Source organism: Streptomyces sp. NBC_00459, from assembly GCF_036013955.1.
GTDB lineage: Bacteria > Actinomycetota > Actinomycetes > Streptomycetales > Streptomycetaceae > Streptomyces.
The window spans coordinates 1,883,712-1,941,382 of sequence record NZ_CP107903.1; the positions used below are offsets into that span (position 1 = coordinate 1,883,712).

Here is a 57,671-nt window from a genome sequence, read left to right on the forward strand (position 1 = left end):
TCGTCGCGCAGAAGCCGGCCCTCGGCCGGGCCAGCGCCCTCCAGGCGACGACGTTCGGCTGTCTGGCCGGGGCCGTGACCTGTCTGCCGTTCGCCGGGCAACTGGTCGGTGACGTGGCCGACGCGCCGCTCTCCGCCACCCTCAACATGATCTACCTGGGCGTCTTCCCCACCGCGCTGGCCTTCACGACCTGGGCCTACGCGCTGGCCCGTACGACGGCCAGCCGCATGGGCGCGACCACGTACGCGGTCCCGGCCCTGGTCGTGCTGATGTCCTGGCTGGCGCTGGGCGAGGTGCCGGGGCTGCTCACGCTGGCGGGTGGCGGGCTGTGTCTCGCGGGGGTGGCGGTGTCGCGGTCCCGGGCGCGGGCGCGGGTGGCGGGGTCCGTGGCTGCGGAGAGGGTTTCGGAACCGCGGCCACGGACCGAGAAGGCCGATGAGCCGTCCTGAACGGGCCAGTCCTCGAACGACCGAAGGGATGGTTCATCGCGTCGCCGTCAGATGCGCGTACACGACGATGTTGCCCGTGTAGCCGGTCCGCCGGTCGTAGCCGCCGCCGCAGGTGATGAGGCGCAGCTCGGGGCGGGAACGGGCGCCGTACACCTCCCGGCTGGGGAAGTCGGCCTTGTCGTACGTCTTCACGACGTCGACGGTGTAGACGGCAGTACGGCCGTCCGCGCGCCGGAGTTCGACCCGCCGTCCGGGCGTGACTTCGTCGAGGCCGATGAACACGGCGGGCCCGGCGCGGGTGTCGCGGTGACCTACGACGATCACCGTGCCGTTCTCTCCGGGGGACGGTCCGTCCGCGTACCAGCCGACGAGGTTGGCGTTGTCGTCCGGGGGCGCGGTGAGCTGCCCGTGGCGGTCGAGGCGCAGATCCACGACCGGCGCCTCGACGTCGAGGTAGGGGAGGGTGAGCGCGGTGGGTCGGGAGCGCGGGAGGAGCGCCGGCGCCCGTGGCCCGGCCGGCACGCTCGGGCGAACGGCCGGTGGGGTCGGTCCGGCGGAACCTGGCCGTCCCTCAGCCGACCCGTCCGCCCGGGGTGGTGCGGCCGGGATTGCCGTCCTGGCGGACTCCGACCGTCCCGTCACGGGTCCGTCCGCCCTGGTCGGCCCGGTGGGTGGTGCTGCCCCGGCGGGCCCTGACCGTCCCTTCGCGCGCCCGGCCGCCGGTGGCGGCGCGGCCGGTGCCGGTCTCCGCTCCCTCGCCGCCCTCCCCGCGTCGGCTTTCCCGCCGCTCCCGGTGGACGGTGCGACCGGCGCGCCGTCGGTGGCGGTGACGGGTGCGGGGGCGGGCTCGTCGACCCGGGCCCACCAGACGCCGCCCACCGCCAGGGCGACGGTCAGGACGACCGTGCGGGTCAGGCGGTAGGCGCGCGTCCGACGCCAGGGCCTGGGCCGGCGGGCGTGGTCAGGCCGCGCCATCGGCACGTCGGCGCGTCCGGAGATAGACCACTCCCCCGACCACGATCAGGCCCACGGCCGCCGCACCGGCCACCGGCGAGAAGGCCTCCGCCCGGGCGACACCGCCGCCGCCCGCGGGAACCCCGCCGTGCGGGCCGCCCGGACCACCGCCGGGACCACCGGGGCCTCCGCCGGGGCCGCCCGGGCCGCCGGGCGGGGTCGGTGTGCCGGAGGGATCGACGATCGGGCAGTCGACCTGGAACACCTTGTGCTTGCCCGCGCCCTGGCCGCCGACGATGTTCCACGTCAGCTTGTACTGACCGTCCGGCAGCGCGAGGGGCATGGTGTGTCCGGTGCCGTCGGGCTCCAGGTCGAGGGTGTCGGAGAGGGTGGCGCCGTTCGCCTCCAGGGGCTGGGTCTCGATGGACCACTCGATGTCCTGGCCGTCGGGGAGGTCGTCGAAGTTGAACGCGGCGAGGTAGAAGTCGCAGACCTTCGGCTCGTTGCTCTGGTCGTCGAAGGGCGTGCCCACCTTGTGGATCTTGACGTCTCCGTTGTCGCCGGGGGCTGCGACGGCGGGGGCCCCGATGAGGGTGGTGCCCGCGAGGGTGAGGGCCGCGAGCGCGGCGGTACGGGCGCCGGTCCGGCGTGGGCGGAGTGAGGTGGGCATGTGCGATTCCTCCGAGTCGGATGATTTTCATACAAATCCCGCTTCATCTGACTCTCTTTCACATCAGCGCCCGCAACGGCGGAAGCCCCGCCCTACACCCCCTTGGACATCACCCTTCCGGCCCTCTCCTGCTGGTCCGGCGGCACCTGTGGGGCCGACGAGCGCACAGCTGTCCCCGCCGCCAGCAACAGCAGCGCGCCGAGCATCACGAACGGCGCCGCCGCGCCCGTGACCCCGGCGACCAGACCGGCCGTGGCGGGCGCGGCGACCTGGCCGAGCCGGTTGCCGGTCAGCCGCAGCGCGAGCGCGGTGGAGCGGGCGCCGGCCGGGGCGGCCTGGACGACCGTCGTCATCGACAGCGGCTGTCCGACGCCCAGACAGAAGCCCAGCACCGCGAGCATGAGGGCCAGCCCCCACACCGGCACCGGCACCGCGATCCCCGCGCACAGCACCGCCGCCAGCAGACAGGTCACGGTGAGCAGCAGGCGCCGGCCGAGCAGCCGCAGCAGGGGCGTCAGCACCAGGCGGCACGCGATGGTGGCCGCGGCGCGCAGTCCGAGCAGTACGCCGATCACCGCCGGCGCGATGCCCCGGTGCTCGCCGACCACCGGAAGGTAGGCGGTGAGGATGTCGGTCGCGGACAGCACGGCAAGGCTGACGAAGATGCCCGCCGGTACGCCCCGGGTACGCAGGATGCGGTGTACGGGGACGCGATCGCCCTGCTCCGTACGGGACTTGACGGCCGTACGGTCCTCGACGCGCCACAGTGAGGTGAACGACAACGCGGCGACCGCGCCCGCGACCAGCAGGGCGCGGGCACTGGTGGCCGCCATGTCGTGGCCGCCGATCAGCGCGCCCGCCGCGATCGGGCCGATGAACTGGCCGAGCGAGACGCCGATGGTGAAGTGGCCGAAGTTGCGGTCCTGTTCGTGCGGGGCGGACCGGCGGGCGACGATCGACTGGCCGCCGATGACGAAACAGAGGTGACCGAGGCCCATCACCCCGCTCCACGCGGCCATCGTGCCGAGGGAGTCGGCGGTCGCGCCGAGAGCGCAGCCGCCGGAGACCAGGAGGGCTCCGGCAGTCAGCAGGGGTGCGCAGCGGCCGTGGTCGGTGCGGCGGCCCAGCGGTACGGCGGCGAAGAGCGGGAGCAGGGCGTACGCGGCTGCGATGACGCCGATCGCCCGCTCGTCGGCGCCCAGCGCGAGGGCCCGGTAGGAGACGGCGGGCCGGGCCATCGACACCGCCCCCTGCGTGAAGCTGAAGGCGATGACTAGGCGGAGCAGCCAGCCGCGGTTCCCACCGGGCCTCATGGTCGTGTCCTCCATCGAGCGGTCGGACAGGATGCGCTGATCGAACGGACGGGCCGACCGGACGGTCAGATGATGCCGAACAGGATGCCCGCCCCGAGGATGGCCAGCGAGGTCAGCACGGCCCACTTGACCACGAACTTCGTGTGGTCGCCGAACTCGACCTTCGCCATGCCGACGAGGACGTACACGGCCGGGACGAGCGGGCTGGACATGTGCAGGGGCTGGGCGATGAGGGAGGCGCGGGCGATCTCCAGCGGGGAGACACCGTGGGCCGCTCCGGCCTCGGCGAGCACCGGCAGGACACCGAAGTAGAAGCCGTCGTTCGACATGAAGTAGGTGAGCGGGATGCTCAGCAGGCCGGTGACGAAGGCCATGTGCGGGCCCATGCCGTCCGGGATGTTGTCGACGAGCCAGCGGGCCATGTGGTCGACCATGCCGGTGCCGGTGAGGACGCCGGTGAAGACGGCGGCGGCGAAGACCATGCCGGAGACGTTGAGGACGTTCTCGGCGTGGGCGCCGAGGCGGGCCTTCTGGTCGGGCATGTGCGGGAAGTTGACCGTGAGGGCGAGCGCCGCGCCGAGCAGGAACAGCACCGGGATCGGCAGCCACTCCATGATCATGGCGGTGAGCAGGGTGACCGTGAGGAGCGCGTTGAACCAGTAGAGCTTGGGGCGCAGGGTGGTGCGGTTCGGGTCGAGGACCTTCAGCATCCGGTCGTCGTCATCTTCGGTGCCGGTGTCGGCGGTGTCCTCGGCACCCGAACCGCCGGTGAGCACGGCCGGGTTGCCCGCACCGGATCCCCCTGCCGACTTCGCGCCCGAACCGGCGCCGACGAGCACGGTCTCCGACTCCTGCTCCTGTTCCCGCTCCTCCACCAGGACCGCGTCCAGGGTGAGCACGCCGAGCCGCTTGCGCTCGCGGCGGCCGAGGACGTAGGAGAGGGCGATGACGAAGGCGAGGCCGACGGCGAGCGCCGGGATCATCGGGACGAAGATGTCGCTGGCGTCCAGCTTCAGGGCCGTCGCGGCACGGGCCGTCGGGCCGCCCCAGGGCAGGGTGTTCATCACACCGTTGGCCATCGCGGCGACACCGGTCATCACGACGAGGCTCATCTTGAGGCGCTTGTACAGGGGGTACATCGCCGAGACCGTGATCATGAAGGTGGTCGAGCCGTCGCCGTCGAGGGACACGATCGCCGCGAGGATCGCCGTACCGACGACTATGCGCAGCGGGTCCGCCTTGGCGAACTTCAGGATGCCTCGGACGATCGGGTCGAAGAGGCCGACGTCGATCATCACACCGAAGTAGACGATCGCGAACATGAGCATCGCCGCGGTGGGGGCGAGGCTGGTGACGCCGTCGATGACGTAGTCACCGAGCTTGGCGCCCTTCCCGACGAACACGCAGAAAAGTGCCGGGATCAGTACGAGCGCCGCGATCGGCGACATCTTCTTCATCATGATCAGGACCAGGAAGGTCGCGATCATCGTGAAGCCCAGGATGGTCAACATGAGTGGGTTACCTAACGTTCGCCCTTGAACTCCCACCGGAGTCGGCAGTGCGTTGACGTTAGGTCGGCCCCACAAGGCTTAACAAGATGTTGACGTGCGAGCAATAAGCGCAAAACTCCAGGTCACAGCGTTGTGCCTGCTGGGGCGAGTTCGATGGGTACACCATTTAGTACGGCGTTGCCCGACAGCGGGTCCAGCAGACTGCCGTCGAGGAGCTGGTTGACGTTGACACCGGGGTCGACGGCGGCGTGCGCGAGCCGGGTGCCCGGCCGGTCGTGCCCCCACCCGTGGGGCAGGCTCACGACCCCGCGCCGTACGACGTCGGTGATCTCGGCGGGAGCCACCACCTCTCCCCCGGCGCCCTTGATCCGTACGGCTGCTCCGTCGAGGACACCGAGGCGTTCGGCGTCCTCGGGGTGGATGTGGAGGGTGCAGCGGTTGGTGCCGCCGGTGAGCGCGGGCACGTTGTGCATCCAGCTGTTGTTGGAGCGAAGGTGCCGACGCCCGATGAGCACGAACCCGGCGGGGCGCTCCCGCATGGCCCGGCGCAGCCGAGGCAGGTCGTCGGCGATGGGCTGCGGCAGCAGCTCGATCTTCCCGCTGCGCGTCTTCAGGGGCTGCGGCAGGCGCGGCCGGAGCGGCCCGAGGTCGATGCCGTGCGGGTGCGCGAGCACCTTCGCCAGGCTCAGACCGTCCGGTCGTACGCCGAAGCCGTCGCCGTACGGGCCCAGGCGCAGCATCAGGTCGAGGCGCCGCTCGGGACCGGTGTCGCCGCCCAGCTCCTTGGCGAGCTGCTGCGGATCACGGCCGTGGACCGGGGAGTGGGGTTCCCTGACGGCCTTGCCGAGGGTCTGGTCGATGACCATGGCGTCCACGGCGGCGGGGTCGGCGCCGTGCATGCCGGTCGCGGCCAGGACGAGCCGCGCGAAGATCTCGGTCTCGGCCATCCTGCCGGGCTCCAGGGGGACGGCGGGGCGGTTGTAGCGGACCTGGTTGCGGACGGCGAGGGTGTTGAGGGCGAAGTCGTGGTGCGGGCTCTGCGAGGGCGGGGGCGGGGGCAGTACGACGTGCGCGTGGCGCGAGGTCTCGTTCAGATAGGGGTCGACGCTCACCATGAAGTCGAGCGAGTCCAGCGCCTTGTCGAGCCTGTTGCCGTCGGGCGCGGAGAGGACCGGGTTGGCGGCGACGGCGATGAGGGCCCGGATCGGCTCGCCCTCGGCCGTGGGGGTGTCGATCTCCTCGGCGAGCGCGGAGAGCGGCAACTCACCCTTGGCTTCCGGGTGTCGACCGACCCGCGAGTGCCAGCGACCGAGCGCGAACCCGTGACTGGGGCCGGCCGGCCGGGGTGTCCGGTCCGTGGCCGCCTGCGGGAAGAGGGCGCCGCCGGGCCGGTCCAGGTTGCCGGTGAGGATGTCGAGGACGTCGACCAGCCAGCTGGCGAGGGTGCCGTGCGGGACGGTGCAGCTGCCGATGCGGCCGTAGACGGCGGCGGTGGGCGCGGCGGCGAGTTCACGGGCGAGGGTACGGATGGTGCCGGCGTCCACGTCACAGGCCTCGGCGACGGCTTCGGGCGTGAAGTCCCGTACAGCCGCCTCCACTTCGGCGACTCCATGGACGTGCGGCGCCAACTCGCCCAGGTCGACGAGGTGTTCGTCGAAGAGGACGTTCGTCATCGCGGCGAGAAGCAACGCGTCCGTGCCGGGGCGGATCGCGATGTGCCGGTCGGCGAGCTTTGCGGTGCGGGTGCGGCGCGGGTCGATGACGGTGAGGGTGCCGCCGCGCGCCCTGAGGGCCTTGAGCTTGCCGGGGAAGTCGGGCGCCGTACACAGACTCCCGTTGGACTCAAGAGGGTTGGCCCCGATGAGCAGCAGGTGGTCGGTACGGTCGAGGTCGGGGACGGGGATCGCGTTGGCGTCGCCGTAGAGCAGCCCGCTGGAGACGTGCTTGGGCATCTGGTCGACCGTGGAGGCGCTGAAGACGCTGCGGGTGCCGAGGCCTGCGATCAGGACCGGCGGATAGAGAGCCCCGGCCACAGTGTGCACGTTCGGATTCCCGAAGACGGTTCCGACGGAGTTGGGCCCGTACCGCTCCACCACGCCCCGGATACCGGCGGCGACGGCGTCGAAGGCCTCCGCCCAACTGGCCTCGCGCAGCTCGCCGTCCCGTCGTACGAGGGGGGTACGGAGCCGGTCGGGGTCGCTGTCGAGCGCTCCGAAGGAGGCGCCCTTGGGGCAGATGAACCCCTGGCTGAACACGTCGTCGCGGTCACCGCGGGCCCGGGTGACCCGGCCGCTCTCGATGGTGAGCGTCAGTCCGCAGGTGGCCTCGCACAGGGGGCAGACACGCAGGGCTGTGCGGGACTCGGCTCGGGAGTCGGTGGGGCTGGACACGGGTCCTCCCGGAGGGTGGCGGCAACTGTGACGCGCGGATGGAGCCGAGCATACCGACCGGTACGGATGGAGGGGAGGGGTGGCGCGCACCCGCCTCGGCCCGGGCCGGGTGGCGGGCCGAAGCGGGAACCTCAGTCGAGCACTCGCGCCAGATACGCCCGCAGCAGCTCCCGCGCCTCCCCGATGATCGGCTCGTCCCCCTCCGGAGCGACCCGGAAGGCCAGGTGGACCAGGGTGTCGGCGGTCTCGACGGCGACCAGGAACGTGCGGCGCAGGTCGTCGTCCGGTTCGCGGCCGATGACGTCGGAGAGGAGAGCGGTGAGGGTGTCGGCGACGAGGTGGTTGGGCCCGGCGTCACGCTTGCCGACCGGGATCTGGTTGCCGAAGTCGACGAGCGAGAAGCCCGGCGCGGTGCGCTTCATGGCCAGGTACTCGTCGAGCACGGCGTCCATGGCCTCACGCCAGCCGCCCCCGCTCTCCTGCCCCAGGCGCTCGGTGACGCGCGCGATGTAGCGCTCCAGGTTCCGCTGGGCCAGCGCGTCGGCCATGGCGCGCTTGTTGCCGAAGAAGCGGTACACGGAGCCTATGGGGACGCCGGCGCGTATCGCCACCGCCCGGGTGCTCAGGGCGTCGTAGCCGACCTCGTCGAGGAGGTCGGCGCAGGCGTCGAGGATTCTGGTCAGCCGTTCGGCACTGCGCCGCTGTACGGGCGCACGACGTAGCGAGGTCGCTGGGGGCACGGGATTCATCATGCCGTTCCGCGACGATCCGGTGAACCTCACCCCTGACTTTCCCCCTCTTGCGTCAGCGAACGCCGAATCCTACGGTGAAGCATAGGAATGAGGATCAGGGAGCGAGGGAGCACAGATGAGCGGGGACGCGCGGAAGGCGGCCGAGGGACTGTCGCATCTCACCGGTTTCGGCAATGAGCACAGCTCGGAGGCCGTCCCCGGCGCCCTGCCCGAGGGCCGCAACTCGCCGCAACGCGCCCCCCTCGGCCTCTACGCCGAGCAGCTCAGCGGTACGGCGTTCACCGAGCCCCGCGCCCACAACCGCCGTTCCTGGCTGTACCGCATCCGTCCCTCGGCCGCGCATCCCCCGTTCACGCCCGCCGGCAACGGCTCGATCCGTACGGCTCCCTTCACGGAGTCCGTGCCCGATCCGAACCGCCTGCGCTGGAACCCGCTGCCCGGCCCCCCGGCCGGCACGGACTTCCTGGCGGGCCTATGGACCCTCGGCGGCAACGGTGACGCCGCCCAGCGCAGCGGCATGGCCGTGCACCTCTACCACGCCGACTCCTCGATGGAGCGGGTGTTCAGCGACGCCGACGGGGAGCTGCTGATCGTCCCGGAGACCGGCGCGCTGCTGCTGCGCACCGAGTTCGGGCTGCTGTTCGTCGAGCCCGGCCATGTCGCACTCGTCCCTCGCGGGGTGCGCTTCCGGGTGGAGCTGATCGACGCCACGGCCCGCGGTTATGTGTGCGAGAACTACGGCAGCCCCTTCCGGCTCCCCGACCTCGGCCCGATCGGCGCCAACGGGCTGGCCAACGCACGGGACTTCCGGGCGCCGGTCGCCGCGTACGAGGATGTCGAGGGTCCGGTGGAGGTGGTCAACAAGTTCTGCGGCAACCTCTGGACGGCCGAGTACGACCACTCCCCCCTCGACGTCGTCGCCTGGCACGGCAACCATGTCCCGTACGCCTACGATCTGCGCCGCTTCAACGTCCTCGGCACGCTCTCGTACGACCACCCGGACCCGTCGATCTTCACGGTGCTGACGTCGCCGTCGGACACTCCCGGCCTCGCGGGCATCGACTTCGTGGTGTTCGCGCCGCGCTGGCTGGTGGGCGAGGACACCTTCCGGCCGCCGTACTTCCACCGGAACGTGATGAGCGAGTACATGGGGCTGATCGAGGGCGCGTACGACGCCAAGGCGGAAGGTTTTCTGCCCGGGGGCGGCTCGCTGCACAACATGATGTCCGCGCACGGGCCCGACCGGGAGACCTTCGACCGGGCCGGTGCCGCCGAGCTGCGGCCGCAGAAGGTCGACGACGGGCTGGCGTTCATGTTCGAGACACGGTGGCCGGTGACCCTGACGGCACAGGCCGCGCGGGCGGAGCATCTGCAAGCCGGGTACGACGACGTGTGGGCGGGCCTCCAGCGGCACTTCCGCCCGTTGCACTGATCGTTGTCGACCGGTACGGATACCTCCGTGACCTCCTTCGCGCCGGACTCGATAGTCCTGAACCGCAAACTGCCGCTCTGGTACCAGGTTTCGCAATCACTGCGCGCCTCGATCCTCGGGCGCTCCTCGCGGGACCCGCTGCGGCTGCCCACCGAGGAGCAGTTGGCGGCGCACTACGGCGTGAGCGTGCTCACCATGCGGCAGGCGCTGAAGGAGCTTGAGGACGAGGGCCTGATCAGCCGCCACCGCAGGCGCGGCACGTTCATCGAGCCGGACGCCCAACGAGGCGCTCCCGTACGACTGCTGGGCTCGGTCGACGCGATCGTGGCGCAGCAGTCCGGCATGACGACCGAACTCCTCGGCCACGGCAGCGTGCCCGTGCCCTCCGAACTCGCCGAGTACTTCCCGGATCTCGTGGAGGTGGCCACGTACCACCGGCTGCGCGGCGACGAGGAGACCGGCGAGCCGACCAACCACGCCCGCAACTACGTCCGTCCGGAACTCGCCGAGCGCATCGACCGGCGGGATCTGGTGCGCTGGCCGATGACCAAGGTCCTGCGGGACATCGTGGGCGCGGACATCAGCCGCATCACGGACACCGTCCAGGCCCGCCTCGCGGACCCGGAGACGGCCCGACTGCTCAGGGTCCCGCTGCTCAGCCCGATCCTGCACTACACGGGCGTCGCGTACGACGAGTCGGGCCGGGTCCTGGACGTGGCCGTCATCCACTACCGGGGCGACCGTTTCTCCTTCACGGTGACTCTGGATGCGACCTAGAACCGGGGCAAGGGGGGCGCGTCGTACGATGCCCAGCGTGACGCCCGACGACGACGCTCCGCTGCTCGCGGACCTCATGCCGTGGTCCGTCTCACCGCCACGGCTGGGCCGGGGGTGGCCGACGGCACCGGACGCGGCATCCCTGAAGGGACGCTGGGACGCCCTGATGAAGGCCGAAGGGCCGGACCGCGAGGCCCTGTTCGAGCCGACGCGTTCACGCACCCTCCACTCGGCGGTCGGACAGCTGCCGGGCCGGCACGGCGGCACGGAGAAACTCGCCCGCGCCACCGGCCCCTGCGCGGAGCCGGTACGGGTCCTGCGGGCCCCCTTCGACGAGCAGTGGCTGATCCCGGACCACCGGCTGATCGACGCGGCGCGCCCGGAGTTGTGGCGGGTGGCGGACGAACGGCAGGTGTTCGTCTCCGAGGCGGTGGCCTCGCCACCCACCTCCACAGGGCCACTGCTGCTCGCCTCGTCCCTGCTGCCCATGATCCGCCCGGGCCGGATCCGCCCGCTGTACCGGCGGCCCGACGGCACCGAACCCAACCTGGCCCCGGGCCTGTTGGACCACCTCACCGACCGCCTGGGCCACCGCCCCGACCCGGTCGACCTCCTCGCCTGGGCCCTGATCGCCGTACGCCCAGGGCTCACCGTCCCGCTCACCGCCGACCCCGAACTCTGGTCCCGGGGTGTCGGGTTGGGCCGCCGGGTGCTGTGGCTGATGCGACGGGACGGCCAGCGCCCCAAGCTGCCCGGCGGCCGGCGCCCCTATGTGCGGTCGCCGCTGCCCTCCCGCCCGGTCACCGTCCACTACGACCGCGACGAGGAGACCCTCCAGATCGACGACGGCCGAATCTCCCCGGTACCACCCGAGGCATGGGACTTCGAGGTGGGCGGGGAACGGGTGCTGGAGCAGTGGTTCGCGGTGCGGATGCCCGGCCCCGCCGAGCCCGGCACACTGGAGGCGATCCGGCCCGCGACCTGGCCGCAGCCCTGGACCTCCGAGCTGCTGGAGCTGATCACCGTGCTGGCACTGCTGGCGGAACTGCGTCCGCAACAGGCCGAGTTGACGGTGAAGACCCCGATCACGGCGACTGAGCTACGGACGGCGGGTGTATTTCCGGTGCCGGACAGGGCACGCCGACCGGCATCGGTGTTGGATCACCAGGAGGAGGGCCCGGAAGGCCAGTTCACGCTGCTCTGACCAACGGAAGGGGCACGGGGAACCGCGCGCTCAGCCACAACGAACCCGCACCCGGCAGCGAACCTCACCCTCGCGGCGCAAACCCGTCGAGCACCCGCAAAAGCATCCGCTCGAACACCGCCTCCAGATCGATCGGCCCCGCGTCCTCCATGAACGCCGCCGCCATCCTCGGGTACGCCCCGCTCGCCACCTGCCCCCCGAGATACCCGATCCGCATCGCGTTCTCCTGCTCCTCCGACCACGGAAGGGACCGCACCCGCTCGGCCGTCGCCAGCTCGTTGCCGACGTACGTCGTCACCAGGCCGTTGAGCATCGCGATCAGCTCGATCTTCGTGGCGTAGGTGGCATCGAACGAGTCGAGGCAGGTCAGACAGTGTTCGAGATAGCGCAGGGCGTTGGGGCTGAAGCCGTACACCGGTGACATCAGGCGCGGCAGCCAGGGGTGGCGCCGCATGAGGGTCCGCGTCTGGTGGGCCACCCGCAGCATGTCGGCGCGCCAGTCGCCCGAGGGCTCCCACAGCTCGTGCTCGCCACTGATGGCGTCAACCATCAGCTCGTACAGGTCCTCCTTGCGGGGGACGTAGTTGTAGAGCGACATCGTGCCGCAGCCCAGTTCGGCCGCGACATGCCGCATCGAGGCCGCGTCGAGCCCCTCCGCGTCCGCGATCCGCACCGCGGCTGCCGCGATGTCGGCGCGGCTGTACGCGGCCTTCGGACCACGGCCCGCGCGCTCGGGACGGGCCCAGATCACTTCGGGTACGGCGGCTCGGCCGGCCATTGATCATCACCTCGACCACCCATCGTAGTTACGTACGGCGTACGTAGTGCGCTATGGTCACCTCATGACTACTACGTACACTGTACTTAGTGAGGGCTTGGAGAAGGCTTTCGGGAAGGTCCATGCCGTGCGTGGGCTGGACCTGGCCGTGGCCGAGGGGTCCGTGTGCGGGCTGCTGGGACCGAACGGCGCCGGCAAGACCACGGCGGTACGGCTGCTCACCACGCTGCTGCGGCCCGACGCGGGCTCGGCGCGCATCGCGGGGCACGACCTCGTGCGGGAGGCGGCTGCCGTACGGCGCCGGATCGGCGTCACCGGGCAGTACGCGTCGGTGGACGGGGACCTCACCGGCCGCGAGAACCTACGGCTGTTCGCCCGGCTGCACCGGGTGAGAGGTCCCGCCGCGCGTGCCGACGAACTGCTCGACCGCTTCGGACTGGCCGACGCCGCCGACCGGCCCGCGGCCACCTACTCGGGCGGGATGCGCCGCCGCCTCGACCTCGCGGCGAGCCTGGTGAAGCGTCCCGAGGTGCTCTTCCTGGACGAGCCCACGACGGGGCTCGACCCTGCGGCCCGCAACCAGATCTGGGCGGCCGTGCGCGGGCTGAAGGACGAGGGTACGACTGTTCTGCTGACCACTCAGTACCTGGAGGAGGCCGACCGGCTCGCCGACGAGATCGCCCTCGTGGAGCACGGCCGGGTCGCCCACTCAGGATCTCCCGCCCAACTGAAGGCGCTCATCGGCTCGTACGCCGAGGTTGTGACAGCCGATGCCGACGCGCTGCTCCGCGCGGCGGGAGTTCTGGACCAACTCACCGGTTCCGAACCGGCTTTGGACCGCGACCGGCTCGTCGTCGGCGCGGTCACCACCGACCCGACGGTCACCCTTCCCCGGCTGGTACGCGAACTCGACGCCGCAGGAGTGGCGTTGCTCGACGTGAGTCTGCGTCCGCCCACCCTCGACGACGTGTTCCTCCGCCTGACCGAGCGCAAGGAGCTTGCCGCGTGAGCACGTTGACGTCCACGACCTCCCCGCCCTCCGCGATCTCCGCCCTGGCGTACGACGGTACGGCCATGCTGGGCCGGCATCTGCGGCGGCTGCGGCACAACCCGGGGCTGCTGATCCTCACCCAGTCCATGCCGGTCACGATGCTGCTGTTCTTCGGGTACGTCTTCGGCAGTGCCCTCGCGATGCCCGGCGAGGACTACCGGGCCTTCCTCGTACCGGGGTTGCTGGTGGCGACCGCCGCCAACGGCATCATGACGGGGATGTTCCAGGCGGCCCAGGACACCCACCGGAGCGTGACCGACCGGCTCCGCACGCTGCCGATCAGCAGGGCCGCCGTACCGCTCGGGCAGGCTCTCGCGGACCTCGTGGTCACCGCCGCCGGGACCGTGCCGTTCCTCCTTGTCGGGCTTGCGGTGGGTTGGCGGATCGAGGGGTCGGCGTTGCGGGCGGCGGGTGCGGTGGGGTTGTTGCTGCTCTTCCGGTTCGCCACGACGTGGATCGGGATCCACCTCGGGCTGCTCTCCCGCAGCGAGGAGGCGGCCGGTCAGCTGGGCGGGGCGACCTTCCTTCTGCCGCTGCTGTCGAACGCGTACATTCCGACGGACGGTCTGCCGGGGTGGCTGCGGACGCTCGCCGAGTGGAACCCGATCAGCGCGGTCGCGACGGCGATGCGGGAGTTGTTCGGGAACGCGCCGGCCCCGGTGGACGGCGCGTGGCCGGTCGTCCACCCTGTCGCCGGGTCGCTGGCGTGGTGCGGGGTGCTGATCGTGGTGTTCCTGCCGCTGGCCGTACGGCGGTACGCGGAGGGCGAGGGCTGACCCGTTCGGGCCGTTGTTCTCGCCCCCGAACACCCGCTCCTCAAACTCCGGAGAGGCTGAAATGCCGGCGCCGGCCCGCACATCCAGCCCGTCCGGCGTTTGAGGACAAGGCCCGTTCAGGGCCGGAGGGGGGTCCGGGGGCGCAGCCCCCAGGTTCAGGATGGGACGGGCAGGGGCGACGGGGGCGAAAACCCGACATGATCGTCCGCATGGAACCCCTCCCCCTCGCCGGCCTCACCGTCGTCACCCTCGAACAAGCCGTCGCCGCCCCCTTCGCCACCCGTCAGCTCGCCGACCTCGGCGCCCGGGTCATCAAGGTGGAGCGGGTCGACGGCGGCGACTTCGCGCGGGCGTACGACACCGCCGCCCACGGTCTCGCCTCGCACTTCGTGTGGTGCAACCGGGGGAAGGAGTCCCTCGCGCTCGATGTGAAGGATCCTCGGGGACTCGGCGTCGTCCAGCGACTGATCGCCGACGCCGACGTGTTCGTGCAGAACCTCGCCCACGGCGCCGCCGCCCGCCTCGGCCTCGACGCGGCGACCCTCTGCGCCGCGCACCCCCGGCTGATCGCCGTGGACATCTCGGGATACGGGCCGTCGGGACCGTACGCCGGCAAGCGGGCGTACGACATGCTCGTGCAGTGCGAGGCCGGGCTGGTGTCGGTGACCGGGACGCCCGGGCAGCCGGTGAAGGCCGGGATTCCGGCGGCGGACATCGCGGCCGGCATGTACGCGTTCTCCGGGGTGTTGGCGGCGCTCGTACGGCGGGGCGTGACCGGGCGGGGCGGCCCGGTGGAGGTGTCGATGCTGGACGCGCTCGCCGAGTGGATGGGGCACCCCCTGCACCACGCGATGCACGACGGCACTCCGCCGGCACGCACCGGCCTCGCGCACGCCGTCATCGCCCCGTACGACTCCTACGCGACGTCGGACGGCGGACGGGTGCTGCTCTCGGTGCAGAACGACCGCGAGTGGCGGCGGCTGGCCGAACAGGTGCTGGGGCGGCCCGAGTTGGGGTCCGATCCGGCGTACGCGACGAACGCGGCACGGGTGGAGAACCGGGAGCGGACCGACGCCCACGTGGCCGCGGCTCTCGGTGCGCTGGACGTCGATGAGGCCCTGGCGCGGCTGGAGGGGGCCGGGGTCGCGTGCGCACGACTCAGGGACGTACAGGAGGTGGCGGAGCATCCGCAGTTCGCGGCCCGGGACCGGTGGCGGGAGGTGGGTTCACCGGTGGGGCCGTTGCGCGCACTGCTGCCCCCGATCACCCTGCCGGGCGGGGCCGAGGCGCGGATGGGCGCTGTGCCCGCGCTCGGGGAGCACACCGACGAACTGCTGCGTGCCGTGGGGATGACGGACGAGGGGATCGCAGCACTGCGCCGGGACGGTGTGATCGCCTGAGCACGGGCATGGAACGACTGGACGAACGACCGGACGGTGGACGGGTTCGGTGACCCGGTGAACCATGGACGGCGTGGGGACGCCGACACGGTCCGTTCAGCGCCCGCCGAACAGGGTGCGGCTCAGACGGCGCAGCGGGGCGAAGAGCGAGAGCCTGCTGACACGCGCGCCGAGGTCGCTGCGCTGCTTCACGGTGTCCCGTGAGGTGAGTTCACGCATCAGCGAGGTCGCCTCCGCCGTCTCACGCTGCGGGACGGCGGGCCCCGACAGCACCGAGAGATGGCGGTCTAGTCGTGCCTTGGTGGCACTGCTCCCGCACGTGATCGCAGGGACGCGCGCCCTGCTGTGCATCGTTATCTGTTCCATGTCACTCCCCACCCGTACGAGTCCACCCGGCCCGGGCAGGTTAACCCTATCGCTCCCCCGGGGCACTCGTGTATCTCGGCCACAGGATTCACCTTCCCCACAAGGGTGTTGACGATTACTCTCCGAATCCAACCGATTCCAGGGCGAGTTGGACAACTGGTGCGCTGGTGGGCTGCTCTGAGCCCCCATCGGGTTCAACGGTCACAGCGAGTGATGTGGCCGACTTGTCGAGACCGGTCGCGACCAAGGGCGTGTCGCCCTTGAAGAGTCCCAGGGAGCGCGGTTGCACATCAGGGCGCATGAGCCACAGTTGGCGCACGCGGTCGCTCGGCAGTTCCCCGTACCCACTGAGGGTCACCACCGCTCGGCCTTCGGACGCGGAGGCGATCGCGGTGATCCCCTGGCCCTGCGCGTCCCGGTCCGAGGTCGCCCGCGCGTCGGGAGCTGACAGAACGTCGGCAATCTCACGTGCCTGGGCCTGCGCGGTGTCCAGCTTGTCCTGGGTCTGCGTGTTCTGTACGGCGAACAGCGCGGCGACGACGAGGGCGGCTGCCGCCGTGAGCGTGGCCAGCGGGGCGAACAAGGGGCGCATGCGGGGCGCACGGCGGACCGGCGGCAGCGGTTCGGTGCCCCACACATGCCCCGGCAGTTGGTGGCTCCGCCTGCGGGGCGCCTCGGCGGAGCGGCCGGGGGCGCGCGCCGGGGAGTTCCCGGGGGACTCCTGCGGAGTCGCGCGTACGGCGGACAGGACCCGGTCGCGCATGGCGAACGGGGGCGGCGCGGCCGTGGACCAGGCCAGCCGGACCGTGTCCTCGGACAACAGGCGCACCTCGGCGGTGCAGGCGTCGCAGCGGGTCAGATGCTTCTCGAAGCGGCGCCGCTCGTCGCCCTCCAGGGCGTCGAGAGCGTAGGGGGCGGCGAGGGAGTGGAGATCCTCGCGACGGAACAGTCTGCCGAGCGCGCTCATGCGACACCTCCCAGGCATTCGCGCAGCCGGGTCAGTCCGTCGCGCATCCGTGTCTTCACCGTGCCCAGCGGAAGCGAGAGCCGCTCCGCCACCTCACGGTACGTATAGCCCTCGTAGTAGGCGAGGGTGACCGACTGGCGTTGCAGGGTGGTCAGCCTGTCCAGACAGCGGCGCACCCATTCGCGCTCCATCCCGGCCTCCACCTCCTCGGCCACGTGGTCGAAGGCGGGACGGTGGGAGCGCTGGGCCTCGCGCTGCTCACGCTCACCGGCCGCGCGGGCGCTGCGCACCCGGTCGACGGCCCGGCGGTGCGCGAGCGTGAGTATCCAGGACAGGGCACTGCCCTTCCTGGGGTCGAACCGGGGTGAGGAGCGCCAGAGTTCGAGCAGGACCTCCTGGGACACCTCCTCCGACTGCGCCGGGTCCCGCACCACGCGCCGCACCAACCCGAACACCGGCCCGGACACGATCCCGTACAGCTCTTCGAAGGCCTTCTGGTCTCCCCCGGCCACGAGAACCAGAAGCTCGTCCGCTCCCACCCGCGTCCCCTCTCTATGGCCGCACACGGCCCCTCCCCGCTCCATCACGCTTGTCACCGTCACCTTAGGCATTCGTAGCGATCCTGCCTCCGGATGGGTACGGATCCGGTGCCCCCGAAACGCGGGTGGGTCACCTCCCAAACGTTTTCAAGAAAGTTTTCAGGTTCGACCAATCCGCATCCGGGAGGGCTCCGAATCCCCGTCGTCAGGCAAGTTGACACGGTGAGGACGGACGGCATGACGACAACCATCTCCAAGGGCGGCGCGCGGCGCAGGAGCATCGCGACCCTCATATGCGGTGCGCTGGCCACCGGGGGGCTCGCGGCCGCCGGCGTCACCGCACTCGTACCGGGTACGGCCGCCGCCTCCAGCCACCGCGAGGCTCCGCTGATCTCGGGCACACCGCAGTACGACAACACCGACGTGTACGCGTTCGTGAGCCCGGACAAGAAGGACACGACGACGATCGTCGCGAACTGGATCCCGTTCGAGGAGCCGGCCGGCGGCCCGAACTTCTACCAGTTCGCCGAGGACGCCCAGTACGACCTCCACATCGACAACAACGGTGACGCGCAGGGCGACATCCTGTTCCGCTACACCTTCAAGACGCACGTGAAGAACAAGAAGACGTTCCTGTACAACACGGGCGCGGTGGAGAGCCTTGACGACAAGGACCTCAACATCACGCAGACGTACGACATCGAGCTGATCAAGCTCAAGAACCAGCACGAGATGTCGAAGACGAAGATCGCCGACGACGTTCCGGTCGCTCCGTCGAACGTCGGCAAGGCGTCGATGCCGAACTACAAGAAGCTGCGCGACCAGGCCATCCACAAGCTGACGAACGGTTCGACGACGTTCGCCGGCCAGGCCGACGACCCGTTCTTCCTGGACCTGCGCGTCTTCGACCTGCTGTACGGCGGGAACCTCTCCGAGGTCGGCAACGACACGCTCAAGGGCTACAACGTCAACTCGATCGCGCTCCAGGTGCCGACGCACATGATCGTGGAGTCGTCGAAGCAGCCGATCGTCGGTATCTGGTCGACGACCCAGCGCAAGAACGCCAGCGGCTACTTCTCGCAGGTCTCGCGACTGGGCATGCCGCTGGTCAACGAGGTCGTCAACCCCATCAAGGACAAGGACAAGTTCAACGCGTCCTCGCCGTGGGAGGACGCCCAGTTCCTGAAGAACGTGACCAACCCGGAGCTGCCGAAGCTCATCGAGGCGATCTACAAGATCCCGGCGCCCAAGGAGCCGCGCAACGACCTGGTGGACGTCTTCCTCAAGGGCGTGAAGGGTCTCAACCAGCCGCCCTACGTGACTCCGGCCGAGGAACTGCGTCTCAACACCTCGATCGCCCCGGCGAAGCACCCGAAGCGTCTCGGTGTCCTCGACGGTGACAACGCGGGCTTCCCGAACGGCCGTCGTCTGACGGACGACGTGATCGACGCCTCGCTCCAGGTCGTCGAGGGTGAACTGCTCGGCGCGAAGAACGACCTCGGCGACGCGGTCGACAAGAACGACAAGAAGTTCGAGAGCTACTTCCCGTACGTGGCTCTGCCGACCGAGGGTTCGCGCGGCCCGCTCGCCAAGGGCACGACCGGCACCAACGACGTCCGCAGCCAGCTCGGTGACGCGCTGCAGCCCGCCGGTACCTCCGGTGGCACCGACACCATGCTGATCGCCGGTTCGGCGGCGGCCGGTGCGGCCGGGTTCCTGCTGATCACCGCCGGCGTCGTGTGGTGGCGGCGGAACATGGGGAATCGGGCGTACTGACCCGCTCTCCGTCCTCACCACCCCCACCGAACTGGCGCGGCCCGCTCGTATCCATCCCCCACGGCGCGGGCCGCGTCACACCCCCGTCGGCTCCCGGCCCCACCCGGGCGGCCGACCCCCGCTTCCCCGCAGATGACCCGCCCAGGAACCTTGAGGAGAGGGCATGTCCCCGCGTACGAACGACAACGCACCGGACCGCGAGCAGGCGCCACAGCCGCCGCTCCCGCGACCGGGCCGTGAGCTCGGCGGCCGGCCGGCCGACACGGCGGGGGCAGCCGGAATCCTCGGCACGGAGGATTCCGGGGCCATCGACGAACGCGGCGGCGCGGCGCTGCCCGGCCCGGTCGGCGTCCCGACGGACGCCGCACCGGGCGTGAGCGAACCGACCGGCTCCGAGCAGGACGCCGGAGCCCTTGCCGCGTCCAGCACCGGTCGGGAGACCCCGGCGGCCGAAGACGCCCCGGAGACCCGGAAGGCGCCGGAGGCCGACCTCGCGCCCAGCACCCGCGAGGCAGCCGCGGTCACCGACGCCGAAGCCTCGCCCGAGGACGCGGGCGTGGGCGTGGGCGTGGGTGGTGTGACGGCCGGGCACGCGCCGGACGGCTCCCCCGGCCAGTCGTCCCCCACCGTCTCCTCTCCCGCCTTTGGCACCGCCCCCGCCTCCGGCCCCGACGAGCGCGTCGCCGCCGTCCGACGGCTCGGGGAGTCGTCGCGGCGGTGGCGGGCGGTGCAACTCGGTGCCTGTGCCGCCGCGTTGGCGGTGGCTTTCACCGCGGGTGCCGTGGTGCTGGGGGCCGTCCGGGACGGGGGTGCGACCACCACCGTCGCCTCCGCGCCGGCCGCGATGTCTCCCGCGCTGCTCGCGAGCGGGGACATCGGCGCGAGCATCGCCTCCCTTCAGGCCCATCTCCGGGCGCAGCCCAGGGACTTCGGCAGCTGGGCCACACTCGGGCTCGCATATGTCGAGCAGGCCCGCACCAAGGGCGACCCCTCCCGGTATCCGCAGGCCCAGCAGGCCCTGAACCGGTCCCTGGAGCTGGAGCCCGACAACGATCCCGCTCTCGCCGGCCGCGCCGCCCTCGCCGCCGCCCGCCATGACTTTCCCGGTGCTCTCAAGTACTCGGACCAGGCCCTCGCACAGAACCCCTACAGCGAGCGCGCCCTGTCCACCCGTATCGACGCCCTCGTCGAACTCGGGCGCTACGACGAGGCGTTGAAGGCCACCGACGAGGCCGACGCCAAGCGGCCCGGGGTGCCTGTCTTCACCCGGTACGCGTACGTGCGCGAGCTGCGCGGCGATGTCACCACCGCCCGGCGGGTGCTGGAGCAGGCGCTCGACTCCGCCACCTCGCGCGGGGACATCGCGTACGTGGCCACCGCGCTCGGGCAACTCGCCTGGAACCAGGGCGAGTACAAGCCCGCCCTGGAGTTCTACGCCCGCGCGCTGGCCGCCGACGACGCCTACCTTCCGGCGCTGGAGGGCCGCGCCCGCGCCCAGTTCGCCGACGGCGACCGGGCCGGTGCGATCAAGGGCATGGAGGACGTCGTCTCCCGCTATCCGCTGCCCGGTCCGCTCGTCGAACTCGGTGAGCTGTACGAAGTCCGGGGCGGTGAAGGCGACTTGGCCAAGGCCCGTGACCAGTACGCGCTCGTCAACGCCTGGACGGCCATCGCCCGCGCCAACGGCGTCAACGCCGACCTCGACACCGCGCTCGCCGCCGCCGACCACGGCGACCGGAAGTCGGCGCTGCGCGCGGCCCGCGCCGAGTGGGACCGCCGCGAGACCGTGCACACGGCCGACGCCCTGGCGTGGGCGCTGCACGTCAACGGCCAGGACGAGGAAGCGCTCCCGTACGCCCGCCGCGCCACCGCGACCGGTTACCGCAACGCCTCCTTCCTCTACCACCGCGGCATGATCGAGCAGGCCACGGGCCACGCGAAGGATGCCCGCGCCTCGCTCTCCGCCGCCCTCGAACTCAACCCCGGTTTCTCCCCGTTGGGCGCCCGCAAGGCCCGTACGGCCCTCAAGTCCCTGGAGGCGGCGAAGTGAAGCCCCGTCGTGTGGCCGCCTCAGGCGCCGCCCTGTTCACGGCCGCCTGCGCGCTCGTGCTGGTTCCCGCATCGGCCGCGAGCGCGCATCCGCTCGGCAACTTCACCGTCAACCGGTACGACGGTCTCGTCGTCGCCCCCGGACAGCTCCGGGTCGCCCATGTCGAGGACCTCGCCGAGATCCCGGCGACCCAGGCCAAGCCCGACATCGAGAAGCTGGGCCTGACCGACTGGGCCGGGCAGCGGTGCGCGACCGCCGCGCAGGGCAGCAAGGTCACCGTCGGCGGCCGTACGGTCCCCCTCTCCGTCGGCGGCGCCAAGGCGAGCACGCGGCCCGGTCAGGCCGGCCTCGACACGCTGCGCGTGGAGTGCGAGCTCACGGCCGCTCTCCCCGAGGTCGCCGAAGGGGACACCCTCGCCCTCGGCTTCCACAGCGCGGGCATCGAGTCGGGGCCCGGCTGGCGGGAGATCACCGCGCGCGGCGACCGGATGACGCTCGCCGAGTCCGACGTACCGCAGAAGTCGGTCTCGGGTGAACTGACCAGTTATCCGCAGGAGTTGCTCTCCTCGCCGGCCGACACCGCGACGGCCGCCCTCCAGGTGGCTCCGGGCGGCCCGGCCCTCGTCGAGAGCGGCGAGAAGGCGGCACCGGCGTCCTCCGTGCTGCCGCGTGGTGCCGACCGGTGGACGCGCGCGCTGGACTCCCTGGTGGCCCGGCACGACCTCACGATCGGCTTCGCCGCGCTGGCGCTGGTCATCGCGGTCTTCCTCGGCGCGATGCACGCGCTCGCCCCGGGTCACGGGAAGACCCTGATGGCGGCCACGGCTGCGGCCCGGGGCGGCAAGGCCCGCCTGCGCGACGTGATGCCGCTGGCCGCGTCGGTGACGGTCACCCACACGCTGGGCGTGGTCGCCCTGGGCCTGCTGGTGACGGCCGGTTCGGCGGCGGCGCCCTCGGTGATCGCCTGGCTGGGTGTGGCGAGCGGTGTGCTGGTGACGGGGGCGGGCCTGACCCTCACGAGGCGGGCCTGGCGCCAGCGCGCACACGAGCGCTCGCACCTCGCCCGCGCTCCGCACCCTCATCCGCACGACCACGACCACGACCACGATCATGGTCACGACCACGGGCACTCCCACGACCACACCCACGCCGCCGACAAGGCGCCGGAACGCGAACTGGTCCTCGCCCACGCATCGCACGCCCACGCACACGCGGACACCGCGCTAGCACCCGCACCCGCCGCAGCTCCCACACACGTGCACGACCATGACCATGACCACGGGCACTCCCACGACCACGGGCACGACCATGGCCACTCCCACGAGCACCACAGCCACGACCATGCCCGCAAGCACAAGCACGACCGCACCACCCTCGAACACACTCACGGCGGCTTCACCCACACGCATGACATCGCGCCCACCCTGCGCGGCACGATCCTGCTCGGGTTCGCCGGTGGGCTGGTGCCGAGCCCATCGGCCGTGGTCGTGCTGGTCGGGGCCGCCGCGCTGGGGAAGGCATGGTTCGGGTTCCTGCTCGTACTGGCGTACGGGGTCGGGCTCGCGCTCACCCTCACCGGGGCCGGATTCCTCGTCGTGAAGCTGGGGAGCGGGGCGAACCGGCTGCTGGACCGGCGTCCGGGGCTGGCCGGCGGTCCGATGCTCGCGCTCGTCCGGCGTACCGCGCCGCTGGCATCCGCGTTCCTCGTTGTGGCACTGGGGGCCGTGTTGGTGCTCAAGGGGGCGGCATCCGCGATCGGCTGAGCTACTTTTGGGAAGAAATCAGGCGGAGTGCAGAAAATCGGCGTGCAATAAGACCGAGTCCGTGAACGCGTGGCCGCGATGGGGGGACGTCAGTGTCCGAAGGACCGGGCAGTGAACGGGTGATCGCGGGACGCTACCGGCTGCTCTCACCGCTCGGCGAGGGCGGTATGGGCACGGTGTGGCTGGCCCGCGACGAGGTGCTGCACCGCGAGGTCGCCGTCAAGGAGGTGCGCGCACCCTCCGGACTCCCCACCTCCGAGGTCGAACGGATGTACGCCCGACTGGAGCGCGAGGCCTGGGCCGCGGCCCGCGTCTCCAACCGGAACGTCGTGACGGTGTACGACGTGGCGACCGACGGCGGCCGGCCCTGGATCGTCATGGAGGTGGTCCGGGGGCTCTCGCTCGCCGATCAGCTCGACGCCGAAGGGCCGCTGCCCCCGCAGCGGGCGGCGCACATCGGCGCCGAGGTGCTCTCCGCGCTGCGGGCCGCGCACGAGGCCGGGGTGCTGCACCGGGACGTGAAACCGGCCAACGTACTGCTGTCCAACGACGGCCGGGTGGTGCTCACCGACTTCGGGATCGCGACGGTCGAGGGCAGTTCGGCCCTCACCATGACCGGCGAGCTCATCGGCTCCCCCGAATTCCTCGCCCCCGAACGGGCGTTGGGGCGAACCCCCGGCCCCGAGTCCGACCTGTGGTCGCTGGGCGTGCTGCTGTACGCGGCGGTCGAGGGCAACTCCCCCTTCCGGCAGAACACCCCGCTCAGCACCCTTCGCGCCATCGTGGACGAGGAGTTGCCGCCACCGCTGCGGGCGGGGCCGCTGACGCCCGTCATCGAGGGGCTGCTGCGCAAGGATCCGGCCGAGCGTCTCCCCGCCGAGCGGGCCGAGCACGATCTGCGGATCATCGGAGCGGGTGGCACCCTGCGCGCGGACGACGTCCGGACGGGCCCGTACGCGCCGACGATCGCGGCGGCCTTCCCGCAGCACTCCACGACACCCCCTCAGCCGATGCCCGTCCCCACGGCCGCGACCCGACCCGTGGCGCCTCCCCCGGACACCCGCCCCACCACTCGCCCCACGGAACCGGACCGCAACCGCCGGGCGGCCGTCGCCGTGGTCGCGGGCCTCGCCGCCGTCGCACTGGCGGTGGCCGGACTGACGTACGCGCTGTTGAACCACGACAACGGCGGGGACGACACCGGTGCCGGTGCCGGCAGCAGCACACAGCAGAGCAACGACGGTACGGATGAGGCGAGTTCGCCGAAGAACAGCCCCAGCGAGTCCGACGGGACGCCGAGCCCCACGCCGAGCAGCAGTGACAGCGGCAGGACCACGCAGCCGGCGCAGACCGTGGAGGTCAGCGTCGTAGGTTCGGACACCGACTACTCGGGGGCCTGTCCGCCGCCCAACGCCCAGGCGCCGGGCTTCACGGCGACGTTCACGGTGGGCAACGTGCCCGCGAAGGTCTCGTACCGCTGGGTGACGGAGACCGGCGAGGCCCCGGAGCAGGGCTGGCGGACGCTGTCGTTCCCGGCGGGCGGCGGGAAGACCAAGGAGAACAAGGTCTTCGTGACCACGTACGACGAGAGCGGGACGATCAAGAACGCGATCGGGGTGGAGGTCCGGGACCCCGTGAGCGTGGCGTCCAACACCGTGCCGTTCTCGGTGACTTGCGAGAAGGAGACCCCGACGGACGAGGCCTCCTCTCCCACGGGTACTCCCGCCAGTACGCCCTGAACGGACGCCGGGCGGGCGGGTCAGGCCGCCAAGCCGTCAGGCGGCGCTGGTGAGTGCCGGCAGATAGCCGCCCGACTGGCCGGCGGCCGTCGGGTGGTACGACTCGCCGATGTTGAGCAGGTTGAGGCTGTGCAGCCATGAGCTGCCCGAGCAGATCTCGTGACCGGTGAAGGGCGACTTGACGTCACCGAAGGTGAAGCCGTGGTCGGCGGCCCTCTTGGCGAGGGCGTTGTTCAGATAGTCGGACGCACCGTTGATCGCGGAGCGCTTGGCCTCGGAGAGGCCCAGACAGGCCTGGCCGAGCTTGTAGAAGCGCGGGTAGCCCAGGACGACCACATGGGCGGCCGGCGCCCGGGAGCTGATGGCGTCGTACACGCTGTCGAGCTGACCGGGGAGGGTCGAGTCGACGTACGCCCTCGCGGTGTTGATGCGGGCGATGCAGGAGCTGTCGGACTGGAGCACACAGGTCGACATGACGTCGGCGAAACCCGCGTCGTTGCCGCCGACACTGATCGAGACGAGGCCCGTCGAGGAGCCGAGCGGGGTCAGCTGATTCGCCAGAACATCACCCGTTCGAGCGCCCGAGCAAGCGGTGAAGTTGAAGCTGGAGGGTGAATGGGCGGCCGCCCAGAGGTACGGGTACGCCTTCGTGCTGCGCTTGCACGCGCCGCTGGAGCCGATGTAGCTGCCGGCGCCGACCCCCGAGGAGTAGGAGTCACCGAGGGCCACATAGCCGGTGGGGGCGGCGAGTTGGGACGCCTGTGCCGACGTGGCCCCGGTGAGGGCGGCGACGGTGGCGAGGAGGAGCGAGGTCACGTATGCCGTAATTCGGGAACGTCTCATGGAACCTCCCTTAGCAGGATCTCTGCCACAACGTTCGTACCAACTACGCGTGTTGAATGGAAGTGTCCATGCCAAGACTTTTCCGCCCCTACCGGGCCGGATCAACCGCGCTCACGTTACGTTCGATTGCCTGCTCATGACATGCATGTGACAAGCCGCCCAGCCCCTTGAGCAACTCCTGTTCATGACTGAGTCTTTACCTCAAGCCCGGGCGGAACGCGACGCTCCGGGTCGTGTCCGCACCAGCGGGCACCCCCCACAGACGCGCCCCCATCCAGGCGTGTGCTGCCTAAGAGGAGGACTCCCTCGTAATGGCACAACTGCGCAGCAAGAAGATCCGGACCGCCGCGACCACCGTCGTGGCAGCCGCCGCTCTCGTCGGCGGATTCACCGCACTCCCCGCCCAGGCAGCCCCGGCACCCGCCGAGGGCAAGGTGCTGGCCGCCGGCTCCCCCACAGCCGTCAAGGACAGCTACATCGTCACGCTCAAGAAGACGGCGGGCCTCAAGTCCGCGTCGAGCGCCGGCAAGAGCCTGATCAAGGAGTACGGCGGCACGGTGAAGAAGACGTTCAGCACCGCGCTGAACGGCTACACGGCCACCCTCTCGGCGGCCGAGGCCCGCAGACTCGCGGCCGACCCCGCGGTGGCCGCCGTCGAGCAGAACCAGACGGTGCACGTCGACGCCACCCAGACCAGCGCCCCCTGGGGCCTGGACCGCATCGACCAGGCCGCCCTGCCGCTGTCCGGCACCTACACCTACCCGGACACGGCCGGCGCCGGGGTGACCGCGTACGTCATCGACACCGGCGTACGCATCACGCACTCCCAGATCAGCGGCCGGGCCACCAACGGCTACGACGCCGTGGACGGCGACTCCGTCGCGCAGGACGGCAACGGCCACGGCACGCACGTCGCCACCACCATCGCGGGCTCGACCTACGGTGTCGCCAAGGCGGCGAAGATCGTGGCGGTCCGCGTGCTCGACAACGCCGGCTCGGGCACCACGGCCGGTGTCATCGCGGGCATCGACTGGGTGACCGCCAACCACAGCGGCCCCTCCGTCGCCAACCTGTCCCTCGGCGGCGGCGCCTCCACCTCGCTGGACACCGCGGTCTCCAACTCCATAGCGAGCGGCGTGACCTACGCGGTCGCGGCCGGCAACAGCAGCGCCAACGCCTCCTCCTACTCCCCCGCGCGGGTCGCGGCGGCCATCACGGTCGGCGCCACCACCAGCACGGACGCCCGGGCCAGCTACTCCAACTACGGCTCGGTCCTGGACATCTTCGCCCCGGGTTCCTCGATCACGGCGGGCTGGAACACCAGCGACACCGCGACGAACACGATCTCGGGTACGTCGATGGCCACCCCGCATGTCGCGGGTGCGGCTGCCGTCTACCTCGCGGGCCACACCTCGGCCACCCCGGCCCAGGTCGCCACGGCACTCACCGGCGGCGCCACCACCGGCGTGGTCACCAGCCCGGGCAGCGGCTCCCCGAACCGCCTGCTGAAGCTCGTCTCCTGACACCCGTCCCGCATCGGTAACCCGCCCTACCTGAACGACAGTTCCCCGGAGGCAGCCGGCGCCTCCGGGGAACTCGTTCGTCCGTCCCTTCGTTCCCCTCCGGGGAACGTCGTGCACGCATTCGGGCAAACGCCGGGCCCTGGGTCTCCCAGGGGTTGCGCATCTTGACTCGTCCGGCCCGCTGCGCGACATTGAAGCCCGGCATCCGGCGCGTCGGGGGGCAAAGTCGCCAATGCAGACCATACGTATCAAGCCACCTTCATCCGGAAGCGCATCGGACGAGGGTGAGCCTTCAGGAGAGGGACCGGGAAAGGACCTGTTCCCGCTGCTCACGGGCGCGGCCGTGGCCGTCGTGGCCATCGGCGCGGTCCTCGCGCTGACCGACACCGCCTCACCGCTGCGGGCCCCCCTCACCCTGTTCTTCCTCCTCGCCGCACCGGCGGTCGCCGTGGGAGCCGCGCTGCGCGGACTGGAGCCGTTCGGCCGGATCGTGACTTCGGTGGCGACGGCTGTCGCACTCGATCTCCTGGTCGCCCAGGGCATGCTGGCGACGCACCGGTGGTCGGTCCGCGGTGGAGTCGTGGCCGTGACCGTGATCAGCGCGCTGATCCTCCTGCTGGTTCCGGTACGGCGACAGCGCGGCCGTACGGCGAGAAGACGGACCCCCTGACGTGGTTGGTGACGTGGCTCGTAATCTGACACCCGACGTGACCCTCACCGTGCACCGCCCCGGCGAACTGACCGCCGCGGACCGGGCCGCCTGGACGGCGTTGCAGGCCAAGGCCCATCTGCACGGCTCACCCGAACTGGCGAACCCCTTCCTGTCCCCGGAGTTCGCGCTGGCGATCGGCCGCTGCAGACGGGGCGTACGCATCGCGGTGCTCCACGAGGGCGGGGAGCCCGCGGCATTCTTCCCGTTCCAGAGATCCGCCGCCGGTGTCGGCCGGGCGATCGGGCTCGGTGTCTCCGACTGCCAGGGGCTGGTGCACCGCCCCGGATTCGACTGGGACGCAAGGGAGTTGCTGCGGGCCTGCGGGCTCGCGGTGTGGGAGTTCGACCACCTGGTGGGGGGCCAGGCGCCGTTCGAGGCCGGGGCCTCCGGCACCTTCCCGTCCCCGGTGATGGACGTCGACCAGGGGTACGAGAGCTATCTGGCCGGACTGCGGGCGCGCTCCCCCAAGTTCACGCGCACGACGCTGGCCAAGGAGCGCAAACTCGGCCGGGACGCCGGCGAAGTCCGCTATGTGCACGACGAGCGCGATCCCGAGGCGCTGACCAGGCTGATGGCCTGGAAGTCCGCCCAGTACCGCAGGACCGGCCGCAGCGACCGGTTCGCGCACCCCTGGATCACCCGGCTCGTACAGCAGCTCTTCCACACCCGTTCCGATCCGTTCGCGGGCATCCTGTCGGTGCTCTACGCCGACGGGAAGCCGATCGCCGCCCACTTCGGACTGCGCACGGAACGTGTGCTGGCCTGCTGGTTCCCGGCGTACGACCCGGCGTACTCGAAGTACTCGCCGGGGCTGATCCTGCATCTGCGGATGGCCGAGGCGGCCGCCGCCGACGGTATCGCGTACCTGGATCTGGGCCGGGGGCAGAAGGAGTACAAGGATTCCCTGAAGACACGTGAACTCATGGTGTCCGAGGGGTGGGTGACGCGTCGTCACCCGGTGGCGGCCGGACATCGCGCGCGGCGCGCTCCGGTCCGGGCGCTGCGCAACGTGGTGTTGTCACGGCCGGAGCTCTTCGAGCCGGCGGACAAGGCGCTGAAACGGATGGGGCAACTCCGTTCCAGAAATCGATCAAAGTAGTTGCGTAACGGTCAAACCAACAAAAACGTGAGACCACGTTTCAGGTCTTGCCATAAGGGCGCAATCGTCAATACCGTCATACATCTCACCCGCATCGGTACGTCGTCCTGTGACTCAGGGGAGGGCTCAGGGTCCACGACGACCGTCGGAGCGGGACGCGGTAGGGGGGTGCCGTGCTCGGTGGACGTACGTCCCGCCGGGCCGTGCCGCGAAACCGACCACCAGGTCATGGTGTTCGGCCAGCTTTGCCAGCTCACCCGGTATGTACGAAAGCAGCCAGAGACTGATACGGAGAATCCATTCGGCATGCCGTAAGTGAGAACCCCCCTTTCGAACCGGACAAAAAACCGGGCTGCCCGGGGGCGGGCGGTCAACCGGACGAGAGGGACCAGACTCATGAGTTCCGTTCTGCGACCGGCGATACCGGGCCAGGAGCCCGCGATCGCCGACCAGCAACCGATCACGGCCGACGGGTACCGGCCGATCTCCTCCCACCTGGCGATCACGCCGCCGGTGAGCGTGGTGATCCCCGCCATGAACGAGGCGGAGAACCTGCCGTACGTCTTCAAGACCCTGCCCGACTGGATCCATGAGGTGGTCCTGGTCGACGGCAACTCCACCGACGACACCGTCGAGGTCGCCCGCGACCTGTGGCCCGGCGTCAAGGTCGTCGAACAGCAGGGCAAGGGCAAGGGGGATGCCCTGATCACCGGGTTCGAGGCCTGCACCGGCGACATCATCGTGATGGTCGACGCGGACGGGTCGGCGGACGGCAACGAGATCGTGTCGTACGTCTCCGCACTCGTCTCGGGCGCCGACTTCGCCAAGGGCTCGCGCTTCGCCAACGGCGGCGGCACCGACGACATGACGCCGATCCGCAAGCTCGGCAACTGGGCTCTGTGCACGGTCGTCAACAAGAAGTTCGGCGCCCGCTACACCGACCTCTGCTACGGCTACAACGCGTTCTGGCGGCACTGCCTCGACAAGATCGACCTCGACTGCACCGGCTTCGAGATCGAGACCCTGATCAACATCAGGGTGGTCAAGGCGGGGCTCAAGGTGCAGGAGATCCCGAGCCACGAGTACCTCCGCATCCACGGCGCGAGCAATCTGCGGGCCGTGCGCGACGGGCTGCGCGTCCTGCGGGTGATCCTGAAGGAGCGCTCCAACCGGCGTGCCCTGCGCAGCCGTTCGCACTCCCGCGCCCTCAGCACCGGCCGGGGAGAGGTGTCTTGAACGACGTGGACGTCTCGGTGGTCGTCTGCGTCTACACCGAGGACCGCTGGGAGGACATCCTCGCGGCGGTCGCCTCGGTACGGGCGCAGTCACGGCCGGCCCTGGAGACACTCCTGGTCGTCGACCACAACCAGGCTCTCCTGGAGCGGCTGGTCAAGGAGTACAAGGAGACCGACGAGGTACGGGTGCTCGCCAACGCGGGCCCGCGCGGCCTGTCGGCCGGCCGCAACACCGGGATCGCCGCCTCGCGCGGGGGGATCATCGCCTTCCTCGACGACGACGCCGTGGCCGAACGCGACTGGCTGCGCCACTTCGCCGAGGGGTACGCGGACCCCCGGGTGATGGCGGTCGGCGGCCGTACGATGCCGATCTGGGCGTCGGGGCGCCGACCGGCCTGGTTCCCCGAGGAGTTCGCCTGGGTGGTGGGCTGCACCTACAAGGGGCTGCCCGAGGGACGCGTCAGGGTCCGCAACGTGCTCGGCGGGAACGCCTCCTTCCGGCGTACGGCCTTCGACGCGGCCGGCGGTTTCGCCACCGGTATCGGACGGGACGGCGACAAGCGGCCGTTGGGCTGCGAGGAGACGGAGCTGTGCATCCGGCTCGCGCGGGCCAGGCCCGACGCGGTGCTGCTGATCGACGACCGTGCGGTGATCCACCACCGGGTGCCCGAGGTCCGCGAGCACTTCGGGTACTTCCGCACCCGCACCTACGCCGAGGGTCTCTCGAAGGCGCTGGTCGCCCGAAGTGTGGGCGCGGGCAAGGGACTTGAGTCCGAACGCCGTTACACCACCCGGGTGCTGCCCGCCGGGGTCGCGCGCGGTCTGCGCGACGCCCTGCTGGCCAGGCCGGGCGGCGCGGGCCGGGCGGGGGCGATCGTCGCCGGAGTGCTGACGGCGGCCGGCGGGTACGTCCTCGGAAGCCTGCGGACGCGCCGGGGCGGGGCCACGTTCACGGTCGTGGAGATCGAGAGCGCGGTGCGAACCGAGGGAGGAGGCCCGCGATGACCGACGCACGCGTCCCGATCCTGATGTACCACTCCGTCGCCACCGAGCCGAACGACGCGACCAGGACCCTGTCGGTGACGCCCGAGGCATTCGCCGAGCAGCTGGCGATGCTGGCCGAGCGAGGCTTCACACCGCTCAACACCGCCGACCTGTCGGCAAGTTGGCGATCCGGTCGTCCACTTCCCGCCCGTCCCCTGGTGATCACGTTCGACGACGGCTACGAGGGCGTGCACCGGCATGCGTTGCCGGTGCTCGCCAAGCACGGTTTCCCGGCCACGCTGTTCGTGTCGACGGGCTGGCTCAGGGGCCCGTACGACACCGGGGGCGGCCTCGACACCATGCTCGACTGGGACCAGGTGCGTGAACTCGCGGGCAGTGGAGTCGAGATCGGCGGCCACAGCCATACGCACCCGGAGCTGGACCAGCTCGACGACGACGTGCTGCGCTTCGAGCTGACCCGCTGCCGGGACGTCGTCGCCGAGCAACTCGACTCCGTGCCTGCGTCGTTCGCCTACCCGTACGGCTACTCCAGCCGCCGGGTGCGGGCGGCGGTGCGGGCGGCCGGGTTCGCCCAGGCGCTCGCCGTCGGCAACGGTCTGGCACGTCGGCAGCAGGGTCCGTACGCCCTGCGGCGGGTCACCGTGCGCCGCTCCACCGGTATCGAGGAGTTCGCGCGGCTGGCCGAAGGCCGGTCCGTCGCCCGCGACTTCGCCCGGGACCGTGCCCTCACCAAGGGGTACGCCATGGTCCGCAGAGCACGTCAGGTCCGCCGGAAGGCCATCCGTTCCCGTGTCTGACACGACGACCACACCCGCGACCGAGGCCGCCGGGACTCCCGGGGCCGAGACACCCGAGCAACGTCCTGGGCGGCGGCTGCGGCTGCCCGGCCTGGGCAGGGGCCAGGGGGGCGGCAGCCAGCTGTTCCGCAACGCCTACGCGCTGATGCTGAACACCGGCATCTCCGCCGTGCTCGGGCTCGGCTTCTGGCTGGCCGCCGCCCGCTACTACTCCGAGTCGGCGGTCGGCCAGAGCTCCGCCGCGATCGCCGCCATGAAGCTCCTGGCCGGTCTCACGGCGGTGACTCTGACGGGCGCGCTGGCCCGCTTCATCCCGGTCGCCGGCCGCGCCACCGGACGGTTCATCTTCCGTACGTACGCGGGCAGTTCGGTGATCGTGGCGCTGGCCGCCGGTGTCTTCCTGCTCACGCTCAACAGCTGGGGGCCGTCGTACCGGTTCCTGCACGGGCCGGTGCCCGCACTCGGGTTCGTCGGCGCCGTCGTCCTGTGGAACCTGCTCACGCTCCAGGACGGGGTGCTGACCGGGCTGCGCAACGCGCTGTGGGTGCCGGTCGGCAACACGGTGTTCTCGGCCGTCAAGCTGGGGCTGCTGGTCGCCTTCGCGGCGGCGATCCCGACGAGCGGTGTCTTCGTGTCGTGGGTCGCGGCGATCGCCGTGTCGGTGCTGCCGCTGGGCTGGCTGGTGTTCCGGCGGCTGGTGCCCCGGCACATCGAGGCGACCGCGGAACAGGCGAAGGGGAAACCGCCGACGCCGAGGGAGATCGGCCGGTTCCTGGCCGGCGACTACACGGGGTCGCTGTTCTCGCTGGCCGTGGTCTATCTGGTGCCGGTGATCGTCGCCTCGCAGGTCAGCTCCGCCGACAACGCGTACTTCTACATCACCACGACCATCGGCGGCACGGTCAACCTGCTCGCCATCAACATGGGCGCCTCCCTGACCGTCGAGGGCTCGCACGATCCGGCCCGGCTGGCCGCCAACACCCGGGCCGCCCTCAAACGCATGGCGCGGATCATGCTGCCCGTCGCCGGCGTGCTGTTCTTCGGCGCACCCTGGATCCTGGGCGTGTTCGGCTCGGGCTACGCGGACGCGGCGACCCCGCTGCTGCGCTGGTTCGCGGTCGGCGCGGTGCTGCGGGTCGTCATGGAGACGTACTTCGCGGTGCTGCGCGCCCAGAGCCGTACCAGCGGACTCGCCTGGATGCAGGGCCTGTTGTGCGTCCTGGTGCTCGGTCTGACGCTGCTGCTGCTCCCCCGGATGGGGCTGACCGGAGCGGGCGTCGCGGAGATCTCGTCCCTCGCGGTAATCGTCGCGCTCGCCGCGCCCAGGCTGTACCGGACGGTCATGGCGGCCCCGGCCGACGCCGTACCCGAGGGACCGGCACCGGACGGAGACCTGGCCGACCTGGGGACGCGCGATGTCGTGGCGGCCAACTCCCGCAGGCGCGGTCAGGGTTGGGCGCTGGACTCGGACACGCTCGCGCTCGGTGTGCACCTCGACTTCGACCACCAGGAACGCCGCCCGGACGTCCGCCCGGGGCCGGGGACTCCGCCCACGGGGACCCCGGCGCCCCGTGCGGACCACCGGCCGGCCTGGGCCGTGAAACAGGCGGGGCCGGAGGCCGTGGGGCGGCCGGCGGAGGGCGCCGCCCGGGAGGCCGTCGTCCCGGCGGGCGTGGACACGGAGCTCGCACACGCCGCACAGGCCTCTCTCGTACGGGAGTTGCGGACCCCGCACACCGCACCCGACCCACCACCGCCGCCGCTCCCCCTGCGCGTACGACTGCTGCCCACCCGCGGCGGAGTGGTCCTCGGTGGTCTCCTGATCGCCGCGCTGCTGCTCTACTGGGTGCCCGCGTCCCGCCTCGGCGAGGCCGACCTGGACCGGATGGGCGGGCTGGGGCTGATCTCCGTACTGCCGCTGCCGACGCTCATCGGGGCCGGGCTGCTGGTCCTGGTGTTCTCGTCGCTGCTGTGGAAAACCCGGGAACACCGGACGCTGCTGGCACTCACGCTGCTCGCGACCGTCGTGTCGCTGCACGCGCTGCCCGCGGTGATCGAGGCCGAACCGCGGTTCGCGACGGCCTGGCAGCACCTCGGGTTCATCGACTACATCGACCGGACCGGGACCGCCGTACCCGACCTGGACGCGCGCTGGAGCTGGCCGGGCTTCTTCGCCGGGGCCGCGTTCGTGGCGAAGGCCTGCGGGGTGGGCGACCTCACGGAGGTCATCCGCTGGTGGCCCCTGACCATGCAACTCCTCTACCTCGCACCGCTGTTGCTGCTGACGCGCTCCCTGCGGGCGAGCTGGCGGGCCAAGTGGACCGGCGTGTGGTTCTTCGTCCTGAGCGGCTGGGTGGGCCAGGACTACTTCTCCCCGCAGGGTTTCACCTACCTCCTCTATCTGGTCTTCGTGGCGATCCTGCTGGTGTGGTTCCGGGCACCGCGGGTGCTGTGGACGAAGACGCGGCCCGGCGAGGCGGAGGTCGAGCCGACGAACCGCCGCCAACAGGCCGTGCTGCTGGCCGTGTTGATCGCCCTGTTCGCGGCGACGGTCCCGGCCCACCAGCTGACGCCGTTCGTGATGCTGGGCGTGCTGGCGGTCCTGGTCCTGATCGGCAGGTCCGAGCTGCGCGGCCTGCCCATCCTGTTCGGCGTCATCGTCGCGGTCTGGGTCGGCTTCATGGCCGAGCCGTACTGGTCGGGGCACTTCGACGAACTCTTCGGCGGGATGGGCGGAGTGGGCGGCAATGTGTCGTCCAGTGTCTCCGGCCGTATCGAGGGCGGCAGTTCGGCCCACAAGCTCGTCCTCTACACCCGCGTCCTGCTGGCCGGCGGGGTGATGACCCTCGCCTGCTACGGCTGGTGGCGCCGCCGCGACCACAAGTACCGCGAACGCTCCCTGCTCGTCCTCACCTTCGTCCCGTTCCTGGGCTTCGGCATGCAGTCGTACGGCGGCGAAATGGCCCTGCGCGTCTTCATGTTCGCCCTGCCGGGCGCGGCCCTGCTCGCCGCGCTCGCACTGTTCCCGCGCACCGGGGTCACCCCGAAGGAACAGGAGCGGGACCGGATCAGCGTCGCCCCGCTGGCCGCCCTGATGGCGGGCCTGATCCTCATGGGCGGCTTCCTGGTGGCCCGTTGGGGCAACGAGTCCTTCGAGCGGACCCGTCCCGGCGAGGTCGCCGCGATGAACTACGTGTACGCCCACGACGATCCGACCGTACGGCTGCTGTGGCTGAGCAACGACCTCGTCGACAACGTGACTCCGGCACTGCCGTGGGGCGCCAGGGACATGGAGAAGGTGCACTACGAGCCGACCCTCGCACCGGCCGACCCGGTGCTGGTGTCGGGGCTGGTGAAGGCGCTCAAGGACGCGGGCCCCAACTCGTACCTGATGGTCAACCGCAGTCAGGTCGTCTACCTCCAACTGGACGTGGGCTACTCGGCGTCCTGGGAACACCGGCTGCTCCAGAATCTGGACGGCCGGGACGAGCTGAAGAAGGTGTTCGTCAACTCCGACGTCACCATGTACGCGCTGCGGCAGCAACCGGAGGGCGAGGTCGCGAAGGCCGATCCCGGCCCGATCGGCCCCCAGGTGACGTGGACGCCGTGGTCGGTGGTGGGCGGCCTGGCTGCCGTCGCCCTGATCCTGCTTCTCACGGCCCGGGAGGCCGTACGGGTCGCGGTACGACCGAGTGTGCGGCAACTCCGGTGGCTGCAGAGCAGCTTCTGGTTCTCGCTGCCCCTGCTGGCGGTGTTGCTGGCCTCGCTGGTGCAGCGGTTCCTGACGATGAAGTGAGGCGGCAGGACTACGGGGTGGGATGGCTCAGCGGCTTACCGGCTGAGCCACTTCACCTCGTACGCGCCCATCCTGAACCGCTGCCCGTCGACCTGCGCGTCGATCGGCCGGTCCAGGACGTTGACGACGAGGACGGCCTTGTCGTCGGCGAGCACACGCACGTTGGGACGGTCGTCCGGGGCCACCGGGACGGTCCGGTACTCCGTACCCGGCGGGAAGGCCGCGCCGAAGCGGGAGACCAGGTCGTACATGGGAAGTGCCTTTCCCCCGCTGCCACTTGAGGTGGGCGTCCACAGGCAGCCGGCGCACCCGCTGCCCTTCTCCTCCTCGGGGTTCCAGTAGAAGCCGGAGGAGGCACCGCCCTTGGCCATCGCGATCAGGCCGGCGGCCTGGACGGCCTCGCGTCGGGTCTCGGACCAGCCCGCCCGGTCGTCGTTGCCGTCGGCGGGCTCGACGTAGTACTCGGCCCACCACAGCGGCAGCCCGTCCGTCCGGGCGCGCACCCACTTCCCGACGGCGGTGAACTTGTCGGTCGCCGCGAACTCGTCGGGCAGGAGTTCGTCGTCCTTGGTGTAGCTGGAGCCGTCCACGACGACGAAGTCGGCGCCCGCCTTGTGCGTGTTCCAGTAGTCGAAGGCGTCGAGGACGCGCCGGTCCATCGCGCCCCAGGGCCCCTTGAAGGTCGTGGAGGCGTCCGGCTTCTGACGTGGATCGAGGCTGTCCATGACGAGATACGGACCGCCCACCATGATGTCCTTGTCGACCTTCTTCAGCGCCTTGTAGACCAGGTTGTACAGCTCGGTGTAGCCCTCGTAGTCCCAGCGTGCCTCGGTGTTGTTCCAGAAGCCCTTGAACTCGTTCCACACGATGAAGTGGCGTACGTCGGGATAGCGCTTGGCGACGGTCGCGGCGAGCTCGGCGAAGTCCTTGTAGTGCGCTCGCTCCGGAGCGGTCTCCAGCGCGGACTGGCTCCAGTCCGTGTTGTCGGAGCCGGAGCTGCCGCCCTTCATCCAGTCCGGGGCGCAGCACAGGGTGACCACCGGGGTGGCGCCGGAGGCACGCATGAAGTCGATGCGGCGGTCCATCTCCGTGAAGTCGTAACGCCCCTCGACCGGCTCGGGGTTGCCGGCGCCCCAGCCCATGATGTGCTGGTTCTGCGGCATCCCGGCGTTCTTCGAGAGCAGCCCCTCGACCCGGTCGACGGCCGATGCGTCGCCCTCGTCGGCACTGAACTGGGTGTGGGTGAAGCCCCATCCGACGTCCGGCTGCGACGACGTGGCCGAGGGCGCGCGCGGTGTGCCGTGCACCTTGTCGCCGTCGCGGGAGGTGCCCGCGGTGCTGCCACCGTTCGACGGCAGTGAGTTGAGCAGGGTCAGGACCAGGGCCAGCGCGGCGGCCCCCACACCGAGGAGAGCGGTGAGCTGCCACCGCCGAGTCCCCGAATTCCACCCATGACGTCCCATCAAGGGCAACAGTAACGGCGGGGTACGGGCGGAGGGCAGACTTCCGCAGCGCACAGCCCGGTAACAGAACATGGACGTATCGGACGGGCAGACCGAAGGCACCGCACTCGGCGACACTTGGCGCACACCGCGGAAACCGGGTGCACTCGGCGGCCGGGTGCCGGATCATGGCGGCATGCCTGCGAACCCTTACGACGCGCTGCCGATCCGGCTCAACGTCGACGACAGCGACTCCCCGTCCGACGTCGTCGACGCGCTGTTCCTCGGCCGCTTCGCGACGGGCGAGCAGCCGTACTCCCACGCGGCGAACATCGACCGCGTACGGTCCGGGGCGACCCTTCTCCCGCCGGGCGCCCGCGTCCTGCGCAGCGCTCGCGACGACGACCGCAGCGCCACCCTGGCGGAGGGCGACGGCTGGACCCTGCTGGTGTCCCGCTGGAACCGGGGCGCCGACGTCACGGTGACGGCGACCACCCCCGAACTGGCCGCGAAGGTCCTGGACCAGGCGACGGACGGCGCGACGGACGAGCCCGAACCCCAGCCGGAGAACGTGACGATGGGCTTCTGGTACGTGTCCCCGCGCCGGGGCCCGCACCGCACGACCCGCCAGATCTCGGCGGGCACGTGGGCCGAGGTCCGCGCCAACTACACCGCACCGGTGGCGGACGCGATGGACGGCCTGATGAAGACGACGCCGGAGGACATCGCGGGCCGGCTACTGCTGCTCCACGGCCCGCCCGGCACCGGCAAGACGTCCGCGCTGCGCACGCTGGCCCGTTCCTGGCGGGACTGGTGCCAGGTGGACTGCGTACTGGACCCCGAGCGTCTCTTCTCCGACGTCGGCTATCTGATGGACATCGCGATCGGCGAGGAGGACGGCACGGGCAAGGGCCGCTGGCGTCTGCTCCTGCTGGAGGACTGCGACGAGTTGATCAGGGGCGAGGCGAAGCACACGGCGGGCCAGGCGCTTTCGCGGTTGCTGAACCTGACGGACGGCCTGCTCGGCCAGGGCCGCAACGTCCTGGTGGGCGTCACCACCAACGAGGACCTGGAACGCCTCCATCCGGCCGTCGTCCGCCCCGGCCGCTGCCTGGCCCGCATCGAGGTGGGACCCCTCACCCGCCGGGAGGCGACGACCTGGCTGGGCACGGAGGAGGGAATCGCCCGCGAGGGAGCGACTCTGGCCGAGCTGTACGCACTACGCAGAGGCACGACTCCGACAACGGTCCCGGACCAGAGAGAGGGAGCGGACGCGGGCCTGTACTTGTAATCACCGGGGGCGGCTACAGGGGCGCGGGGAACTGCGCGACAAGCCCCCACCGCGCCGCAGTCAAAGAACCAACCCCTCTCACCCCTGATAGGCAGCCCGCAGGGCATCCCTGACGGCGTCAAGTGCCGCCCCCTCCCCCAACCCCAGCCGCCGAACCTGTTCCGCGTAAGCCTGCGCGGCAACCGCCGCACCCCTCTCCGCAGCCGAGCCCGCGGCAGCGATGTACGTTCCGTTGCGCCCCCGCGTCTCGATCACCCCGTCCGCCTCCAGCGCCCGATACGCCTTCGCAACCGTGTTCGCGGCAAGGCCGAGCGACTCGGCGAGCCCCCGCACGGTGGGCAATCGGTATCCCACCGGCAGCGTCCCGGCCAGGGCCTGCTCGGAGATCTGGGCGCGCACCTGCTCGTAGGGCGGCGCGCTGTCGTCGATGCGGATCTTCAGGGTCACGCTGCGATTGTCCCGTACCGGCCCGAAAATGAGAGGCACCCGCCGTATCTCCCCGCGTAACGTCCGAGCTCATGACAGTGACCGTGCGAACCCTCCGCACCGAAGATCAGGCCGGCATCGAAGCCTTCGCCCGCATCCGGCACGTAGCGCTCCCCTTCCTCCTGTTCACACCGGCGGGCGTCACGTACGACATCGCGCACGCCCATCCCGGAGCCCACTTCCAGGCGCTGATCGCCGAGGAGGACGGGGAGGTACTCGGCACCGCCCAGACCGGAGTCGTCCACGACAGCGCGGAGCCCGGCCAGGGATACGTCAACGTGTACGTGCACCCGGAGCGCATCCGGCGGGGCGCCGGCTCGCTCCTCGTCCGCACCGCCGAACAGCACCTCGCCGCCGCAGGGGTGACGAAGTCCTTCTCCTGGGTGCTGGACGCTCCCGACAACCGCGCCTTCGCCGAACGCCGCGGCTACCGCTCCAGTCGCAACGCGCACTTCCTCCGTCTGGACCTGGCGAACGGCAAGCTGCCCCCGCTCCAGGACCCCCCGCCCGGCGTCGAACTCCGCCCGGCCTCCGACTACGCCGCCGACCCGCGCCCGCTGTTCGACCTGGACGCGGAGGCGTCGTCGGACGAACCGAGCGATGTGGACTACGAGTTCACGGACTACGAGGCCTGGCTCCGCGAGACCTGGCGGCACCCCCTGCTCAGCCACGAGCTGACCACGGTCGCGGTCGTCGACGGCCGCCCCGCCGCCTTCAGCGCGGCCCGTACCGACGGCGGCACCCGCTACGGCACCGTGATGACCGGCACCGCCCGCGACTTCCGCGGCCGCGGCCTCGCGAAGCTCGCCAAGAACGACTCCCTGCACCGGGCCCGCGCCGCCGGGTACACGGAGGCGCTGACCGGCAACGACGCCGGGAACGGCCCGATGATCGCGATCAACAACTGGTTCGGATACGAGATCTGCGCGACGGAGGTGCGGTATGTCCGCGAACTCACCTGAGCCCACGCCCCCGACCACCCCCACGGTGAACGTCGTACTCGTCAAGGGCGGCCGTACGAAGATTGCTTACCCCGCCGAGCTGCTCCACGACGACGGCACCCGGCTCGCCGTACGCGCCGCCTGGGCCGGTGACGGGGTCCGCGACTTCGGCTTCGTCCGCTTCGAGCCCGGTGACGTGTTCACGGAGTACTACTGGCGGGACCGCTGGTACTCGGTGAAGGAGGTCCGGGACGCGACGGGCACGCTGAAGGGCTGGTACTGCGACATCGCCCGCCCGGCCAGACTCGTCGGCACCGAGCTGATCGTCGAGGATCTCGACCTGGACCTGTGGCGCTCCGCCGACGGGACGGACGTACGACGGCTGGACGAGGACGAGTTCGAGGAGAGCGGACTGGCGGAGCGGGATCCCGAAGCCGCGGCCGCCGCTATGACCGCCTTGGACGAGCTGGAGATCTTCGCGACCGTCGAGGGCGGCCTGGAGGCACTCCTGGCGTAGGGCCGCTCACACCGTCGCGACCACCGCGTACCGCTCGTCCTCGACCTCGCGTCCCCACAGCCGCGCATCGCCGGACAGCCGCTCCACGCGCACGTCTGCGGCAAGGGGCGCGAGCAGCCCCGTAAGGGTGTCGGCAGGTATGCCGACCGGGCTGACCGTCCCCCACACGCCCTCGACCAGCACCAGCCGCCCGCCGGCCCGGAGCAGGCCCTGCCAGTGGCGCAGCACGCGCGCGGGGTCGGGCAGCGTCCACAGGACATGCCGTACGAGCACGACGTCGAAGCGTTCCTCCCCCACCGGCGGGGCCGCCGCGTCGCCGACCAGGAACACCGCGGCGCGGCCGGCCAGCTTGCTCCGGGCGTGCTCGACCATCGCTCCGGAGGAGTCCACACCCGTGACGCGGTGTCCCTGTTCGGACGCGAGAAGCGACAGGCTGCCGGTGCCGCAGCCCAGGTCGAGGACGTCGGCCGGGCGGTCCGGCAGCCAGGATCGCAGCCGGGCCGCCCATGCCTCGCGCACGAGCGGATCGCGCAGGCCGTGGTCTGGCTCGTCGTCGAAGGTGGGCGCCTCTGCGTCCCAGTCGGTGTCGGTCATGGGGCCAAGAGTGACACCCGCCACTGACAATCGAATCGTGACGACCGCCACTGACAGACCGGCGCCGATGAGTCACCCTCCCGGAAATGGTCTATCTCCGTGAAAACGCGGAACCCGGTGGACCGAAGGAGGCAGCCATGCGCCGCGTAACCGTGCAGAAGCCCCTGAAGAAGTCCGACACCCGCCGGGTGCGGGAAGAGGCCGACGAACGCACCACCGAGCGTCCCGAGGTCCGCAAGGACATCGCACGCACCTGGTGGCCGGACGGCTGAGGTCGGCCGACTGACGTCGACCGGCCCTGGAAAACCGCCAGTCCGACGTCACGCGGTAGCGGTAGTGGAGCCACGCGCGCGTGCCCTGTGCGTGATTGCCTACCTGAGCGCAGTCCGAACCCTTCCTTAAGCCGACCATAAGGATCTCCCTCACCCGCCTTCAACAGGCGATTCAGCGGTTTCCTGGGGCTAGTTTGCTGAGCGCCCCCGATCGACCGTTGCGAGGAGATCCCGCATGCCCGTACGTCGCCGCACGGCCGCCGCGATCATCACTGTCACCCTCGCGGCCCCGCTCTCCCTGAGCGCCCTGCCCGCGTCGGCGCACGGCTCCATGGGCGACCCGGTCAGCAGGGTCGCCCAGTGCTACGCGGAGGGCCCCGAGAGCCCGGCGTCGGCCGCCTGCCGGGCGGCGGTCTCGGCAGGCGGTACGCAGGCGCTCTACGACTGGAACGGCATCCGCATCGGTGACGCGGGCGGACGGCACCAGGCGCTGATCCCGGACGGCGAGCTGTGCAGCGCGGGCAACGACGAGTTCAAGGGCCTCGACCTGGCCCGCGCCGACTGGCCGGCGACCGGCGTGCGCGGCGGCTCGTACACCTTCAGGTACCGCGTGACCGCCCCGCACAGGGGCACCTTCGAGGTGTACCTCACCAAGGCGGGCTACGACCCGGCCCAGCCCTTGTCCTGGGCCGACCTGGACCTCGAACACCCGGTCGCCAGGGCTACGGACCCGGTCGCGGCGGGGGGCTTCTACACGTTCTCCGGCACTCTGCCGCAACGTTCCGGCAGACATCTCCTCTACGCGATCTGGCAGCGCTCGGACAGCCCGGAGGCGTTCTACTCGTGCTCCGACGTGACGTTCGGCGCGAGCGCGGGAGCAGGAGCGGGAGCGGGCGGTGGGGCAGAGGAAGGCACCGGCGAAGGCACCGTCAGCGACAGCGGTGCGTCGAGCAGCGCCTCCACTCCCTCCGAGGAGCAGATCGAGGACGGTGCCGACGAGTCGAATGTCGGGCACACGGGCCATGCGGAGACGGAAGCCGGGGCCGGTGCGTCCTCCCCCGCCACACCCTCCGCCACGTCCAGCAGCGCGCCGGTCGCACAGCCCGAGGCGGCGGGCGCCGCGGTGAACCTCGCCGAGACGGGCGGAACCTCCGGCACCCCGTACCTCGTGGTGGGCGGCGCGGGCGCCCTGGCGCTGGGCGCCGCCGCACTGTTCCTCTCGGTCCGCCGACGCGCGGTGAGCGGCGCCGGACAACACGGCCGCTGACCTGTCGCCCGGTTCGCCGGGGCCCGGCCGGCGGCTCAGGCCGGCCGGGCCCCGGCGGACGTTCCCCGACCGGGGTCAGCCGACCGCCGACAGACAGGTGGTGGCTGTGGCGTGCGCCGGGTCGAGTGCGTTCGTCACCTCGTGGAACGCGATCCGGTCGAGCAGCCCGATGGCGGCGTGTTCGGAGAGGTCCAGCGGACACAGGTCCTGGATCAGGACGTTGTGCACGTCGGAGCCGCTCAGGAACTGGCTCCGGTACGGCGTGACCACCTCGTCGTACCGGGTCGCGAGCACCGTGTAGCTGACGCCCGGGACGGTGTCACCGCCCGCGTTGAGCTTGGCGAGGAAGGCGGACCCGGCCACCTGTTCGGCGAGGGCGGGGGTGGCCGTGGTGAGGAGGTCGTCGGCCCCGGGGAAGTACTTCAGCAGATTGGTGAGGCCGTTCAGGGTGGTGCCGTGGTTGCTGGGCGCGATACCGACGAAGGTGTGCACCTCGGCGGCGCCGCCGAGGAACTTGAGGTAGTAGCGGGGCATCAGGCCGCCCTGCGAGTGGCCGACGAGGTCGGTCTCGGCGGCACCGGTCGCGGCGAGCACCTTGTCGACGAAGGCGGCGAGCTGCTCGGCCGACCTGTCGATGGGGCCGAGGCCGTAGAAGAGGGGTACGCCGGGCAGTTGGCCGTAGTCGAGCGAGAAGACGCAGTAGCCACGGTTCACCAGGTACGGCGCGAGGGTGAGCCAGTTGTCCACCCCGTTGGCGAAGGTGCCGTGGACGAGGACGACGGGGCGGGGGTGGGCGGCGGACGGCTTGCAGGAGTAGTCGTTCCAGCCTCTGCTGGAGGCGGATTCGGCCTGGCTGTCGGCCTGGGTCTCGGCCTGCGCGGTGGCGACGGGCACGGCGGTGGCCGCGGCGGCCAGCAGCAGTGCGGCGAGAGGTCTGAGTGCGCGTTTCCAGGGCAGCATCGAGTGATCTCCTTGCGGCTCAAGGGAGTTACGACGGCTCTACGCCCTGTGATCCGGATCACTGGATGTTGTTCACCTGTCAAGTTACGGGCGAGTAGCGCAACGAGGGAAGTTACGCGTCGGTAAAGAATTCCCGTTGCAGCCGGAGGCCGTGATAAGGGGACCCCGACTCGGGACCCCCTCCCCTGAGGATGAGCCGCGCCGGTACCGGGGTACTGCCCGCCCGCCGGATTCGGTCCCGCGGTGCCGGGGGCTCACGGAAGAGCGCTCATAGCGTGACCAGAGGGTCGATCAAGCCCCTGTTCGCGCAATGATCCATCTCCTGCTGGGAGTACTTCCGTGGCCACGTTCCTCTACCGACTGGGCCGGCTCGCCTTCAGACGCCGACGGTCCTTCCTGATGTTCTGGATCGTCGTCCTCGCCGCCGTCGGTATAGGTGCCGCCGGCGTCTCCGGCAAGACGACGGACGACTTCACCCTGCCCGGGACCCAGTCCCAGAAGGCGATCGATCTGCTGGGCAGGGAGTTCCCGCAGGCCTCCGCGGACGGTGCCACGGCCCGGGTCGTCTTCGAGGCGCCCGGCGGGCAGAAGCTGACCTCCGCCGCCAACAAGGCCGAGATCACGTCCCTCGTCGCCGACCTCGAGAAGGCGCCGCAGGTGGCGAGCGTCTCCGAGCCCTTCAGTGCCGGTCTGGTCAGCAAGGACGGCACGATCGCCTACGCCCAGGTCACCTATCGGGTACCCAAGGCCGATCTCACCACCGCCGCGTCCGACGCCCTGAACCAGGTCGCCGAGAAGGGCGAGCGGGCCGGGCTGACGATGAGCCTGGGCGGTAGCGCCGTGCAGGAGAAGGCCGCCAGCAAGGCTGCCGAACTGATCGGCCTCGCGGTGGCCGCCGTAGCGCTGGTCATCACCTTCGGCTCGATGATCGCCGCCGGACTCCCGCTGCTGACCGCGCTGTTCGGCGTGGGAGTGGCGATCCTGTGCATCACCGTCTCCACTCACTTCTTCGACATGGCCTCGGCCTCCTCGACCCTGGCGCTGATGCTGGGCCTGGCCGTGGCGATCGACTACGCCCTGTTCATCGTCTCCCGCTACCGCAGCGAGATCCGGGACGGGCACGAGCCGGAGGAGGCCGCCGGACGGGCCCTGGGCACCGCCGGGTCGGCTGTCGTCTTCGCCGGTCTGACCGTCGTCATCGCGCTGGCCGGGCTCAGCGTCATCGGCATCAAGATGCTCACCACGATGGGTCTGGCCGCCGCCTTCGCGGTCGCCGTGGCCGTCGTCATCGCGCTGACCCTGCTGCCCGCCGTACTGGGCTTCGCCGGGATGCGGATCATGAAGGGGAAGCTCACCAGCGAGCGTCATCGCGCCGAGGAGCGCGGCGAGCGCGAGGCGATGGGCGTGCGCTGGGGCCGGTTCGTCACCCGCAACCCGGTCAAGATGCTCGTCGTCTCGGTGCTGGGCCTCGGGCTGCTGGCCATTCCGGCGATGTCGCTGCGCCTGACCCTGCCCGACGACAGCATGGCCTCCCCCGGCTCCACCCAGCGCGTCGCCTACGACACCCTGAGCAAGGGCTTCGGGCCCGGCTTCAACGGCCCGCTGACCGTGGTCGTCGACGCCCGGAACAGCACCGGTGCCGGACCCGAGGCGGCGGCGCGGGACGCGTACGACACGATCAGCAAGCTGCCCGACGTCGCCGCCGCCCGTACTGCCGTCTTCAACGAGTCCGGTGACGTGGCGCTGATCGGTGTGATCCCCAGGAGTTCCCCGACCAGTGAGGCCACCAAGGACCTGGTCGCCGACATCCGCGACCACAGTGCCGCTCTGCACAAGGACACCGGCGCCGATCTGATGGTCACCGGCACCACGGCCGTCAACATCGACGTCTCCACCAAGCTGGGCCAGGCCATGCTGCCCTATCTGGCCATCGTGGTCGGACTGGCGCTGATCCTGCTCCTGCTGGTGTTCCGTTCGGTCCTGGTCCCGCTCAAGGCAGCCCTCGGCTTCCTGCTCAGTGTGGTGGCCACCCTCGGTGTCCTGGTCGCGGTCTTCCAGTGGGGCTGGCTGAAGGACCTCTTCGGCGTCGACCAGACCCAGCCGATCGTCAGCGTGCTGCCCATCCTGCTGATCGGTGTCGTCTTCGGTCTCGCCATGGACTACGAGGTCTTCCTCGTCACCCGGATGCGGGAGGAGTACGTCCACGGCGCCGAGCCCACCGACGCGATCGTGGCGGGCTTCAAGCACGGCGGCCGGGTGGTCACCGCCGCGGCGATCATCATGATCTCCGTCTTCGCCGGGTTCCTGCTGGACGACACCGCACTGGTGAAGTCGATCGGCCTGGGACTCGCCTCAGCCGTCCTCTTCGACGCCTTCGTCGTCCGCATGACCATCGTCCCGGCGGTGATGACCCTGCTCGGCCGCCGCGCCTGGGCCCTGCCGGGGTGGCTCGACCGGATCATGCCCGACGTGGACGTCGAGGGCGAGAAGTTGCGCCAGACGCTGGAGGCACGCCGAACGCCCGCTCCGGACGGCCCCGTGGACGAGGAGGCCGGCGAGGCCGAGGAGAGGCTGACGCAGAAGCGCTGACAGGAAAGCACCCACCGCACGGCCGTACGATCCCCATCTGGGCGTTCGGGACCCGGCCGGCCGTGCCCGGCCGTGCCCCGAGTCCCCGTCCGCCGGTCCACTCCCCCGAGGTCGGCGGACGGGCCCGCCCGCACCGCGAAGGGCGTACAGAGTGACCGCATCGAAGACAGCCGCGCAGCCGGAGCCGTACGACGTCATCCGGCTTCCCCGGCCGCTGTCGGACGACCCCGACCCCGAGCAGCGGGCGATCGTCTCGATCATCACCCGGCTGGCGGGATGGCGGCTGGCCGACCGGGCGCACCCCCGCATCCGGCGCTGGGCGGTGCCCGCCTTCTGCACCCTGCTCGGCGCGTCCGAGGTGTTCGACCCTGACTTCGGCCCCGACATCCCGGTGAAGGTGGCGCTGACGCTGGGGCTCACCGTCCCGCTGCTGTGGCGGCAGCAGCGGCCCACTCTGGTGTGGGCCGTCATCACGGTCGTCTCGATGCCCGTCGCCTTCCTGGGGATCCTGACCGGAGCGAACTCGGCGTGGGTCGTGGCCCTGTTCAACATGGGCCGCTTCGCCACCCCCCGTCGGGCGGGGGTGGCCACGGCCGTCACCCTGGCGCAGATCACCGTGGCGGGCACCGTCTTCTGGGACTCGGGCCAGGTGGCTCATGCCACCCGCCCCTGGGTGGTGCTGATGCTGACGCTGCTGGTCGTGACGGCGTTCGCCTTTCTGGGCCTGGCCGGGCGGCTGGTGAACACCGTCATCGCCGCCCTGGAGAAGGACCGCGCCCAGCAGGCCCGTCTCTCGGCCGCCCAGGAGCGGGCCCGTGTCTCCCGGGAGATGCACGACATCCTCGGCCACACCCTCGCGGTCATCGTCGGCCTCTCCGACGGCGCCGCCTCCCTCTCCCGGACCAAACCGGAACGCGGCGCGGAGACGCTCCGCATCATCGGCGACAGCGGCCGGGACGCGCTGGGTGAGCTGCGCCGTCTGCTCACGGTCATCGGCGACGAGCAGGGCACCCGGTCCGAGGCCCCGCTCGCCCCTCAGCCGGGGCTGGCCGATCTGAAAGCCCTGCTGGAACGGGTCCGGGCCGCCGGCCCGACCGCCACCCTGCACACCGCCGGAGAGCTGACCGGACTCAGCCAGGGAGTGCAGCTCGCCGTCTACCGCATCGTGCAGGAAGCCCTCACCAACACGCTCAGGCACACCACCCGCGAAACCACTGTCACCGTCTCCATCACCGTCGGCTCCGACGCGGTCCGCGTCGGCGTCGAGGACACCGGCCCGTCTCACCCCGCGAAGGCGGCCCTCCCGAAGTCCGGCAGCGGCCAGGGGCTGGTCGGCATGCGGCAACGCGCCGCCCTCTACCGGGGCAGCGTCACCGCGGGCCCCAACGACCACGGCGGCTGGAGTGTCCACGCCCTCCTCTTCACCGACCCTCCTTCCGGCCCCGCCCACACCACGGAGAGGCTTCCGGCATGACCACCGTCCTGATCGTCGACGACCAGACCCTGCAACGTCTCGGCTTCCGCATGCTGCTGGAGGCGGAACCCGACATGACCGTCGTCGACGAGGCCGCCAACGGCAGCGAAGCGGTCCGCAAGACCGCCGAACTGCGCCCCGACGTCGTCCTGATGGACGTACGCATGCCCGGCATGGACGGCATCGAGGCCACCCGGCGCATCGTCGGGTCGGGCGGTCGCTCCCGTGTCCTGGTGCTGACCACCTTCGATCTCGACGAGTACGCGTACGAAGCGCTGTGCGCCGGGGCCAGCGGCTTCTTCCTCAAGGACGCGCGGCCCGAGGAACTCGTCGTCGGTATCCGCGCGGTGGCCGCCGGGGACGCCGTCATCTCACCCGGTGTCACCCGCAAGCTCATCGACACCTTCACCAGCCGACGGTCCGCCCCCGCCCCCGAACACGAACGCCGGCTCGCCGACCTCACCGAACGCGAACGCGAGGTCCTGACGGCCATGGCGGGCGGATCGAACAACACGGAGATCGCCGAGATCCTCCACCTCGCCGAGTCCACCGTGAAGTCCCACGTCAGCCGAATCCTCGCGAAGATCGGCGCCAGGGACCGGGTACAGGCGGTGATCTTCGCGTACGACGTCGGCCTGGTACGCCCGTCCTGAGCCGACGTCCGTTTCCGGGAGGGACGGTCAGGACGCCCGTGGAACCGCGGCCGGCGCGGCGGACGTACGGCCTCCGGGCCGAAGCGCCGCAGGGCACGGTCCGCGGCGGATTCGGCGGCGCGGGCACGGGCGTCGCCCGGGTCGAGGGAGAGCCGGCGGTGGGAACTGTCGGCCGGCACCAGGGCGTCGGCGCGGGGATCACCGTGAGTCAGCGGCGTCTGTCTCCTCACGGAGGTCTCACCCCGAAAGGACTTGCACCTGACGTTAGCGTGAGGTTCTAGCGTAGCTGCTGTCGGTCCCCACCAGGGCGTTCCCGACGCATTCCTACGTGAAGGACCACCCCCCATGCGCATCGCCAACTCCGTCGCCCTTGTCACCGGTGCGAGCCGCGGCCTCGGCCGCCACTTCGCCACCCAACTGCTGGAGCGGGGAGCGTCCAAGGTGTACGCCACCGCGCGCAACCCCGAGCGCGTTGATCTGCCGGGAGCGGAGGTGCTGGCGCTCGACATCACCGACCCGGCCTCCGTCGCCGCCGTGGCGGAAGCCGCCTCGGACGTGACGCTACTGGTCAACAACGCCGGCATCATCACCATCAATGGCCTGGTCAACGGTGACCTGGACCAGATCGAGCTGGAGATGGACACCGCCTACTACGGTCCGTTGCGCATGATCCGAGCCTTCGCCCCGATCCTGAAGGCGGGTGGCGGCGGGGCGATCGTCAACGTCCTGTCGGTCGCATCCTGGACCCCCTCCGAACACTGGGGTGCCTACAGCGCGGCCAAGGCCGCCGCGTGGAGCCTGACCAACAGCGTCCGCCTGGAACTCTCCGCACAGAACACCCTGGTCACCGGCTTGTACATGGGACCCACCGACACCGACATGGCCAAGGGACAGCCATTCGAGAAGAACGATCCGGCCGACGTCGTCAGGGCCGCACTCGACGGGGTCGAGGCCAAGCAGTCCGAGGTCATCGCCGACGCGCTGACCGCGCGGGCCAAGGCCAACCTGACTCTGGACCCCGCCGTGGTCTACACACCGGCCGCGACCGCCGCCTGACATCCAAGGATCGCCCACCACGGCGCGACGGTCCGTGACCGATAAGCGCGCCCTCCATTCCCCCAGCTCGCAGCATGAAAGAAGGCCCGCCATGAACACCCCCACCTCCTCGTCCAAGCCCAAGGCACTGATCGTCGTCCCGTCGGCTGCTGTTCTGCCGCTCACCGCACCGGCAGACCACCCCGGCGTCTCCACCGGGTTCTATCTGGTCGAGCTGGCGCAGATCCTCAAGGAATTCGGTGACGAGTACGAGTTCACCTTCGCCACCCCCGGCGGACTCGTCCCGCAACTGGAGATCAACGGCCTGGCCCTGCCGATGCACGCCGCGGACAAGTTCAGCTCCGCGAACATCACGGCCACCGCTGCGCAGGCGTTCCGCTTCGACGTCGACACCTTCCGTGCCAAACGGCCAGGACTCGTCGCCCGCCGGGACAGCGAACTCGCCCTCGCCCGCCGCTACCTGGGCCGCCTGCCCGTCTCCGAGGCGCTGCCGGGCAGTGACAAAGAGGTCGTGGTGCTGCGGGACGACCTGATCAAGTCGATGCAGGACCTGCCGGAGCACACCTACCAGTCCATCGAGCAGCTCGTGCACAGACACCGTGACCCCGAGGACGCCTTCGACCTGGGCGCGTTCGACTTCGTGCACATGCCGGGCGGCCACGCTCCCATGGTCGACTTCGTCGACAACCCCTGGCTCGGCGAACTCCTGCACACCCTGCGCGAGAACCAGGTGCTGATCTCGCTGATCTGCCACGCCCCCATCGCCATGGCCTCGGCCAAGTACCGGGTGGGTGCTGACGGCACCGTCGTCACCGACCTCGACCACGCCTTCAACGGTGTGCGGGTGACCACGGTCGCCAAGTCCGCCGAACTCTTCGTCCTCAGCAACGGCTACCTCAAGATCCCCGGCAAGAAGGTACGGATGGGCTACTTCATCGACGAAGCCCTCAGGAGCGCTGGCTACAAGGTGGAGACGACCACCAACCCGACCGCCATCAAGGTCATCTGGGAGGAAGGTGTCCGCCTGCTCACCAGCAACGGTCCCCAGTCGATCGACGAGCACGCCGCCCGTCTGCGCACCCTCCTGCCGAGCCACTGACCCCGCCCCTCCCGGCGCAGGATGTCGACATCGGCTAGGCTGAAACATCACGCTGACGTCAGATGTAACTCCTGTTGGGACGCGAAACAGCAGCGCAAACAGCAAGGGAGCAGTCATGCGGATCGGGGAGGTCGCCGAACGGGCCGGAGTGAGCGTCCGGGCCCTGCGTTACTACGAGGAGCAGCGGCTGCTCGGTGCCACGCGTACCGGCGGGGGGCAGCGGCAGTACCCGGACGGCGCGGTCGAGCGGGTAAGGATGATCCAGCAGTTGTATGCTGCCGGCCTCTCCAGCAGACTCGTCCGCGAGGTCCTGCCGCGGTGCATGAACGAGGGCGATGCGCCCCATGGGTTCACCGACAACCTCGTCACCGAACGGGCCCGCATCGACCGCCAGATCAACGACCTCACGGCAGTGCGCGCCCGCCTCGACGAGATCATCGCTGTGACGACGGACCCCAGCCATCCCGACCACTGCCACCCCGTACGCGCCGGCGTCGCCGCCGTACCGCCTGAATCGGCCTGCCGCACACTGGTCACAGGCGTACGAGAGGGTCGTGCTCACTCCAAGGTGAGGACGACACACCCCTGGAGCCCGCCCGCCCTCAAACCGTGGTGGTGTCGGTAGAGCCCGATCAGGCCGACCGCCCTGAGGGCGATACCACTCCCGGGAGAGGTCTGATCATGCGACATGGAACGTCGCCGCTCCTGCCGGCTGCACCGCCTCCGCACCGAACCGGTCCCGGGCGCGATCGGCGGCGGCCTCGATGCGGCGGGATTTCTCGTCGGTCGGCTCGAAGAGCAGTTGGCGGGGAGCTTGTTCGGCGGCGATCAGGTTCTCCGCCCGCAGGGAGACAGTGCGGACACGGGCGCGTTGAAGAGCGAGTCGGTCATGGAGGTCGTAGGCGAGTGCCGTCAGGGAGCGTGTGTGAGCGGTGGGTTCGGGTAGCTTGCGGGTGCGCGTCGTCGTCGAGCGGTCCGCGTAGCGGACGGTGAGAGTGAGGGCGCAGGCCACCTGGGATTCGCCACGCAACTGTAGGCCGAGGCGGTCGGTGAGCGCGAGCAGGGCGGCGCGCTGCCGGTCCCGGTCCAACTCGTCCTGAGCAAAGCGGTGTTCGACGCTCATCGAGCGGGGCGGGGCCGAAGGGATCACTGGTGTCGGGTCGAGGCCGTGGGCCGCGTCGTGAAGGTTGCGGCCGGCGGTGACGCCCAGGATGCGCTGCAGTGTGCCGAGTGGTGCGGCCGCGATCCTGCCGACGCTGTCCAGGCCGTACGAGGACAGGGTGCGGGCGGTCGCCGGTCCCACGCCTTGCAGGGCGCCGGTGGGTTTCTTCGCGAGGAAGGCGGTGACCGTGTCGATGTCGTCGGGCAGGGTGCGGACCGTCGAGGGCGGGCCGTCGGCCGCGACCATACGGGCAAGAAGCGGGTTCGCGGCGACACCGACCGTCGAGCGGAGCCCGTACAGCCCGCCGGTGCGCGCTCGGATGCGCTCGGCGAGTGCCGTGGCGTCCGTGCCGAAGTAGCGCAGGCTGCCGGAGACGTCGGCCAGTGCGGCATCCGGCGGCAGGGCCTGCACCAGCGGGGTGTACTCGGCCAGCAGGGCGAGCAGACGGCTGTAGAGCTGCTCGTCCCGCAGGTCGTGGAAGTGGATGTAGAGGATGTTCATCCTGCGCTCCCGGGGCTCTGGTGCCACAGCTTGCGGTTCTGTTTGACGGATTCGCCGGGCGGCTGCAGATCCGCCCAGGGATGCAGCGCGTAGCCGGTCTCCAGCCGGAGACTGCGGCTGTCCGCGGCTCCGCCCGATGGTGCATCGGCCTGGGTGAGTCGTTCCGTGACCGCCGACAGGCCGCCTTCGCGGCGCAGTTGGGCCAGTTCGGTGAGGTCCCAGGCGGCGAAGCCGGTCACCGACAGCGCCTTTCCGCTGCCTCCGCCACGGCGCTGCACCACTCCGCGCACGAGCAGCAGCCAGGAGTGGAAGACGGTGTGCGCGCTGGTGTCATGGCTGTCCTCGAAGAACGCGCAGTCCACCAGGCCGGTCGTGTCGTCGAGTGTCGTGAAGATGACCCGCTTGCCGGAGCGGATCGGCGGGGTCTGTACGGCCCCTTTCGCACCGGCGACCAGCACCACCTGTCCGTGCGGCAGGTCCTTCAGCCGCTTCGCGGGAATGGCCCCGAGCTCTCCCAGCAACTCGCGGTGATCGCCCATGAGATGACGCGAGGTGTCCATGCCGAGCACCCCGAGCTCGGCTCCGAGCCGCTCGGCGTCGTCCAGGTCGGGCAGACCGGCGGGGGCGACCGTACGGTGGGCCGCGTCGGCCTCCCCCAACGTCAACTGGCCTTGCGCAGAGCCCCGTTGGCTGTGATGCAGCTCAGCGAGATGCAACAGCAGGTCGCGGCGGTTGCGGCCGAAGGCGTCCAACGCGCCCACCTGGGCGAGGCGTTCGGCGATGGGCCGGGACGGCCGGGCCCTGGAAGCGAAGTCCTGGAGCGAGCTGTAGGGGCGCCCTGCGACGATTCGCGCCGCCTCGCTCTCACTCATCCCACGCACGTCGCAAAGAGCGAGCCGGACCCCGCAGACGGACCGACCACCCTCCGAACCAGACACCAGTTCGATTCGATAGGCGACATCCGACGCGTTCACATCGAGCGGCAGGATCGGTACGCCCCGCCGACGGGCATCCGCGAGCAGCAGCCGCTTCGGATACATCCCCGGGTCGTGCGTGAGAAGCCCCGCGTAGAAGGCGGCCGGATGATGAGCCTTCAGCCACGCCGACTGGTACGAGGGCACCGCGAAGGCCACCGCGTGCGCCTTGCAGAAGCCGTACGCCCCGAACGCCTCGACGATCTCCCAGGTCCGCTCGACGACCTCCTCCTCGTACCCCCGCCCGCGAGCCTCCTGCGCGAACCATGCCCGTACTCGTCCGACCCGGTCGGCGTCCGACAGCGCCCGCCGCGTGTAGTCACCGAAGGCCAGGGTGCAGCCGGTCATGACCGACAGAATCTGGATGATCTGCTCATGGAAGACCACCACGCCGTACGTCTCCCGCAGCGCGGGCTCCAGGTCGGGGTGCGGACAGCGGGGTGCCTGGCGCCCGTGTCTGGCCTTGATGAACGGATCGACCATGTTGGCCGCGACAGGTCCTGGCCTGAAGAGCGAGATGTCGACGACGAGGTCATGGAAGGTTTCGGGCTGCAACCGGGCGATGAGGTCGCGCTGACCGGGTGACTCGGTCTGGAAACAGCCAAGCGTCTGCGAGGACTTGATCAGCTGGAACGTCTTCGGGTCGTCCGGCGGAACCTGGGCGGCGTCGTCCAGGTCGACGCGGTGCCCGGTGGTCCGCTCGATCTCGGTGACGGCGTGCGCCATGGCGGACTGCATGCGTACGCCGAGCACGTCGAGCTTGAGCAGCCCGAGGTCCTCCACGTCCTCCTTGTCGAACTGGGACATGGGGAAGCCCTCGCCGCTGGTCGGCACGACCGGGGTGCGGCGCAGCAGCGTCGCGTCGGAGAGCAGGACACCGCACGGGTGCATGGCGATGCCGCGCGGGAGCGCGTCCAGGGCCTCGACCAGGTCCCACATGTGCGGGCCGTACGCCTCCGGGTCGATACCGCGCAGTTCCGGCAACTCCCGCAGGGCGGCTCGGGCGTCTCGGGCCCTGATGTGAGGAAACGATTTTGCAAGCCGGTCCACCTCGGCCGGATCCAGACCGAGGGCAAGACCGACATCGCGTACGGCGTGCCGTACGCGATAGGTCTCCGGCATGGACACGGTGGCCACTTGCTCCGTACCGAAGCGGTCGATGACCGCCCGGTAGACGTCCAGTCGGCGGGCGGACTCGACGTCGATGTCGATGTCGGGCAGTTCCGTGCGCCGGTCGGACAGGAAGCGTTCCATGAGCAGACCGTGCTCGACCGGATCGGCGGTGGCGATCCCGAGGAGATGGTTGACCAGGGAACCCGCGCCGGAGCCGCGCGCGGCCACCCGGATTCCGAGTTCACGGGTGTCGGCGACGACCTGGGCAACGGTGAGGAAGTACGAGGCGTATCCCAGTCTCTCGATCAGGCGCAGTTCGTCATCGAGGCGCTCCCAGCGGTGGCGGTCACGGTCGTAGCGGTGCAGCAGCATCGCGGCGGCGCACTTCGAACGCAGCACCTGCTCAGGGGTGCTCCGGTGGACGCCGACGAGTTCCGGCTCGGGAAAATGCACGCGTCCGAGCCCGAGATCGTCCTCGGGATCGACACGGCACGCGGCGGCGGTCTCCTCGGTGACCTCGAGCAGTCGCCGGGCGGTGTTCCCGCCGTACCCGGCGGCCTCGGCCACCTGTTCGGCGATACGGGCCATGTCCGCCGCGGGCTTGAGCCACCGCTCGCCGCAGTCCCGCTCGCCGCGTGGATCGATCGGCACCAGACGGCGCGCGGAGTCCAGAACGTCCGCGACCGGGCCCTGGCCGGGGTCGGCATAACGTACGGCGTTGCTCAGGACGGGAGTGATCCGCTGATCGGCGGCGAAGCCGAGAGCGCGGGCCGCGAGCCGCAGCGAACCGGAACCGGTGCCACCGCGGCCGTGACAGACGACCTCGATGCGCAGCGCCGCGCCCTCGTACCGCTCCCGCCAGGGTGCGAGCAGCTGGGCGGCACGGTCCGGCCGCCCCGTCGCCAGGGCGCGGCCGACGTCCGAGCCGGGGCCGAGCAGCACCGTGAGGTGTTCCCCGCCGAGGGCGTCCCAGGGCAGCAGGGGGCGCCGGTCTCCTGTGGTGTCCACGTGCGCGGCACTCACCAGCCGGCACAGCTCGGACCAGCCGCGGGCCCCGTCCCGGGCAAGGAAAACCACGCGCTGGGCCGACTCGTCGACGAAGGCGCCACCGCGGGCCGGTGTGCGTCGCCGCTCCGTACGTCCGGCCGTTTCGGGAGGCGCCTCCACCGCGAGATCCACTCCGAACAGGGGTCGGACACCGGCCCGGCCTGCGGCCTTGGCGAAACGGACGGCCCCACCGAGGGTGTCCCGGTCAGTCAGGGCGACCGCGTCCATCCCCCGCTCGACGGCCCGCTCCGCAAGCTGCTCGGGGTGCGAGGCGCCGTACCGCAGGGAGAACCCGGAGACGGCGTGCAGATGCGTAAAACCGCGCATCTGGACCACCTCGCCACTGGCTGCCCCCTATCTCCACGCTGCCACTCCGGCCACTCCGGAGTGATGGCACCACCCTAGACCAGCATCGAACATTTATGCGATTCGGGAAGGGCTGCCACCCAGGACACGCGGGGAGGCCGATACCGCCCGTGCGGGACCGGGGCGGCGAGCGCCGGGCGACCATCACTTGCCGTGACCAGGCACACGCGACCGGCCGCCAGAGGCCTCGCGAACGACGAAATCCCGCCCCCGGGAACCAGGGGCGGGACCGTCCCGGACCGATCGGAGTCCGGGAGAGGGATGGTGCGTGCCGGAAGAGGCCTCAGCCGATCTGTGTACCGGTGGCCGACAGCGCCTCCGTGACCGGCTGGAAGAAGGTCTCCCCGCCCGCGCTGCAGTCACCGCTGCCACCGGAGGTGAGGCCGATCGCACTGCTGCCCGAGAAGAGCGAGCCGCCGCTGTCGCCGGGCTCGGCACAGACGTCGGTCTGGATGAGCCCGTTGACGATGTCGCCGTTGCCGTAGTTCACGGTCGCGTTCAGACCGGTGACCGTGCCGGAGTGCACCTGGGTCGTGGAGCCGCTGCGGGTCACCGACTGGCCGACGGTGGCCGAGGCTGCGCCGGTGATCCGCTGGGAGCTGCCGTTGTAGAGGTTGACCTGGCTCGGGTGGGCGACGTCGGCCGTGTACTTGACCAGGCCGTAGTCGTTGCCGGGGAAGCTGGACGACTCGTTCTGGCCGATCACACCGGACGAGTCGGACCATGTCGAGATCGCCTCGGTGCAGTGCCCGGCGGTCAGGAAGTACGGCTCGCCGCCCTTGACCACGTTGAAGCCGAGGGAGCAGCGGCCACCGCCACCGGTGATCGCGTCGCCGCCGGCGATGAAGGTCCTGAACTCCCCCTTCGTACGCTGGAGTTCGGCCGTGCCACCGAGTCCGTCGACGACCTTGGTGAGCCTGGCCCACTCGGCCGCTGACACCGTGCGGTCGGCGGTGACGACGACCTTGTTGGCCGTCGGGTCGACCGCCCACGAGGTGCCGGGGATGGTCGCGTCCCGCTTCAGGGTCGTACGGGCGCTGTCGAGTTCGGCGACCGAGTTCTCGACGAGCCGCGCTCTGGCGCCGGCCGACTCGACCGTCCGGGCCGCCGCTTCGTCGAGCACGTTGACGACGAGGTTCTTCGTCTTCGCGTCGTAGTACGTTCCCGCGACGTCGGTGCCGAGGTCCTTGCCGAGCGTAGAGGCGACCTTTCCGGCCGCCGGCACTGAAAGGACCCTGGGTTCGGGGGTCTTGCCGACCTCACTCGCGTTCGCACTCTGGAAGGTCACTCCGGCGGCGACGAGTGCGGTGATGCCCGCACCTACCACGGTGGCACGGCGCCTGGATATGCGTCGGTGCTTCAACTTGCGTCCTCCTGTGGGGGGGGTACGGCAGAGAGGTTGTGGGGACCTCCCTTGCCGGTCGAACACCACCCACTATTCCGAGGCGTTCGGGGAGCACACAAGGTCGACTTCAGGACGCGCGTAGACAAACGAGCGCGCGCCCCCATCCGCAGACCCACCTTGACTGTCCACGGTCATCTCACGATTGCTTCACAAGTATTCGCACTGCAAACACTACGCGTGAGTAACGAGTGGGCGGACCGTAAGGTCTAGTCCTGTCTTGAATTCGCCCTCTCGGGGTTCAGTTCCAACAGGGACTCGGCAGACGGCAGTTGCTCCCGCACCGATTGCTCCGATCGCTCGGAGTGCTCCGATCGCTCGGCGATCTCCGGCTGTACCCCGTCCTGCGACGCCCGCGCCACCTGCGTCGGCCCTGCCGAGGGCGCGACCAAGGACGCGGCCGACTGCGCCGCCGAGGCCGCGGCCACCTGCCCCGCCGCTGGTGCGGCCGACGGCCCGGCGGGCTGCTGTGCCCGTTCCAGGAAGCGGAGCAGTTCCACCGGGAAGGGCAGGACGAGTGTCGAGTTCTTCTCGGCCGCGACCGCCACCACTGTCTGGAGCAGCCGGAGTTGGAGTGCGGCGGGCTGCTCGGACATCACACCGGCGGCCTCCGCGAGCTTCTTCGAGGCCTGCAGCTCGGCGTCCGCGTTGATGACCCGCGCCCGGCGTTCACGGTCGGCCTCGGCCTGCCGGGCCATCGAGCGCTTCATGGTCTCCGGCAGGGACACGTCCTTGATCTCGACCCGGTCGATCTGCACGCCCCAGCCCATCGCCGGGCTGTCGATCATCAACTCCAGC

General features: G+C 70.6%; 49 protein-coding genes (2 of these 49 cut by a window edge). 29 read left to right on the forward strand and 20 right to left on the reverse strand.

Annotated features, from left to right (window positions below; translation table 11 throughout):
• Positions 1–449, forward strand: the 3' portion of a protein-coding gene (locus OHN74_RS08145) for a DMT family transporter (protein WP_327700040.1). The gene continues 526 nt to the left of window position 1, outside the view; only the last 449 of its 975 coding nucleotides appear in the window; the start codon falls outside the window, past its left edge; its stop codon occupies positions 447–449.
• A gap of 33 nt (positions 450–482) precedes the next feature.
• On the opposite strand, the gene OHN74_RS08150 is transcribed toward OHN74_RS08145, so the two are convergent.
• The 7 genes from OHN74_RS08150 to OHN74_RS08180 all read right to left on the reverse strand — a co-directional run bounded on the left by OHN74_RS08150 (position 483) and on the right by OHN74_RS08180 (position 8,036).
• The gene (locus OHN74_RS08150) at positions 483–971 is read right to left on the reverse strand and encodes a class F sortase (RefSeq protein WP_443060355.1); all 489 of its coding nucleotides are present in this window, start codon (positions 969–971) and stop codon (positions 483–485) included.
• Between the two features lie 49 nt (positions 972–1,020).
• The gene (locus OHN74_RS08155) at positions 1,021–1,314 is read right to left on the reverse strand and encodes a hypothetical protein (protein ID WP_327700468.1); all 294 of its coding nucleotides are present in this window, start codon (positions 1,312–1,314) and stop codon (positions 1,021–1,023) included.
• 96 nt (positions 1,315–1,410) lie between these two features.
• Positions 1,411–2,073: a hypothetical protein gene (locus OHN74_RS08160; protein WP_327693849.1), complete on the reverse strand. Its 663-nt coding sequence runs from the start codon at positions 2,071–2,073 to the stop codon at positions 1,411–1,413.
• A 92-nt stretch (positions 2,074–2,165) separates the two neighbouring features.
• Entirely contained in the window at positions 2,166–3,386 is a 1,221-nt protein-coding gene (locus tag OHN74_RS08165) for an MFS transporter (RefSeq protein WP_327693850.1), read from the reverse strand.
• Positions 3,387–3,451: 65 nt separating this feature from the next.
• Positions 3,452–4,897 carry a CitMHS family transporter gene (locus tag OHN74_RS08170; RefSeq protein ID WP_327693851.1) on the reverse strand — a complete coding sequence of 482 codons (1,446 nt, stop codon included), beginning with the start codon at positions 4,895–4,897 and terminating at the stop codon, positions 3,452–3,454.
• Positions 4,898–5,019: 122 nt separating this feature from the next.
• Entirely contained in the window at positions 5,020–7,287 is a 2,268-nt protein-coding gene (locus OHN74_RS08175; protein WP_327693852.1) for a molybdopterin oxidoreductase family protein, read from the reverse strand.
• Positions 7,288–7,418: 131 nt separating this feature from the next.
• A complete protein-coding gene (locus OHN74_RS08180; protein ID WP_327700042.1) occupies positions 7,419–8,036 on the reverse strand; it encodes a TetR/AcrR family transcriptional regulator in 618 nt (205 codons plus the stop codon).
• A 118-nt stretch (positions 8,037–8,154) separates the two neighbouring features.
• Between OHN74_RS08180 and hmgA the strand changes: the two genes are divergently transcribed.
• The 3 genes from hmgA to OHN74_RS08195 are packed head-to-tail and all read left to right on the forward strand — an operon-like array spanning position 8,155 to position 11,452.
• Positions 8,155–9,471, forward strand: coding sequence for a homogentisate 1,2-dioxygenase (gene hmgA, locus OHN74_RS08185; RefSeq protein ID WP_327693853.1), 1,317 nt, complete (start codon positions 8,155–8,157; stop codon positions 9,469–9,471).
• A 27-nt stretch (positions 9,472–9,498) separates the two neighbouring features.
• Positions 9,499–10,248, forward strand: coding sequence for a GntR family transcriptional regulator (locus OHN74_RS08190; RefSeq protein WP_327693854.1), 750 nt, complete (start codon positions 9,499–9,501; stop codon positions 10,246–10,248).
• A 28-nt stretch (positions 10,249–10,276) separates the two neighbouring features.
• Positions 10,277–11,452 carry a type ISP restriction/modification enzyme gene (locus OHN74_RS08195; protein ID WP_327693855.1) on the forward strand — a complete coding sequence of 392 codons (1,176 nt, stop codon included), beginning with the start codon at positions 10,277–10,279 and terminating at the stop codon, positions 11,450–11,452.
• A 64-nt stretch (positions 11,453–11,516) separates the two neighbouring features.
• Here OHN74_RS08195 and OHN74_RS08200 read toward each other — a convergent pair whose 3' ends face one another.
• Positions 11,517–12,230: a TetR/AcrR family transcriptional regulator gene (locus tag OHN74_RS08200; RefSeq protein ID WP_327693856.1), complete on the reverse strand. Its 714-nt coding sequence runs from the start codon at positions 12,228–12,230 to the stop codon at positions 11,517–11,519.
• 64 nt (positions 12,231–12,294) lie between these two features.
• On the opposite strand from OHN74_RS08200, the gene OHN74_RS08205 reads away from it, so the two are divergent.
• From OHN74_RS08205 to OHN74_RS08215, 3 genes are all read left to right on the forward strand, one after another.
• Positions 12,295–13,239, forward strand: coding sequence for an ATP-binding cassette domain-containing protein (locus tag OHN74_RS08205; protein WP_327693857.1), 945 nt, complete (start codon positions 12,295–12,297; stop codon positions 13,237–13,239).
• Positions 13,240–13,304: 65 nt separating this feature from the next.
• The gene (locus OHN74_RS08210) at positions 13,305–14,057 is read left to right on the forward strand and encodes an ABC transporter permease (RefSeq protein WP_327700043.1); all 753 of its coding nucleotides are present in this window, start codon (positions 13,305–13,307) and stop codon (positions 14,055–14,057) included.
• A 197-nt stretch (positions 14,058–14,254) separates the two neighbouring features.
• Positions 14,255–15,457, forward strand: a complete 1,203-nt coding sequence (locus tag OHN74_RS08215) for a CaiB/BaiF CoA transferase family protein (RefSeq protein ID WP_327693858.1) — start codon at positions 14,255–14,257, stop codon at positions 15,455–15,457.
• A gap of 96 nt (positions 15,458–15,553) precedes the next feature.
• On the opposite strand, the gene OHN74_RS08220 is transcribed toward OHN74_RS08215, so the two are convergent.
• The 3 genes from OHN74_RS08220 to OHN74_RS08230 all read right to left on the reverse strand — a co-directional run bounded on the left by OHN74_RS08220 (position 15,554) and on the right by OHN74_RS08230 (position 17,329).
• Positions 15,554–15,823 (reverse strand): hypothetical protein, encoded by a 270-nt coding sequence (locus tag OHN74_RS08220; RefSeq protein WP_327693859.1) that lies wholly within the window; start codon positions 15,821–15,823, stop codon positions 15,554–15,556.
• A gap of 115 nt (positions 15,824–15,938) precedes the next feature.
• Entirely contained in the window at positions 15,939–16,790 is an 852-nt protein-coding gene (locus OHN74_RS08225) for an anti-sigma factor (RefSeq protein WP_327693860.1), read from the reverse strand.
• Complete coding sequence (locus OHN74_RS08230) at positions 16,787–17,329, reverse strand: sigma-70 family RNA polymerase sigma factor (protein WP_189146455.1); 543 nt, start codon at positions 17,327–17,329, stop codon at positions 16,787–16,789. Before OHN74_RS08230 ends, OHN74_RS08225 begins: the two co-directional genes overlap by 4 nt.
• Before the next feature lie 237 nt (positions 17,330–17,566).
• Here OHN74_RS08230 and OHN74_RS08235 point away from each other — a divergent pair, with 237 nt between their 5' ends.
• The 4 genes from OHN74_RS08235 (at position 17,567) to OHN74_RS08250 (ending at position 24,657) form a co-directional block, all read left to right on the forward strand.
• Positions 17,567–19,105, forward strand: coding sequence for a DUF4331 domain-containing protein (locus tag OHN74_RS08235; RefSeq protein ID WP_327693861.1), 1,539 nt, complete (start codon positions 17,567–17,569; stop codon positions 19,103–19,105).
• A 163-nt stretch (positions 19,106–19,268) separates the two neighbouring features.
• Positions 19,269–21,155: a tetratricopeptide repeat protein gene (locus OHN74_RS08240; RefSeq protein ID WP_327693862.1), complete on the forward strand. Its 1,887-nt coding sequence runs from the start codon at positions 19,269–19,271 to the stop codon at positions 21,153–21,155.
• Positions 21,152–22,918: an urease accessory protein UreH domain-containing protein gene (locus OHN74_RS08245; protein ID WP_327693863.1), complete on the forward strand. Its 1,767-nt coding sequence runs from the start codon at positions 21,152–21,154 to the stop codon at positions 22,916–22,918. The genes OHN74_RS08240 and OHN74_RS08245 overlap by 4 nt, the downstream gene beginning before the upstream one ends.
• 92 nt (positions 22,919–23,010) lie before the next feature.
• Positions 23,011–24,657: a serine/threonine-protein kinase gene (locus OHN74_RS08250; protein ID WP_327693864.1), complete on the forward strand. Its 1,647-nt coding sequence runs from the start codon at positions 23,011–23,013 to the stop codon at positions 24,655–24,657.
• Positions 24,658–24,693: 36 nt separating this feature from the next.
• Here OHN74_RS08250 and OHN74_RS08255 read toward each other — a convergent pair whose 3' ends face one another.
• The gene (locus tag OHN74_RS08255) at positions 24,694–25,500 is read right to left on the reverse strand and encodes an SGNH/GDSL hydrolase family protein (RefSeq protein WP_327693865.1); all 807 of its coding nucleotides are present in this window, start codon (positions 25,498–25,500) and stop codon (positions 24,694–24,696) included.
• 311 nt (positions 25,501–25,811) lie between these two features.
• Here OHN74_RS08255 and OHN74_RS08260 point away from each other — a divergent pair, with 311 nt between their 5' ends.
• From OHN74_RS08260 to OHN74_RS08290, 7 genes are all read left to right on the forward strand, one after another.
• Positions 25,812–27,023 carry a S8 family peptidase gene (locus OHN74_RS08260; RefSeq protein ID WP_327693866.1) on the forward strand — a complete coding sequence of 404 codons (1,212 nt, stop codon included), beginning with the start codon at positions 25,812–25,814 and terminating at the stop codon, positions 27,021–27,023.
• A gap of 232 nt (positions 27,024–27,255) precedes the next feature.
• A complete protein-coding gene (locus OHN74_RS08265; protein ID WP_327693867.1) occupies positions 27,256–27,693 on the forward strand; it encodes a hypothetical protein in 438 nt (145 codons plus the stop codon).
• Between the two features lie 13 nt (positions 27,694–27,706).
• Positions 27,707–28,834 carry a GNAT family N-acetyltransferase gene (locus tag OHN74_RS08270; protein ID WP_443060356.1) on the forward strand — a complete coding sequence of 376 codons (1,128 nt, stop codon included), beginning with the start codon at positions 27,707–27,709 and terminating at the stop codon, positions 28,832–28,834.
• Between the two features lie 396 nt (positions 28,835–29,230).
• Positions 29,231–30,070 carry a glycosyltransferase family 2 protein gene (locus OHN74_RS08275; RefSeq protein ID WP_327693868.1) on the forward strand — a complete coding sequence of 280 codons (840 nt, stop codon included), beginning with the start codon at positions 29,231–29,233 and terminating at the stop codon, positions 30,068–30,070.
• On the forward strand, positions 30,067–31,074 hold the full coding sequence (locus OHN74_RS08280) for a glycosyltransferase family 2 protein (protein ID WP_327693869.1): 1,008 nt from the start codon (positions 30,067–30,069) through the stop codon (positions 31,072–31,074). Before OHN74_RS08275 ends, OHN74_RS08280 begins: the two co-directional genes overlap by 4 nt.
• Entirely contained in the window at positions 31,071–31,871 is an 801-nt protein-coding gene (locus OHN74_RS08285) for a polysaccharide deacetylase family protein (protein ID WP_327693870.1), read from the forward strand. The genes OHN74_RS08280 and OHN74_RS08285 overlap by 4 nt, the downstream gene beginning before the upstream one ends.
• A complete protein-coding gene (locus OHN74_RS08290) occupies positions 31,864–35,667 on the forward strand; it encodes a lipopolysaccharide biosynthesis protein (RefSeq protein ID WP_327693871.1) in 3,804 nt (1,267 codons plus the stop codon). Before OHN74_RS08285 ends, OHN74_RS08290 begins: the two co-directional genes overlap by 8 nt.
• 35 nt (positions 35,668–35,702) lie before the next feature.
• Here OHN74_RS08290 and OHN74_RS08295 read toward each other — a convergent pair whose 3' ends face one another.
• Positions 35,703–37,130 carry a GH39 family glycosyl hydrolase gene (locus OHN74_RS08295; protein WP_327693872.1) on the reverse strand — a complete coding sequence of 476 codons (1,428 nt, stop codon included), beginning with the start codon at positions 37,128–37,130 and terminating at the stop codon, positions 35,703–35,705.
• Between the two features lie 175 nt (positions 37,131–37,305).
• Here OHN74_RS08295 and OHN74_RS08300 point away from each other — a divergent pair, with 175 nt between their 5' ends.
• A complete protein-coding gene (locus tag OHN74_RS08300) occupies positions 37,306–38,400 on the forward strand; it encodes a DUF5925 domain-containing protein (RefSeq protein ID WP_327693873.1) in 1,095 nt (364 codons plus the stop codon).
• 78 nt (positions 38,401–38,478) lie between these two features.
• Here the strand turns inward: OHN74_RS08300 and OHN74_RS08305 are convergent, their stop codons facing one another.
• Positions 38,479–38,847, reverse strand: a complete 369-nt coding sequence (locus OHN74_RS08305) for a GntR family transcriptional regulator (protein ID WP_327693874.1) — start codon at positions 38,845–38,847, stop codon at positions 38,479–38,481.
• A gap of 71 nt (positions 38,848–38,918) precedes the next feature.
• Between OHN74_RS08305 and OHN74_RS08310 the strand changes: the two genes are divergently transcribed.
• Together OHN74_RS08310 and OHN74_RS08315 are read left to right on the forward strand one after the other, a co-directional pair.
• Positions 38,919–39,848: a GNAT family N-acetyltransferase gene (locus tag OHN74_RS08310; RefSeq protein WP_327693875.1), complete on the forward strand. Its 930-nt coding sequence runs from the start codon at positions 38,919–38,921 to the stop codon at positions 39,846–39,848.
• Positions 39,829–40,344, forward strand: a complete 516-nt coding sequence (locus OHN74_RS08315; RefSeq protein ID WP_327693876.1) for a DUF402 domain-containing protein — start codon at positions 39,829–39,831, stop codon at positions 40,342–40,344. The genes OHN74_RS08310 and OHN74_RS08315 overlap by 20 nt, the downstream gene beginning before the upstream one ends.
• A gap of 6 nt (positions 40,345–40,350) precedes the next feature.
• On the opposite strand, the gene OHN74_RS08320 is transcribed toward OHN74_RS08315, so the two are convergent.
• Positions 40,351–40,938 carry a class I SAM-dependent methyltransferase gene (locus OHN74_RS08320; RefSeq protein WP_327693877.1) on the reverse strand — a complete coding sequence of 196 codons (588 nt, stop codon included), beginning with the start codon at positions 40,936–40,938 and terminating at the stop codon, positions 40,351–40,353.
• A gap of 137 nt (positions 40,939–41,075) precedes the next feature.
• Between OHN74_RS08320 and OHN74_RS08325 the strand changes: the two genes are divergently transcribed.
• Positions 41,076–41,210, forward strand: coding sequence for a hypothetical protein (locus tag OHN74_RS08325; RefSeq protein ID WP_327693878.1), 135 nt, complete (start codon positions 41,076–41,078; stop codon positions 41,208–41,210).
• A gap of 235 nt (positions 41,211–41,445) precedes the next feature.
• Entirely contained in the window at positions 41,446–42,477 is a 1,032-nt protein-coding gene (locus OHN74_RS08330; RefSeq protein ID WP_327693879.1) for a lytic polysaccharide monooxygenase auxiliary activity family 9 protein, read from the forward strand.
• Positions 42,478–42,552: 75 nt separating this feature from the next.
• Here OHN74_RS08330 and OHN74_RS08335 read toward each other — a convergent pair whose 3' ends face one another.
• On the reverse strand, positions 42,553–43,437 hold the full coding sequence (locus OHN74_RS08335; RefSeq protein WP_327693880.1) for an esterase/lipase family protein: 885 nt from the start codon (positions 43,435–43,437) through the stop codon (positions 42,553–42,555).
• 339 nt (positions 43,438–43,776) lie between these two features.
• Here OHN74_RS08335 and OHN74_RS08340 point away from each other — a divergent pair, with 339 nt between their 5' ends.
• The 6 genes from OHN74_RS08340 to OHN74_RS08370 all read left to right on the forward strand — a co-directional run bounded on the left by OHN74_RS08340 (position 43,777) and on the right by OHN74_RS08370 (position 50,933).
• Entirely contained in the window at positions 43,777–46,026 is a 2,250-nt protein-coding gene (locus OHN74_RS08340) for an MMPL family transporter (RefSeq protein WP_327693881.1), read from the forward strand.
• Between the two features lie 151 nt (positions 46,027–46,177).
• Entirely contained in the window at positions 46,178–47,500 is a 1,323-nt protein-coding gene (locus OHN74_RS08345) for a sensor histidine kinase (RefSeq protein WP_327693882.1), read from the forward strand.
• Positions 47,497–48,153: a response regulator transcription factor gene (locus OHN74_RS08350; protein WP_327693883.1), complete on the forward strand. Its 657-nt coding sequence runs from the start codon at positions 47,497–47,499 to the stop codon at positions 48,151–48,153. The genes OHN74_RS08345 and OHN74_RS08350 overlap by 4 nt, the downstream gene beginning before the upstream one ends.
• Before the next feature lie 345 nt (positions 48,154–48,498).
• On the forward strand, positions 48,499–49,209 hold the full coding sequence (locus OHN74_RS08360; protein WP_327693884.1) for an SDR family oxidoreductase: 711 nt from the start codon (positions 48,499–48,501) through the stop codon (positions 49,207–49,209).
• Between the two features lie 91 nt (positions 49,210–49,300).
• Positions 49,301–50,308 carry a DJ-1/PfpI family protein gene (locus OHN74_RS08365; protein WP_327693885.1) on the forward strand — a complete coding sequence of 336 codons (1,008 nt, stop codon included), beginning with the start codon at positions 49,301–49,303 and terminating at the stop codon, positions 50,306–50,308.
• A 115-nt stretch (positions 50,309–50,423) separates the two neighbouring features.
• Complete coding sequence (locus OHN74_RS08370; RefSeq protein WP_327693886.1) at positions 50,424–50,933, forward strand: MerR family transcriptional regulator; 510 nt, start codon at positions 50,424–50,426, stop codon at positions 50,931–50,933.
• A gap of 54 nt (positions 50,934–50,987) precedes the next feature.
• Here OHN74_RS08370 and OHN74_RS08375 read toward each other — a convergent pair whose 3' ends face one another.
• From OHN74_RS08375 to OHN74_RS08390, 4 genes are all read right to left on the reverse strand, one after another.
• The gene (locus OHN74_RS08375; RefSeq protein WP_327693887.1) at positions 50,988–51,971 is read right to left on the reverse strand and encodes a DNA polymerase Y family protein; all 984 of its coding nucleotides are present in this window, start codon (positions 51,969–51,971) and stop codon (positions 50,988–50,990) included.
• A complete protein-coding gene (locus OHN74_RS08380; protein ID WP_327693888.1) occupies positions 51,968–55,432 on the reverse strand; it encodes a DNA polymerase III subunit alpha in 3,465 nt (1,154 codons plus the stop codon). The genes OHN74_RS08375 and OHN74_RS08380 overlap by 4 nt, the downstream gene beginning before the upstream one ends.
• Positions 55,433–55,754: 322 nt before the next feature.
• Entirely contained in the window at positions 55,755–56,834 is a 1,080-nt protein-coding gene (locus OHN74_RS08385; RefSeq protein ID WP_327693889.1) for a S1 family peptidase, read from the reverse strand.
• A gap of 248 nt (positions 56,835–57,082) precedes the next feature.
• Positions 57,083–57,671, reverse strand: partial view of a slipin family protein gene (locus OHN74_RS08390; protein WP_327693890.1) — the 3' portion only. It continues 425 nt past the right edge of the window; the window shows 589 of its 1,014 coding nt (coding positions 426–1,014); its start codon lies off the right edge, out of view; the stop codon is at positions 57,083–57,085.

What these genes read in the sequence shown, in the direction of transcription:
- OHN74_RS08160 (WP_327693849.1), bottom strand. Translation starts at nt 2,073, where the DNA reads ATGCCCACCTCACTCCGCCCACGCCGGACCGGCGCCCGTACCGCCGCG.
- OHN74_RS08165 (WP_327693850.1), bottom strand. Translation starts at nt 3,386, where the DNA reads ATGAGGCCCGGTGGGAACCGCGGCTGGCTGCTCCGCCTAGTCATCGCC.
- OHN74_RS08170 (WP_327693851.1), bottom strand. Translation starts at nt 4,897, where the DNA reads ATGTTGACCATCCTGGGCTTCACGATGATCGCGACCTTCCTGGTCCTG.
- OHN74_RS08180 (WP_327700042.1), bottom strand. Translation starts at nt 8,036, where the DNA reads ATGAATCCCGTGCCCCCAGCGACCTCGCTACGTCGTGCGCCCGTACAG.
- hmgA (WP_327693853.1), top strand. Translation starts at nt 8,155, where the DNA reads ATGAGCGGGGACGCGCGGAAGGCGGCCGAGGGACTGTCGCATCTCACC.
- OHN74_RS08195 (WP_327693855.1), top strand. Translation starts at nt 10,277, where the DNA reads ATGCCCAGCGTGACGCCCGACGACGACGCTCCGCTGCTCGCGGACCTC.
- OHN74_RS08200 (WP_327693856.1), bottom strand. Translation starts at nt 12,230, where the DNA reads ATGGCCGGCCGAGCCGCCGTACCCGAAGTGATCTGGGCCCGTCCCGAG.
- OHN74_RS08205 (WP_327693857.1), top strand. Translation starts at nt 12,295, where the DNA reads ATGACTACTACGTACACTGTACTTAGTGAGGGCTTGGAGAAGGCTTTC.
- OHN74_RS08210 (WP_327700043.1), top strand. Translation starts at nt 13,305, where the DNA reads ATGCTGGGCCGGCATCTGCGGCGGCTGCGGCACAACCCGGGGCTGCTG.
- OHN74_RS08215 (WP_327693858.1), top strand. Translation starts at nt 14,255, where the DNA reads ATGATCGTCCGCATGGAACCCCTCCCCCTCGCCGGCCTCACCGTCGTC.
- OHN74_RS08220 (WP_327693859.1), bottom strand. Translation starts at nt 15,823, where the DNA reads ATGGAACAGATAACGATGCACAGCAGGGCGCGCGTCCCTGCGATCACG.
- OHN74_RS08225 (WP_327693860.1), bottom strand. Translation starts at nt 16,790, where the DNA reads ATGAGCGCGCTCGGCAGACTGTTCCGTCGCGAGGATCTCCACTCCCTC.
- OHN74_RS08235 (WP_327693861.1), top strand. Translation starts at nt 17,567, where the DNA reads ATGACGACAACCATCTCCAAGGGCGGCGCGCGGCGCAGGAGCATCGCG.
- OHN74_RS08240 (WP_327693862.1), top strand. Translation starts at nt 19,269, where the DNA reads ATGTCCCCGCGTACGAACGACAACGCACCGGACCGCGAGCAGGCGCCA.
- OHN74_RS08255 (WP_327693865.1), bottom strand. Translation starts at nt 25,500, where the DNA reads ATGAGACGTTCCCGAATTACGGCATACGTGACCTCGCTCCTCCTCGCC.
- OHN74_RS08260 (WP_327693866.1), top strand. Translation starts at nt 25,812, where the DNA reads ATGGCACAACTGCGCAGCAAGAAGATCCGGACCGCCGCGACCACCGTC.
- OHN74_RS08265 (WP_327693867.1), top strand. Translation starts at nt 27,256, where the DNA reads ATGCAGACCATACGTATCAAGCCACCTTCATCCGGAAGCGCATCGGAC.
- OHN74_RS08275 (WP_327693868.1), top strand. Translation starts at nt 29,231, where the DNA reads ATGAGTTCCGTTCTGCGACCGGCGATACCGGGCCAGGAGCCCGCGATC.
- OHN74_RS08285 (WP_327693870.1), top strand. Translation starts at nt 31,071, where the DNA reads ATGACCGACGCACGCGTCCCGATCCTGATGTACCACTCCGTCGCCACC.
- OHN74_RS08295 (WP_327693872.1), bottom strand. Translation starts at nt 37,130, where the DNA reads ATGGGACGTCATGGGTGGAATTCGGGGACTCGGCGGTGGCAGCTCACC.
- OHN74_RS08300 (WP_327693873.1), top strand. Translation starts at nt 37,306, where the DNA reads ATGCCTGCGAACCCTTACGACGCGCTGCCGATCCGGCTCAACGTCGAC.
- OHN74_RS08310 (WP_327693875.1), top strand. Translation starts at nt 38,919, where the DNA reads ATGACAGTGACCGTGCGAACCCTCCGCACCGAAGATCAGGCCGGCATC.
- OHN74_RS08315 (WP_327693876.1), top strand. Translation starts at nt 39,829, where the DNA reads ATGTCCGCGAACTCACCTGAGCCCACGCCCCCGACCACCCCCACGGTG.
- OHN74_RS08320 (WP_327693877.1), bottom strand. Translation starts at nt 40,938, where the DNA reads ATGACCGACACCGACTGGGACGCAGAGGCGCCCACCTTCGACGACGAG.
- OHN74_RS08325 (WP_327693878.1), top strand. Translation starts at nt 41,076, where the DNA reads ATGCGCCGCGTAACCGTGCAGAAGCCCCTGAAGAAGTCCGACACCCGC.
- OHN74_RS08330 (WP_327693879.1), top strand. Translation starts at nt 41,446, where the DNA reads ATGCCCGTACGTCGCCGCACGGCCGCCGCGATCATCACTGTCACCCTC.
- OHN74_RS08335 (WP_327693880.1), bottom strand. Translation starts at nt 43,437, where the DNA reads ATGCTGCCCTGGAAACGCGCACTCAGACCTCTCGCCGCACTGCTGCTG.
- OHN74_RS08350 (WP_327693883.1), top strand. Translation starts at nt 47,497, where the DNA reads ATGACCACCGTCCTGATCGTCGACGACCAGACCCTGCAACGTCTCGGC.
- OHN74_RS08360 (WP_327693884.1), top strand. Translation starts at nt 48,499, where the DNA reads ATGCGCATCGCCAACTCCGTCGCCCTTGTCACCGGTGCGAGCCGCGGC.
- OHN74_RS08365 (WP_327693885.1), top strand. Translation starts at nt 49,301, where the DNA reads ATGAACACCCCCACCTCCTCGTCCAAGCCCAAGGCACTGATCGTCGTC.
- OHN74_RS08370 (WP_327693886.1), top strand. Translation starts at nt 50,424, where the DNA reads ATGCGGATCGGGGAGGTCGCCGAACGGGCCGGAGTGAGCGTCCGGGCC.
- OHN74_RS08375 (WP_327693887.1), bottom strand. Translation starts at nt 51,971, where the DNA reads ATGAACATCCTCTACATCCACTTCCACGACCTGCGGGACGAGCAGCTC.
- OHN74_RS08380 (WP_327693888.1), bottom strand. Translation starts at nt 55,432, where the DNA reads ATGCGCGGTTTTACGCATCTGCACGCCGTCTCCGGGTTCTCCCTGCGG.